The 57671-nt window shown below is 69.4% G+C and carries 39 protein-coding genes and 1 tRNA gene (1 of these 40 running past the window's edge); 17 read left to right on the top strand and 23 right to left on the bottom strand.

Features of this window, described 5'->3' with window-relative positions:
- The first annotated feature begins 585 nt into the window (after nt 1–585).
- The 8 genes from ENSA7_RS14620 (at nt 586) to ENSA7_RS14660 (ending at nt 11425) form a co-directional block, all read left to right on the top strand.
- On the top strand, nt 586–1614 hold the full coding sequence (locus tag ENSA7_RS14620) for an amino acid--tRNA ligase-related protein (RefSeq protein WP_106089901.1): 1029 nt from the start codon (nt 586–588) through the stop codon (nt 1612–1614).
- Between the two features lie 268 nt (nt 1615–1882).
- The gene (locus tag ENSA7_RS14625; RefSeq protein WP_146157696.1) at nt 1883–3487 is read left to right on the top strand and encodes an outer membrane protein assembly factor BamD; all 1605 of its coding nucleotides are present in this window, start codon (nt 1883–1885) and stop codon (nt 3485–3487) included.
- Nucleotides 3488–3578: 91 nt separating this feature from the next.
- A complete protein-coding gene (locus ENSA7_RS43640) occupies nt 3579–4373 on the top strand; it encodes an energy transducer TonB (RefSeq protein ID WP_181233742.1) in 795 nt (264 codons plus the stop codon).
- Nucleotides 4374–4435: 62 nt separating this feature from the next.
- Nucleotides 4436–5158: a MotA/TolQ/ExbB proton channel family protein gene (locus ENSA7_RS14640; protein WP_106089905.1), complete on the top strand. Its 723-nt coding sequence runs from the start codon at nt 4436–4438 to the stop codon at nt 5156–5158.
- 19 nt (nt 5159–5177) lie between these two features.
- Nucleotides 5178–5663, top strand: coding sequence for an ExbD/TolR family protein (locus ENSA7_RS14645; RefSeq protein ID WP_106089906.1), 486 nt, complete (start codon nt 5178–5180; stop codon nt 5661–5663).
- 260 nt (nt 5664–5923) lie between these two features.
- On the top strand, nt 5924–6364 hold the full coding sequence (locus ENSA7_RS14650; protein WP_280524009.1) for an ExbD/TolR family protein: 441 nt from the start codon (nt 5924–5926) through the stop codon (nt 6362–6364).
- Between the two features lie 2 nt (nt 6365–6366).
- Nucleotides 6367–10431 (top strand): thrombospondin type 3 repeat-containing protein, encoded by a 4065-nt coding sequence (locus ENSA7_RS14655; RefSeq protein WP_244923807.1) that lies wholly within the window; start codon nt 6367–6369, stop codon nt 10429–10431.
- 67 nt (nt 10432–10498) lie between these two features.
- Nucleotides 10499–11425, top strand: a complete 927-nt coding sequence (locus tag ENSA7_RS14660) for a sucrase ferredoxin (RefSeq protein WP_181233744.1) — start codon at nt 10499–10501, stop codon at nt 11423–11425.
- Here ENSA7_RS14660 and ENSA7_RS14665 read toward each other — a convergent pair.
- Entirely contained in the window at nt 11412–12332 is a 921-nt protein-coding gene (locus tag ENSA7_RS14665) for a GGDEF domain-containing protein (RefSeq protein ID WP_244923808.1), read from the bottom strand. The two genes, ENSA7_RS14660 and ENSA7_RS14665, sit on opposite strands and share 14 nt — an antisense overlap.
- 297 nt (nt 12333–12629) lie before the next feature.
- On the opposite strand from ENSA7_RS14665, the gene ENSA7_RS14670 reads away from it, so the two are divergent.
- Nucleotides 12630–15599 carry a protein kinase domain-containing protein gene (locus ENSA7_RS14670; protein WP_106089909.1) on the top strand — a complete coding sequence of 990 codons (2970 nt, stop codon included), beginning with the start codon at nt 12630–12632 and terminating at the stop codon, nt 15597–15599.
- On the opposite strand, the gene ENSA7_RS14675 is transcribed toward ENSA7_RS14670, so the two are convergent.
- Nucleotides 15581–15661, bottom strand: a tRNA-Leu gene (locus ENSA7_RS14675). The two genes, ENSA7_RS14670 and ENSA7_RS14675, sit on opposite strands and share 19 nt — an antisense overlap.
- A gap of 95 nt (nt 15662–15756) precedes the next feature.
- Here ENSA7_RS14675 and ENSA7_RS14680 point away from each other — a divergent pair.
- Nucleotides 15757–17859, top strand: coding sequence for a M48 family metallopeptidase (locus ENSA7_RS14680; RefSeq protein ID WP_106089910.1), 2103 nt, complete (start codon nt 15757–15759; stop codon nt 17857–17859).
- On the opposite strand, the gene ENSA7_RS14685 is transcribed toward ENSA7_RS14680, so the two are convergent.
- The 3 genes from ENSA7_RS14685 to ENSA7_RS14695 form a co-directional block, all read right to left on the bottom strand.
- A complete protein-coding gene (locus ENSA7_RS14685) occupies nt 17847–18656 on the bottom strand; it encodes an HAD family acid phosphatase (protein ID WP_181233745.1) in 810 nt (269 codons plus the stop codon). The genes ENSA7_RS14680 and ENSA7_RS14685 overlap by 13 nt on opposite strands.
- A gap of 261 nt (nt 18657–18917) precedes the next feature.
- Nucleotides 18918–20219, bottom strand: coding sequence for a hemolysin family protein (locus ENSA7_RS14690; RefSeq protein WP_181233746.1), 1302 nt, complete (start codon nt 20217–20219; stop codon nt 18918–18920).
- A gap of 247 nt (nt 20220–20466) precedes the next feature.
- Nucleotides 20467–23745, bottom strand: a complete 3279-nt coding sequence (locus ENSA7_RS14695) for a DEAD/DEAH box helicase (protein ID WP_106089913.1) — start codon at nt 23743–23745, stop codon at nt 20467–20469.
- Nucleotides 23746–24061: 316 nt separating this feature from the next.
- Here ENSA7_RS14695 and ENSA7_RS14700 point away from each other — a divergent pair, with 316 nt between their 5' ends.
- The 3 genes from ENSA7_RS14700 to ENSA7_RS14710 all read left to right on the top strand — a co-directional run bounded on the left by ENSA7_RS14700 (nt 24062) and on the right by ENSA7_RS14710 (nt 27970).
- A complete protein-coding gene (locus tag ENSA7_RS14700; RefSeq protein WP_146157697.1) occupies nt 24062–24526 on the top strand; it encodes a hypothetical protein in 465 nt (154 codons plus the stop codon).
- 103 nt (nt 24527–24629) lie between these two features.
- Nucleotides 24630–24992 (top strand): hypothetical protein, encoded by a 363-nt coding sequence (locus ENSA7_RS14705; RefSeq protein WP_146157698.1) that lies wholly within the window; start codon nt 24630–24632, stop codon nt 24990–24992.
- A gap of 20 nt (nt 24993–25012) precedes the next feature.
- Nucleotides 25013–27970 carry an aldo/keto reductase gene (locus ENSA7_RS14710; protein WP_106089916.1) on the top strand — a complete coding sequence of 986 codons (2958 nt, stop codon included), beginning with the start codon at nt 25013–25015 and terminating at the stop codon, nt 27968–27970.
- A 25-nt stretch (nt 27971–27995) separates the two neighbouring features.
- Here ENSA7_RS14710 and ENSA7_RS14715 read toward each other — a convergent pair whose 3' ends face one another.
- Nucleotides 27996–28592: a GNAT family N-acetyltransferase gene (locus ENSA7_RS14715; protein ID WP_106089917.1), complete on the bottom strand. Its 597-nt coding sequence runs from the start codon at nt 28590–28592 to the stop codon at nt 27996–27998.
- Between the two features lie 254 nt (nt 28593–28846).
- Between ENSA7_RS14715 and ENSA7_RS14720 the strand changes: the two genes are divergently transcribed.
- Nucleotides 28847–30292 carry a reverse transcriptase domain-containing protein gene (locus tag ENSA7_RS14720; RefSeq protein ID WP_106089918.1) on the top strand — a complete coding sequence of 482 codons (1446 nt, stop codon included), beginning with the start codon at nt 28847–28849 and terminating at the stop codon, nt 30290–30292.
- Between the two features lie 25 nt (nt 30293–30317).
- Here ENSA7_RS14720 and ENSA7_RS43645 read toward each other — a convergent pair whose 3' ends face one another.
- From ENSA7_RS43645 to ENSA7_RS14740, 5 genes are all read right to left on the bottom strand, one after another.
- Nucleotides 30318–31166 (bottom strand): MYXO-CTERM domain-containing protein, encoded by an 849-nt coding sequence (locus ENSA7_RS43645; protein ID WP_181233747.1) that lies wholly within the window; start codon nt 31164–31166, stop codon nt 30318–30320.
- Nucleotides 31167–31254: 88 nt separating this feature from the next.
- Nucleotides 31255–31401 carry a hypothetical protein gene (locus ENSA7_RS43650; protein ID WP_181233748.1) on the bottom strand — a complete coding sequence of 49 codons (147 nt, stop codon included), beginning with the start codon at nt 31399–31401 and terminating at the stop codon, nt 31255–31257.
- Between the two features lie 31 nt (nt 31402–31432).
- Nucleotides 31433–32356: a hypothetical protein gene (locus ENSA7_RS14730; RefSeq protein ID WP_106089919.1), complete on the bottom strand. Its 924-nt coding sequence runs from the start codon at nt 32354–32356 to the stop codon at nt 31433–31435.
- Nucleotides 32357–32442: 86 nt separating this feature from the next.
- Complete coding sequence (locus ENSA7_RS14735) at nt 32443–34530, bottom strand: AgmX/PglI C-terminal domain-containing protein (RefSeq protein WP_106090108.1); 2088 nt, start codon at nt 34528–34530, stop codon at nt 32443–32445.
- 273 nt (nt 34531–34803) lie between these two features.
- The gene (locus tag ENSA7_RS14740) at nt 34804–36585 is read right to left on the bottom strand and encodes a vacuolar protein sorting-associated family 26 protein (RefSeq protein WP_106089920.1); all 1782 of its coding nucleotides are present in this window, start codon (nt 36583–36585) and stop codon (nt 34804–34806) included.
- 102 nt (nt 36586–36687) lie between these two features.
- Between ENSA7_RS14740 and ENSA7_RS14745 the strand changes: the two genes are divergently transcribed.
- Nucleotides 36688–37308: a hypothetical protein gene (locus ENSA7_RS14745; RefSeq protein WP_106089921.1), complete on the top strand. Its 621-nt coding sequence runs from the start codon at nt 36688–36690 to the stop codon at nt 37306–37308.
- An 83-nt stretch (nt 37309–37391) separates the two neighbouring features.
- Here ENSA7_RS14745 and mqnC read toward each other — a convergent pair whose 3' ends face one another.
- Genes mqnC through ENSA7_RS14780 form a run of 7 tightly spaced genes read right to left on the bottom strand, consistent with a single transcriptional unit; the run spans nt 37392 to nt 44445 of the window.
- A complete protein-coding gene (gene mqnC / locus ENSA7_RS14750) occupies nt 37392–39398 on the bottom strand; it encodes a cyclic dehypoxanthinyl futalosine synthase (protein ID WP_106089922.1) in 2007 nt (668 codons plus the stop codon).
- Nucleotides 39399–39414: 16 nt separating this feature from the next.
- On the bottom strand, nt 39415–40596 hold the full coding sequence (gene mqnE, locus ENSA7_RS14755) for an aminofutalosine synthase MqnE (RefSeq protein WP_106089923.1): 1182 nt from the start codon (nt 40594–40596) through the stop codon (nt 39415–39417).
- Nucleotides 40593–41357: a hypothetical protein gene (locus tag ENSA7_RS14760; protein ID WP_106089924.1), complete on the bottom strand. Its 765-nt coding sequence runs from the start codon at nt 41355–41357 to the stop codon at nt 40593–40595. The genes mqnE and ENSA7_RS14760 overlap by 4 nt, the downstream gene beginning before the upstream one ends.
- The gene (locus ENSA7_RS14765; protein WP_244923809.1) at nt 41354–41968 is read right to left on the bottom strand and encodes a UbiX family flavin prenyltransferase; all 615 of its coding nucleotides are present in this window, start codon (nt 41966–41968) and stop codon (nt 41354–41356) included. Before ENSA7_RS14765 ends, ENSA7_RS14760 begins: the two co-directional genes overlap by 4 nt.
- Complete coding sequence (locus ENSA7_RS14770) at nt 41965–42729, bottom strand: ubiquinone/menaquinone biosynthesis methyltransferase (protein ID WP_106089925.1); 765 nt, start codon at nt 42727–42729, stop codon at nt 41965–41967. The genes ENSA7_RS14765 and ENSA7_RS14770 overlap by 4 nt, the downstream gene beginning before the upstream one ends.
- The gene (locus ENSA7_RS14775; RefSeq protein WP_146157699.1) at nt 42726–43787 is read right to left on the bottom strand and encodes a polyprenyl synthetase family protein; all 1062 of its coding nucleotides are present in this window, start codon (nt 43785–43787) and stop codon (nt 42726–42728) included. The genes ENSA7_RS14770 and ENSA7_RS14775 overlap by 4 nt, the downstream gene beginning before the upstream one ends.
- Nucleotides 43780–44445 carry a GbsR/MarR family transcriptional regulator gene (locus ENSA7_RS14780; RefSeq protein WP_106089927.1) on the bottom strand — a complete coding sequence of 222 codons (666 nt, stop codon included), beginning with the start codon at nt 44443–44445 and terminating at the stop codon, nt 43780–43782. Before ENSA7_RS14780 ends, ENSA7_RS14775 begins: the two co-directional genes overlap by 8 nt.
- A gap of 217 nt (nt 44446–44662) precedes the next feature.
- Here ENSA7_RS14780 and ENSA7_RS14785 point away from each other — a divergent pair, with 217 nt between their 5' ends.
- A complete protein-coding gene (locus tag ENSA7_RS14785; protein ID WP_106089928.1) occupies nt 44663–46183 on the top strand; it encodes a S1C family serine protease in 1521 nt (506 codons plus the stop codon).
- Between the two features lie 374 nt (nt 46184–46557).
- Here the strand turns inward: ENSA7_RS14785 and ENSA7_RS43655 are convergent, their stop codons facing one another.
- Nucleotides 46558–46719, bottom strand: a complete 162-nt coding sequence (locus ENSA7_RS43655) for a hypothetical protein (RefSeq protein ID WP_181233749.1) — start codon at nt 46717–46719, stop codon at nt 46558–46560.
- Between the two features lie 187 nt (nt 46720–46906).
- On the opposite strand from ENSA7_RS43655, the gene ENSA7_RS14790 reads away from it, so the two are divergent.
- Entirely contained in the window at nt 46907–48631 is a 1725-nt protein-coding gene (locus tag ENSA7_RS14790; protein WP_146157700.1) for a MutS-related protein, read from the top strand.
- On the opposite strand, the gene ENSA7_RS43660 is transcribed toward ENSA7_RS14790, so the two are convergent.
- The 4 genes from ENSA7_RS43660 to ENSA7_RS14810 form a co-directional block, all read right to left on the bottom strand.
- Nucleotides 48615–48800: an SGNH/GDSL hydrolase family protein gene (locus ENSA7_RS43660; protein ID WP_181233750.1), complete on the bottom strand. Its 186-nt coding sequence runs from the start codon at nt 48798–48800 to the stop codon at nt 48615–48617. The genes ENSA7_RS14790 and ENSA7_RS43660 overlap by 17 nt on opposite strands.
- Nucleotides 48801–49260: 460 nt before the next feature.
- On the bottom strand, nt 49261–49926 hold the full coding sequence (locus tag ENSA7_RS14800; protein WP_106089931.1) for an ExeA family protein: 666 nt from the start codon (nt 49924–49926) through the stop codon (nt 49261–49263).
- On the bottom strand, nt 49923–50273 hold the full coding sequence (locus tag ENSA7_RS14805; protein WP_106089932.1) for a hypothetical protein: 351 nt from the start codon (nt 50271–50273) through the stop codon (nt 49923–49925). Before ENSA7_RS14805 ends, ENSA7_RS14800 begins: the two co-directional genes overlap by 4 nt.
- Before the next feature lie 1316 nt (nt 50274–51589).
- Nucleotides 51590–57671, bottom strand: partial view of a tetratricopeptide repeat protein gene (locus ENSA7_RS14810; protein ID WP_146157702.1) — the 3' portion only. The gene runs 1685 nt beyond the window's last position; the window shows 6082 of its 7767 coding nt (coding positions 1686–7767); its start codon lies off the right edge, out of view — the gene reads right to left on this strand; the stop codon is at nt 51590–51592.

Here is a 57671-nt window from a genome sequence, read left to right on the forward strand (position 1 = left end):
GTCACTCGCTTCGCTCGCTCCCATCGGGCTGGCTGTTTGCGACCGCATGTGTGGCCCCCTGGAAGGGGGCTTGATATGACCCCCACAGGCGGTTTCGCACTGCGCGGTCACTCGCTTCGCTCGCTCCCATCGGGCTGGCTGTTTGCGACCGCATGTGTGGCCCCCTGGAAGGGGGCTTGATATGACCCCCACAGGCGGTTTCGCACTGCGCGGTCACTCGCTTCGCTCGCTCCTATCGGGCTGGCTGTTTGCGACCGCATGTGTGGCCCCCTGGAAGGGGGCTTGATATGACCCCCACAGGCGGTTTCATGACCCCCACAGGCGGTTTGGCACTGCGCGGTCACTCGCTTCGCTCGCTCCCGCCTGGGAGGGGGCTCGATATGACGCCCACAGGCGGCTTCGCACTGCGCGGTCACTCGCTTCGCTCGCTCCCCGTGGGCTGGTTGTGCGCCGGGGCATGATTGGCCCCCTGGGAGGGGGCTCTCTCCGCTTCGTCGCGGGGACTACTCGGGAGCGCCTCACGCCTGCTTGCGCGGCGCCTGTCTGGGGCTTTCATGGGGGCTCTGAGCGCGCTGCGCTGTGACCATGGAGGTCGGTGATCGGGTTCGGGCTTGGGATGCGGCGCTTGGCGCCGTGCGGGGGGAGCTGCGCGCGGCCGGGATGCGCGAGGTCAGTACGCCCGTGCGGGTGGATGCGGTCGCGCTCGAGCCCTGGATCGAGCCGCTGCCGAGCGGGGACAAGTGGCTGGCGACGAGTCCCGAGCTGGGGATGAAGCGGTTGCTGGGTCGGGGTGGGGGGTCGATGTTCCAGATCGCCCACGTGTTTCGCGCCGCTGAGCGCGGCGCTCAGCACAGCGAAGAATTTCATCTGATCGAGTGGTATCGGGACCAGCGGGATCGCGCGGCCGAGATCACGCCGGGGATGCAGGATGTCGAGCGGATCGTGGCCGCGGTGTTCGAGACCGTGGGGACGGCGCTGGGGGATCGGGTTGCGGACCGCGTCGCGGCGCCCGTGCGCTGGCGACGGGTGCAGCTGCTCGACGTGATGGCGGAGACCCTGGGCGCGCGCCTGCTCGGGAACGAGTCGGCGGAGGCTCTCGAGCCGCTGTTGCGGCGTGTAAGGGCGGCCGCGGGGGTCATGTTGGACGCCGGTGAATCGGGCCGACCGCAGGATCTCGACCGTGAACCCGAGCTCGCCCGGCTGTGGGCGTGGACCGAGCTGTTCAGCCTGTGGTCGGACCATCACTTCGAGGCCTGGCTCGGCGCGCTCGGGCCCGGCGTCGGGGTCCACGTGGAGGGGTTCCCCGCCAGCCTCGGCGCCCTCGCCGAGCTCGAGCCCGACGGCTGCACCGCAGCGCGGTTCGAAAGCCACGTGGGCACGGTCGAGCTCGCCAACGGCTACCGCGAGCTGCGTGATCCGGTCGAGCAGCGACGGCGCTTCGAACTCGTCGCTGGCATGCGTGCCCACGCAGGTCTGCGACCGCTGCCGATGCCCGACGCGTTCCTCGCCGAGCTCGCCGGGCTGCCGGCTTGTGTCGGAGTCGCCCTGGGCCTCGATCGACTCGTCGCGCTCGCCTGCGGGCAGCCGCGCCTCGATCGGGTGGCGCTGGCCTGAGTCTCGGGGTCCCGACAGGCCCGCGCACGATCCGCGACGGGATGTGCACGGCAGCACGCATGCGCATCTGTTCGGGGCCGATCGCGGGCCAAAACACAGCATTGAACAGGACCCCGCGCCGGCGCTCGGGCCCCGAACGATGGTTTCGAGGGCGCTCAAAAAGCTCATCCACGCCTGCCACGAGGCTTTTTGCGGAGAATTTGCCTGGCGCCAGCGAGTCGAGGTTCGTCTTGATTCCTGGGGCCATCTGGGTACACTGGCGCCCTCCATGCGTCGCAAGCTCGCTCTACTCGCCGCGATCTCCATGGCCGTTGGGCTGGCCGCGTGTACCAAGATCGAGTCGCGCGATCTCATCCGTGAGGGCAACCAGCTCTACACCGATGGCCAGTGGGAGCTGGCGATCGAGAAGTACAACCAGTCACTCGAGCGCGAGCCCGACGGGGTGACCGTGCTCTGGAATCGGGCCATGGCCGCCGAGAGCATCGTGTTGGATCTAAAAGATGCAACCGATGAGGCCGAGGTCGAGAAGCGCAAGGAGTACGCCAGCTTGGCCCTCGCGTCGCTCGACGAGTGGAACGACAAGCGCGAGAAGACCAGCGTCCAAGACGATCGCCCCGAGTGCGCCAAGCCAAAGCCCGAGGGCGAGGCGGCGCCGGTGCCAGAGGCGGCGCCCGCCGACGCTGCGGCCGCGGAAGAGGAGGGCGACCCCGATCTCAAGGCCTTCAAGCAACACCGCTTGGCCGTGCTCGGCGCGGACGCCCGCTGTGACGATTTGATCGAGCATTGGCGGCAGATGCACATGGCCTGCCCCCAAAACGAAGATCTCTACATGACGATCGCCCAGACCTTCGAGGACACCTGCGGGATGCCCGACAAGGCCGAAGAGTGGTACGTCAAGCGGACCGAGGACTTCCCCGACAGCGCCAAGAGCTGGTACTCGCTGGCGACCCGGCGGTTCTATCCGCTGATGCCGGATCCCGAGGCGGGGCTGCCGTTCAACGCCGCGATCGATGCCAAGACCCGGATCGAGATCGCCGATGAGGTGATCGGCTTCCTCGAGAAGGCCACGGCGATCGATCCCAAATACCGCGATCCCTATGTGTGGCGGTCAATGGCCTACACGCAAAAGTCCCTCGCGCGCGAGTTCATCGATCCACCCGACACGCCGGTCGACGCGATCGAGGCGATCTTGGCCCGGCGTGACAGCATGCTGGCGTGGCGCGAGACCAAGGCCGTGTGCGACATCGAGAAGATCCCGGACTGCCCGTTCGAGGTCGAGCCCGGCGAGCTGTTCCGCGATCTCGCGGGCGACGGCAGCTCCTGGAAGGACCGAGAGGTCAACCTGTGGGGCAACGTCATCAACGACTCCGTCAGGGAAGTCGACGCCGGCAAGCTCGTGTACGAGTTCGATCTCGAGGTCGAGTACACCCCGATCGTCGAGCCCGTCGAGGGTGACGCGCCGCCGGATCCGGTGCCGCCCCCTGAGGGAGCGGAGGGGCTCGAGGGCGAGGCGCCGCTGCCCACCCAGATCGTCACCGTTCGCCACACCTTCATCCAACCCGAGGGTGAAGACGGCGCGCCCCCGCCGGACATCAGCGCCGAGATCGCGGCGCAGCTCGAGGTCTGGAAGAAGCTCAAGTCCACCGCGTTCGCGGGCTTCATCGAGGGCAAGGGCGGGGCGTTCACGCTGGTCTCGGCCCAAAAACAGTTCCTGGGTTGTTGCCCGCCCGCGCCGCTAACGCCGGACGCCGAGAAATCCGACGCGCAGCGCCTCGAAGAGCTACGCGCCGAGCTGGCCGCGCTAGAGGCCGCCGAGCAAGCGGCTGCCGACGCCGCGACCCAGAAGGGGAAGAAGGGGAAACAGGGCAAGTGAGCCGCGAATCATCCGTATCATGGAGGCTCGCCCAGCTCGGGTGAGACCGCGGCCCTGACCCTCGGCGGGCGGGCGCGAAAGGACTTCAAGCATGGCGTTCGAACACTACCTCGGCACTACCAAAGTCAACCCAGCCCGCGTGCAGCTGCTGATCGGCGCGGGCGTGATGGCGATCGTGGGCACGGTCTCGATGATCTTGTTCATGTGGGTGGCCGGCAAGATGAGCATCGCTCGGGTCGACGCGCCAACCATCGACTTCATCTTGGTCCAGATGTCGGCCGAGGAGCCGCCGCCGCCACCACCTCCGCCGCCGCCCCCCGCTGGCAGCGAGATGGAAGAAGAAGAGATCGAAGAAGATGTCCCCGAAGAGGACGAGCCGCTCGAAGAGCTGACCCAGCCCGACGACAAGCCCAAGGACATCCCCGACAAGAAAAAGGGCAGCGGCGTCCCGACCGGTGTTCCCGGCGGCGTGCCCGGTGGCGTGCCTGGCGGTGTCCCCGGCGGCGTGCCTGGCGGTGTCCCCGGCGGCGTGCCTGGCGGTGCGTCGATCTCGACCAAGCCCGCTGCGGGCGCCTCGGTCACCAAAAAGCCGCTGCAAGCCGTGATGGCGCAGGCGGTCTACTCGCCCGACCCGGACCAAAAGCTGCTGCAGCAGACCAAGGCCGCCCGCTTCGACAAGCGCGACGGCACCAACAAGACCTCATTTTGCGTCGATACCACTGGGAAGGTGGTCGACGTGAAGACCAAGTCCAAGTTTCCCGGCGATCCGCAGGTGGATCAAATCATCCGCGACACCATCAAAAAGTGGCGCTTCAAGCCGTTCATCGTGGGCGGCAAGCCGGTCAAGACCTGCACCGAACGAACCTTCAAGCTCAAGTTCAAGTGAGCGGCCGAGCCGCTCGAGCACCGTGTCCCGGCCATCGCCGGATCTGACCCAAAGAGACGACCATGGAAATCCTGCTCCTGCTCGCCGAAGAGGCGCCATCCTTCACTCTGTCCGGCATGTGGAACCAGATGGGCATCTTCGCCAAGCTGGTCCTGATCGTGCTGATGTTGCAGTTCGTCATCACCACGATCATGGGGATCGAGCGCTTCATCGTCTACAACAAGGCCAAGCGGCAAAGCATCAGCTACATCATGATGCTGCGGAATTTCCTGAACGAGCGGAAGCTCGAAGAGTCCGTCGCCGCGGTCAAGCAGCACGGCGCCAGCCCGATCGCCAAGGTCGTCGGCTCTGGCATGGACGAGTACCTGCAAGGGCTCGAGGCGCTGCAGGAAGAGGGGCCCGACGACGTCGGTGACTTCGACCTCGTCGACGCGGTCAACCGCCAGATGGAGCGGACCAAGGAGCGCGAGACCGCCAACCTCAAGAAGGGCCTGGCGCTGATCGCCACCACTGGCTCGACGGCGCCGTTCGTCGGTCTGCTCGGTACGGTCGTCGGCATCATCAACTCGTTCCAGGGCCTGGCCGGCGACGGCGGCGGCGGCCTGAGCTCGGTCGCTGGTGGTATCTCCGAGGCGCTCGTCGCAACGGCTGTCGGTCTGCTCGTCGCGATCCCCGCCGTCATGGCGTTCAACTACTTCAACTCACGGGTCGAAGGCTTCTCGATCGACATGAACGATGTCGCCAGCGAAGTCATCAACTTCGTGCTCAAGGAGGGCCGGTACTGATCCGGCCCGGGAGTCGTCCATGAGCGGCACGGGACCCCACACGGGCCGGCGAACGCGTCGGATCCCCTACAAGAGCGACAAGCACGCGCACTCCGCGGGGCCACAGAGCAACATCAACGTCACCCCGCTGGTCGACGTGTGCCTCGTGCTGCTCATCATCTTCATGGTGGTCACGCCGATGCTCGGGCGCGGCAAGGATGTCCAGCTCCCCACGCTCGTCGACGCCGACTCCCACAAAGAGGGCGATCAGGTGTTCGTCTCGGTCGATGACGAGGGCGTCTGGATCAACCAAGACGCGTACACCAGCCGCGGGGACTTCCAAGACGCCCTGCGTGCCGAGGTCGCCATGGCCGAGGGCAAGGCCAAGGCCGCCAAGTACGACGGCCCGATCGTGTTTCTCAAGGGCGACAAGAAGACCAACTACGGTCGCGTGAGGGTCGTCATGGAGTGGATCCAGGGCATCAACCTGTCGGACGTCGCGCTGGTCGTCGACGTCGGTAGCTGAACCCAAGCTCAGTATCGCGGACTACGGGCCGGCACGCGTCCAATGGACAGCGCCGGCCCGTTCGCGTTGAGTTCGCTGCCCACGGCTGAAAAACAGATCTGCTCGTGACCTGAACTTCGCCCCGATGCCGATCGAAACCCGAATCACAGCCCCAACGACCCTCGCTTGCGCTGGCGAATTCCGTTATTCTGCGCGCCCGGGACCGGCGTAAGCGTCATCGCGCCCTCCCGTTGCGCCTCAGGAGAAGACAGCCCATGGGCATGGACACAGGCGGGTCCGGAGGCGGACCCAGCAGCGAAATCAACGTTACCCCGCTCGTGGACGTGTGCCTCGTGCTGCTCATCATCTTCATGGTGATGATCCCGAAGAACGTGCCCGAGATCTCGGTGCAGGTTCCACCGGAGAGCAAGCAGCGCAAGAACCCGCCCAACCAAAGTGACACGCTGGTGATCGGCTTGACCAAAGACGGGGCGCTCACGCTCAACAGTCAGCCGATCAACACCCGCGACGAGCTCGGTGATCTGATCTCGAGTCGGCTGCAAGGCCGCGAGAAGAAGGTCGTGTTCATCGACTTCGACGACGACGCCAATTACGGCGAAGCAGTCTTGCTGCTCGACCTGGCCAAGCGCAACGGCGCGGCGGTCCTCGGCATCATGAAAAAGAAGAATCGTCCCGTGCCGGACACCCTCGTAGGAATTTGACCATGTCCAAACTCGAACAACTGGCCAACGAGTTCGCTCGCGGATCCACCCTGACGTTTGCCGGCATGCTGGGCGTGTTCGGCATGCTCGGCATGTCGGGCTGCATCACCGACACCGACTGCGGCGTGTGTGATCCCGACAAGTTGGTGCTCGAGAGCATCAGCGGGATCAACTACGCCAATCGCAAGGTCCACCTGCTGCAGGACGGGCTGAGCACGGGCAAGTACTTCATCGAAGACATCGGCGCCTGCGTCGAGACCGATGACGCCAAAGACTCGCCGCGCGGCGCCGAAGAGTGGTGCAAGCTCTCGCCGCTCGTCAGCTGGCAGGGCTTGGAGTTCGTGTTCAACAACCTGCTCGATCCAACCTCGATCGAGCTGGTGCGCAAGGACCCGAGCAACCCGCAGCTGTTTCAGGTCTACGACTGGAAGACCCAGCTGGCCACGATCGAAGGGCCGATCACCCGGTTCAACGGTGACTACATCGAGCAGACCGCGGAGGCGCCCGACATCATGTTGCGGTCGACCAACCTGACCTGCATCGACAACCTGCGGGCCCAGGGCATCGAGTACGACCACGAGGTGCTCGACGCCGATCCCACGATCTGCAACGGGTTCTACGACGGCGGCTCGGGCATGATCCCGCTCAAGATGCAGGCGAGCGGGACCACCAAGTCCTATCGCGGCGAGACCGACCCGCGGGCCTCGAGCTGCACCGCGCCCGACTCTGGCCCCGACACCTGCTGCACCGTCTGTGACTACGAGCTGTCGGTCAACGTCGCCAAGTACGGCGTCGACGGCAACGGGGTCCGGCGGACGCCCGCCAACGCGATGAGCTGCACGCCGGGCGGCAACGTCTACGAGGACTGCGCCGGCTTCGTCACCGACGTCAACCGCGAGGCCGAGACCAACCGCTACAGCTACGCCTGGAACGGGACGGTCGACACCTTCCGACTCCCGCTCGCCGACAAGATCCGCGAGACCCACCCCGACGACCGCCCCAACGGCGTCGAGCCGGACGGCGTGCCCTGCCAGACCGACGCGGACTGTGACGCGCGGCTCGGCTCCGACTCGGGCGCGGTCTGCATCGGCACCACGCCCGAGGGCGTGACCTGCGACGCCGAGACCGACAACTGCGCAGAGAAGCACTGCAAAGCCGAGTGGTTCGCAACCTGCACAGACGACAGCGCCAACACGGGCGGCGCGTTCTGTGTGGACAAGCGCTTCAAGGACAAGGGCGCGGGCGCCTGCTTCGTGGCGACCAAGCCGTTTCAGTCGTGCGAGCCCCCGGTCGATCCAATGGGGACGCCGGTCTGCACCGAGTGGGGGGCCGGCAATCGCCTCGCCCGCTGTGACGTCTCGGAGTTCCCCGACGGCAGCCTGACCGCGGCCGAGTGCTGTCAGACCGCGCTCGGCGCTGAGCAGGACGGGGCTGGCTGTGATCCGCTGTTCCAGGACAGCGTCATCCCGATCCCCCGGTTCGACCGCGACCGGACCCTGCCCGAGGAGGTCCGCGACTGCTTCTGTGGCGATGCCGACGGCCAGCACCCGGCCTGCGCCGCGCAGATCGAGAAGTGGTGCACGGCGCCGCACGGCAACCTCGTGCGCCATGACGGCAGCAGCAACGCCGGCGAGTACATCACTCGCTTCGTCACCAAGGTCGGCGGCGTCGTCTACGATCCAGCGCTCAAGGGCGTGCTCTACCTCCCCGGTGACCGCGGCAACGAGCCGCGCTCACTGGTCGAGTCCTGCGCCGACCTGGCCGTCAATCCCACGCTGGTCGAGGGCTTGAACATCCAAGACGGCTGGCGCATGCACGACGGCGCCTTCTTCGAGAACTACGAGAACTTCGACCGCGGCATGTGCTCGGCCTCGGAGTATCGCGTGCAGTTCGCGACCGAGGGCGAGCGGATCCGTGACAAGGTCGGCAACGAGCTCGCGAGCGACAAGACCACCTACGTGTTCGAGACGCCCGAGTTCCACATCGTCCCGGGCACCGGGTTCCCGACCGACAACCTGCGGATCGGCGCCTGCGACGACTTCGAGCTGCGGCTGTCGAACAAGTTCGACCTCGATCCGCAGAACCTCAAGAAGCTCGAGCTGGTCCAGCTCAGCCGGATCTCCGGCGAGGATCTGCTGGGTGAGTCCTGCACCACCAGCTTGCAGCCCGAGTGCTGGGAAGAGAACCACGTGGTCGCGGGTGGCCTGTCGTGCACCGACGAGCCCACCGACGTGACCGAGGACAACCCGCCGTGCCTGACGGTCGACGTCAGCTTGCAGCGCGAAGGGTCGATCCGGGTCGTCATCGACTCGGTCCGGTTCGGCGTTCAGCTGTTCAACTACGACAGCGAGGACCCCGGCGCGCTCGACACGTTCGACCGGACGATCACCGGTCGCTACCGCATGAAGCTCCCCGGCCTCGAGAATGTCGAGCACTTCGCGGATCTCGACCTCAACGACCCCGCCGATGTCGCCGCCTACGAGCGGGCGTTCCACGACGTCTGCGGGATGCCGCTGATCACCACGGGCGGCCGCGGCTACACGGACTTCTACTACGACTTCACCGTCGATCCGCCCAAGTGCAAGGAGGACCCCGACGGTGACGACGTGCAGCTGTCCTGCGACAACGCGACCAAGCACTACAACCCGTTCCAGCAGGACCAGGACCTCGACGGCCACGGCGACGTCGCCGACCTGTGTCAGCTGACCCCCAGCGCCAGCAACACGGCCGACTCCGACAGCGACGGCATCGGCAACGACTGCGATAACTGTCGCCAGACCATCGACAAGTACTTCATCGACTCGGCCATGGTCGACGACCCGCGCATGTGGGTTCGCAACATCCCGTTCCAGTTCGACTTCGACCAGGACGGGATCGGCGACGTCTGCGACAACTGCGTCACCGTGGCCAACTGCGGGATCTTCAACGAGTCGCTCCCGCACACCGTCGGCGTGCCCGTGCCCTACCAGGACAAGGGCGTGTGTCAGACCGACGTCAACTCGGACATGATCGGCGACAGCTGCATCGATCCTGACACCAACCTTCCGCTGGTGGACATGGACAACGCCGCTGGCCCGGTCGGGTTCGCGCCCACGGACGACTTCGACCAGGACGGCATCAACAACCTCGACGACTGGTGCCCGCGCCAGCCGGTCGAGCAGGATCTCGCCAACCGCTCCACGTGTACGGCTGACGCAGACTGCCCCAACGCCGGCTCGACCTGCGCGTTGACTCCGGCGCTCAACGGCTCGCGCTACTGCAACCACGTGGACACCGACGGCGACCAAGTCGGCGACTTCTGCGACACCTGCCCCTACGAGTCGAACCCCATGCAGGTGACCGACGCCGGCATGCAGATCGACGACGAGGACGGCGACTTCGTGGGCAGCAAGTGCGAGACCAACGCCTCGTGCCACATCCGCGACGATCCACGGCCCTACGCCTTCATGGATGTCGCGGTCGACGGTCAGTGCTGTGTGACCAGCTACCCGGGCGACGGCGAGTACATGCAGCGCGCCGACGGCACCTGGGACTGCCTGGGTCTGTGTGATCTCGACGGGTTCCCGATCACGCTCGCGTGCGCCAACGAGGCGGTCCCGGGCGAGGACGTCCCCGATGGCAGCAAGTGCCGGAAGCTTCCGGCCAAGCTGGCGCTCCTGCCTGGGGTCGTCGAGCTCGCACCGGGCTGCCAAGAGGCGCTCGACGCGGCAGGCAAGTGCGCACCACAAGGTGAGACTGACCCGAACTGTCCGCCCGACATGGCGAACAGTCGCCTGACGCTGCTCGACGTCCCGAACGAGGACGAGCTGTGGGACAAGCTGTGCTTCTTGCCGCAGTGGGACCAGGACTTCGACGGCATCGGTGACGCCTGCGACCTGTGCCCCTTCTCCTACGACCCCTTCAACGAGCCCTACGTCGACGAGAACACGGGCAAGCTGTGGGACAACATCGGCCGGTTCTGCGCAGGCGACTACTCGGCTGACAACATCTGCGCCGCGCAGGACTCCAGCGAAGGAATGGAGACTGGGACGGGCGGCACTGACACCGGCGACGAGACGACCGGCTAGGGCATCCACCCTGCATTCGGAAAAGGGGCGGCCATTGGTCGCCCCTTTTTTGTCTATGCTGCGCCCGATGGCCACGACCGTTGGTTTTTGTCGCGAGCTAGCGATCGCCGAGCCCCTCGCCGGGACCGGCAACGATGCGATCCAGCGCTGGATCCTCGTCGAGGACTGCGGCCCGTGGGGCGCCAAGGTCCCCCGAGACACCGAGCTGCCGGCGGCGACCCGCGAGTGGCTGCTCGCTCGTGACGCCGAGCCCCACACGCGGGTCCAGCTGATCCGGCGACCCCGCACGCGCACCGGATCACTCGCCAAGGTGTTCGTCGCCAGCACGCCGGCCGATCCGAGCGCGCGGCGACTCGTCGAGCTCGAGGTCCCGCTCGAGCACATCCCGAACCTCGATCCCGACGCGCTGCTGGCCCAGGCGCCGGCCCACGATCCTGATGATCTGGCCGCGCTGTACCTGGTGTGCACCCACGGGACCCGCGATCGCTGCTGCGCGAAGTGGGGCATGTCGATGTTCGAAGCCCTGCGCGCGCACGCGGGCGAGCGGGTGTGGCAGTGCTCGCACCTGGGGGGCCACAGGTTCGCCCCGACCTTCCTGACGCTGCCCAGCGGTCTGCTGTGGGGTCGCGTCGAGCTCGCCGATCTCGACGAGCTGCGCGCGGGGCTGGCCGCGGGCCGACTGAGCCGTCTCAGCAAGCTGCGCGGGCGCTGCTGCCATCCCCGGGTCGTGCAGGCGGCCGAGTGTCTGCTGCGCGAGCGCGAGTCGCTGCTCGAGGACGCCGCGCTCACCTTCGTCGAGGTCCAGACCCTCGCGGATCAGGTCGAGCAGGTGTGGTTCGAGCACAGGTCCGGGCAGGGGCGCGAGCGCGTGGGCGTGACGATCGAGACCGCGTTGGGAGTCGCCACACCCGGAAGCTGCGGCGATCCGCTCGAGCAACGCCGCCACTTCCAGCTGTGCGCGATCACTCGGCCCGGCCCGATCACACCGCGATGACTTGATTGCGGCCGGCTTGCTTGGCCCGGTACAGGCACTGATCCGCGAGCTCGATCAATTGCTCCGGGCTGTGGAGCGACGCGCTCCACGACGCCACGCCCGCCGAGATCGTGACCGCGATCGCCTGGCCCTCGAACTCGAACCGCTTGGCGCCGACCAGCGCGCGAATGTGGTCGGCGTAGCGGGCCGGACCCGGCGGCGCGAGGCCGTGGATGATCACCGCGAACTCCTCGCCGCCGTAGCGGGCCACGAAGTCACCTTCGCGGGCGTTGTCGCTGACGGTCGCGGAGACCTCCCTGAGCACGTGATCGCCCGCGCGGTGCCCGTGGGTGTCGTTACAGCGCTTGAAGTGATCGATGTCGAACAGCATCAGCGCGAGCGGTGCCCCGCTGCTGGCGACCTTGGCGATCGCGTTGGCGATCGCGTTGTCGAAGGTGGGGCGGTTGTGGACGCCGGTCAGCCCGTCGAAGCGGGTCAGCGAGTAGATGTGCGCGTGAAACGCAGCTTCAATGTCGTTGCGGTGGATGAACTTGAGGATCGTCTTGCCGATCCTGATCTGATCGCCGTCGTCGAGATAGGTGCTGTTGACCTGCCTGTCGTTGACGAAGGTGCCGTTGGTCGAGCACAGGTCGAACAGCCGGACACCCACGGCGTCGGGCGTGAACTTGGCGTGGCTGCGCGAGACCAGGCCGTCGTCGAGGTAGATGCTCGTCGTGTTGTCGCGGCCGGCGACCAGCTCGCGGTCGAGGTCGTACTTGTGACCGACGTTGTCGCCCTTCATCACGACCAGACAGGCGGAGCGCTGCTCCAGCGGTGGCTTTCCGCCATCGCTGTCGGGCACGGTCTGGTGCGTCGATGGCAGGCCGCGGGGTCCCGCCCGCAGCCGCGAGTCGGGCGGCTCGTTCACGGTCCGGTCATCCAGGGCTGGGCGATACAAGCGGTCCCGCGGGAGGCGAGGCGACGCACTGCACCACGTGCTGCCAGGGTCATCGCGTCCAGATTACCACTGTGTCACTGCCCCCACATACACCCTGTGCTCCGGCCGCGGGTGGTTGGGCACCCCACATATGCAGGCCTGCTTGGCGGGCGAGGGCGCGCGTGCGATCGTGAAGTGCCATGATCGTGCTGGACCGACCTGCTGGACCGTCGCTGGCGAGCGCGGCGGGGGTGGCCGATCGCTGGGGCGCGACCGTCGAAGGGTGCAGTGGCTGACGAGCGCGCGCACGAGGAGGCGACCGACGTCGTCGAGGATGGGGTCGCGTCGGCCCCGACCGCCGCGCGCTCGCGGGTGATCGTGCCCGAGCGGATCGGTCGCTACGTGGTCCTGCGCCAGCTCGGGGCCGGGGCCATGGGCGTGGTCGTCGTCGCCTATGACCCCGAGCTCGATCGCCAGCTGGCGATCAAGCTGATCCACCCGCGCGTGGCCGAGCGCGGCGACGCGCGGGCCCGAATGCTGCGAGAGGCCAAGGGCATGGCTCGGCTCTCGCACCCCAACGTCGTGCAGATCTACGACGCCGGGACGATCGACGGCCGGGTGTTCATCGCGATGGAGCTCGTCGATGGCGATCCGCTGGCGAGCTGGCGCAAGGCCCAACCACGCAGCACCGCCGAGATCTTGGCTGTCTACGTTGAGGCCGGCCGTGGGTTGGCCGCCGCCCACGACGCGGGCCTGGTCCACCGTGACTTCAAGCCTGACAACGTGCTGGTCGATCGCGAGGGCCGCGCGCGGGTGCTCGACTTTGGGTTGGTCCGCGCCGACTCGGATCTGCCCGAGCGCCCGTCGCAGGTCAGCGAGCCGATCGGCACCGAGCCGACCTTGGAGATCAGCCTGGGCCGCACCAGCGAGTCGCCACTGTTCGCGCGCGAGCACGAGTCGAGCGGGGCGTTTGGCAGCCAGACCGCGAGCGAGCTGGATCTCGAGCTGACCCACGGCGGCCAGATCATGGGCACGCCGGCCTATATGTCACCCGAGCAGTGGAGCAGCGCCAAGGCCGACGCCCGCAGCGATCAGTTCAGCTTTTGCGTGGCCCTGTGGGAGGCGCTGTACGAGCAGCGCCCGTTTCAGGGCCGCACGATCCACGCGCTCGCGGCCGCGATCAGCTCGGGCGAGCTGGTCGAGCCCGAGCGGCCCGTTCAGCTTTCGCGTCGGGTTCGCGCGGCGCTCGAGCGGGGCTTGGCTGCCGATCCGGCGGCCCGCTTCGAGACCATGGACGGGCTGCTGCGCGAGCTCTCGCACCAGGACTCGAGCCGCTGGAGCGTGCCGCTGGCCGCGGTCGCGCTGGTCGGGTTTGGGTTGCTGGCCTGGGGTCGGCTGGCGTCGGTCGAGCCCGAGGTCGAGCCGCCTCCGCCCAGCTGTGAGCGAGCCGGCGACGCGATGACCGAGGTCTGGAACCAGCCCCGGCGCGAGGCGGTGGCCAGCGCGTTCACGGCCACGCAGCTGCCCGTCGAGTCGATCCTTACCAAGCTCGACGCCGACCTCGACGACTACGCCGCGCGCTGGCAGGTCCAGGCGACCGACAACTGCGACGCGACCCGGATCCGCCACCAACAGTCCGACCAGCTGCTCGACCAGCGCGCGCGCTGCCTCGACGCCGAGCTGCAGGCGCTCGATGCGTTGCTGGAGGTGTTTAGCCAGGCTGACGAGAGCGCCGTCGACCAGGCCCTGCTGGCGGTCGAGAGCCTGCCAAGCCCGAGCGCGTGCGCGGCCGACCGGGTCAGCGAGGCCGCGCCTGCGATGCCCGTCGACACCGTGCAGCAAGCGGCCGTGAGCGAGGCAGAGCGCCAGCTCGCGCGCATGCGCGCGAGCCTGGACACCGGTCGCTACGACGAGGCGATCGAGCGCATGGATCCGATCCAGAAAGTGGTGGGCGAGCTCGACCACGCCCCGCTGAGCGCGGCGTTTTTGGTCGAGCGCGGTCGGTTGCTCGCGCGGATCGATCGGCGCGAAGAGGCGGTCGCCGAGCTGCAGCGGGGGTTCTTCTTGGCGACCGAGCTGCGCGACGATCTCCTGGCCCTGAGCGCGGCGACGTGGCTGGCCGAGGTCGAGGGCGCCCAGCGTCTGCGCCCAGAATTTGCTCAGCTGTGGGCGGATCAGGCCCGCGCGCTGCTCGAGCGCGAGTCGGGCCGGTACCCCGAAGCCGCCGCCGATCTGGCCGACACCGTCAGCTGGAACGCCTACTTGCGCGATGATCTCGACGAGGCCCGCGCGGAGGCCCAGCGCGGCCTCGCGCTGCTCGACGACGCCGAGCTGGCCGCCCCGATGCGGCGCATGGCGTTGCTGCTCGACCGCGGCGGCGCCGAGTACCGCGCGGGCGACCTCGCCGAGGCCGAGGCCTCGTTCACGGCCGCGCTCGAGATCGCCACGCAGACCGTCGGCCGCGACAACGCCAACGCGACCGGGGCGCTCAACAATTTGGCCGTCACCTACAGCGCCGAGGGGGAGTACGAGCGGGCCCGGGCGCTGCTGCGAGAGAGCGTGGAGACCCGCGAGCGCGCGCTGGGGGGCGGCAACACCAGCGTCGGGGTCGGCCTGAGCAACCTCGCCGACATCGAGCTCGAGCTCGGCCACGGGCCCGAGGCGCTCGCGGCCATCGAGCGTGGCTACGAGATCCTGCTCGCTTCGCTGGGGCCCGATCAGTACCCGACGGTCATCGCTCAGCAGCGGCTGGGCCTCGCGCGGGCGATGGTCGGGCGGCATGAAGACGCGATCCTGGATCTCCGCGGGGCCCTGGCCAGCGCCGAAGATCCAGCCGGTCCCGACCCCAGCCTCGCGCAGGAGCTGCGCGCCGATCTGCTCGTGGTGCTCGCGCTGGCCGGCCGCGAAGCCGAGAGCGCGGCCGAGCTCGAGCTGGTTCGAGCCGCCGATCCGCAGCTGTGGCGCGAGCTGATCGCCGCTGGCCGGTTCGCCGCCTGGGTCGGGCAGGTCGAGACCGCGGACGCGCTGCTGAGCATGGGGATCGAGCGGGCAGGGGACCCCTCCGACGCAGGCTCGCGGCGCAGCTTGGCCCTGGGCAGGCTCGCGCTGGCCGAGCTGCTGCTCGAGCGCGACCCCGAGCACGCGCGGCGCTTGCTGGCCGGCGACCTCGAGCGCGACCTCAGCAGCGCGCCCAAGCTGGCGGCCAAGCTCGCCGAGCTGAGGGCGACGACGACCCAACATGCCCGGGGCGGGATTTGAACCCGCACGTCCGAAGACAAGGGATTTTAAGTCCCCCGCGTCTACCATTCCGCCACCCGGGCCCGCCGGCGGCAGTCTCTCACGCACGAAAAGGCGGTCAAGCCAGACACCCGCGTCAGCCTCGAACGCCGACCCGGCGGGCTGCTAACGTCACCTGGTGGCCGAGCCGATCAGCGCGTACCCGCCGAGCGTCGCTGCGCCTGGGATCGATCTGGGCGCCGGCCCGGCCTACCGTCGCGGCGTCGTTCGGCTGCTGCTGGGACTCGTCGGCTTCGCCCTGATCTACCTGGCGATGTTGATCGGCTGCGCGGCGGCGATGCTGGTGGCGGTCGAGTCGGCGTGGCGAGAGCCGGGGCTGTGGCCGGTGGCGATCATCGTGACCCTGATGTTCGGGCCGCTGCTGTCGTTCTTGCTCCGCGGGCTGGTCCAGCGACCGGGGCTGAGCGAGGCCGCGCTGACGATCGACGTTCACGACCACCCGCGACTGCAGGAGTTCGTGGCGCAGCTGGCCCGTGACGCTGGCGCGCCGACGCCGGGCCAAATCTCGCTGAGCGTGGGCGTGAACGCGGCGATGGTGCGGGGCCACTCGACCCTCGCGTCGCTAGTTGGCGGTCGCTGCGAGCTGATCGTGGGGCTGGGCCTGGTCAACGTGCTGGATCTGCGCGAGTTCAAGGCGGCGCTGGCCCACGAGCTCGGTCACTTCGCGCAGTCCAGCACCCGGGTCGGGCAGTGGGCCCACCGCGTCACGATCGTGCTGCGCGGGATCGTTTTGGAGCGGACCCGGTTCGACGCTCGCCTGGCGCGGGGGCGGGCCGCGAAGCACGGCCTCGTTCGGACCCTGGCCGAGGTCCTGAGCGTGGGCGTGAGGGGGGCGCGGGGGGTCCTGGCGTCGCTGCTCGCTCGCATCATGCATCTGAATCGTGCGCTCGCGCGCGAGCTCGAGTTCAACGCCGATCTCCACGCGGTCGCGCTGTGTGGCAGCGATCCGCTGGTCGCCGCGCTGTGGGGCGCGCAGCGGGGCGCGCTGGCCATGAACGCGGCGATCGGGGCGCTCACCGAGCTCGCCAAGCACGGGGTGTTCACCGAAGATCTGTACGCGCATCACCAGCTGCGCCTCGAGCAACTCGACGAGCGCCTCGCGGGCGCGCGCGGGCCCATGCTCCACGCGCTGCGCGAGCCGTATCGCTGGGGTCGGCGGCTGCACTTTCCACCCGGTGAGACCCCAGCCGAGGTCATGCGCTACTCGCATCCGAGCTACCGCGACCGCGAGGCCAACGCCAAGCAGTGCTACGTGGCCGCGGATCAGACCCCCCAGCCGTCGGCGTGGACCCTGTTCGAGCCAGGTCCGCAGCTGCGGCGCGAGCTGACCTTGCGAGCCTACGCGCAGCTCGGGCTCACACCTGATCCAGCGCAGCTGCAGCCGGCCGCCGAGGTCGAGGTCCGGCTCACGGAAGAGCTCGCCGAGCGTCGCCAGGGCGCCCACCACCACGGCTTCTACGACAACCGCGTGGTCAACCCCGGTCCGATCGATGCGCTGCTGGCCGAGCTCGAGGCCCAGCCGCCCACGACCGAGCAGCTGCAGGTTGACGTGGAACCATGGCGCGGGCCTGCGTTGGCCGCGTTCATGGCCGCCTGGCGCGAGACCGAGGCGAAGCTCGAGCGGCCCCAGCAGCTCGAGCGCGCCCAGGCCGAGCGCGCCGCCCAGCTGGTTGAGGCCCACGCGGGCGATCGCGCGGTGTTTCGCTGGCTGTGGCATCGCGCGAGCCCGCGGCAGCGCGAGGAGCTGGTCGAGCGGCATCGGTTCTCGAGCTTCGTGCAGGGCCAGATCATCGCCCTCAACGCCCACCATGGTCGGGTCGCCGCGCTGTTCGCCAGCGTCGATGCACGGGAGTACGAGCTGGCGTCGCACGCCCCGCTCGAGCTGCTCGACGCGCTCGACGCTCTGCATCGAGATCTGGCCAGCTCGCTCGCGCTGGCGCGAGACGTGGCGCTGCCGGAGCTGCGCAACCTCGAGACCGGCGGGTCGCTGGCGGCTGCGTTGCTCGCCGACCCGCTGATCGAGGCGCTCGCCCACGAGGCCCCGCTGCGGCCGTGGCTGCAGCAGTTCATGGCCCAGGTCACCGGGATCCACGGGCGACTGCGCACGCTCTACTACAAGAACCTCGGTCAGCTGCTGGCGCTGCAGGATCGCATTGATCCGTTCGAGCCCGAGCCTGAGACCGAACCCGAGCCCGAGAACCCCCCCGATCAGTCCACGTGATAAAATGGATTCGGCATCAGCACCGTGTGGCCAGCGTGCCCGCCCGCCAGATCGCTCGCCTGATCCCCCAGCGTCAGCGCGATCGTGAAGCCCTGGTCCTCGAGCTTGGCCCGACGTCCGCTCTTGTACTCGGCGGCGGTCAGCTTGGTCTCGGCTTCTTCACGCAGGATCAGCGCCTCCCAGCCGTCAAACCCGGCTGCTCGGAGCGCGCGCTCGGTCGCGTCGCGTTGGTGCTCGCGGCGCCCGGTGATGAACACGACAGCAACCTTTTTGGCGCGAGCGTAGTCGTAGAGGCTCTTCATGCCCGCGATCACGCCCGGCTTCCCGGTCTTGACCCACTGATCCCACTCCTCGCGCACGAAGCAGAACCCGGAGCCCGTGAGCTGCTCAAAATTGTCGAGCGCGGTCTCGTCGACGTCGAGCACGATCGCCAGCTTCTCGCCGCTCTTGCGCTTGGCGACGCGCCGCTCGAGCTGGGCCTGGGCCTGGGCGGCGACGCGAGCGGTGACCTCGCCATGCGGACCTTCGGGCCCGCCGTAGGCCGTCAGGGATCCGATGACCTGCTTGCGGCAGCCGAGCTCGGTCTCGTGCTTGATCGTCAGGGCGTCGCGCTCGATCGTCACGTTCTCGAGCTTGCCCTTCAAGCTCGCGACCTGGGCCGAGAGCTTGGCCTCGCGCTTGCGGGCGGTCTCCAGCGCCTCCGCAGCGTCGGCGTCCTTGCAGCCGAGCGGAGACGAGAGCAGCCAAGCCAGGACGACGAGGCTCGAGACGGGTCGGGAACGCGGGCGACCAAGCATGTTCCCCCCCATGCTAAAGGTAATTGGCGGCATTGGCCCGCTCGGAAGCGTGCGCTTCACCAAATTCGGCGCTCGAGTCCGATCGCTCGCTGCGCTCGCTGCTCGGGGCTGTCGAGCTTCTGCGGCCCACTGTCACGTCAGCGTTTCGGGCGGCGCGGGAACAGCTCGATGACCGCGCCTCGCCGTCGTGGACCACGCTGATCGCGGAGGCCTCGCCGCGCTGCGGGAGCGGGGCGCGGGACTCGACATCATGACACCCTATCAGCGGTCGGTGGGCTCGCGCGGCGTGAAGCAGACCCGCGCGATGCTTCGACGTCGACCAACACGCACGACCTCGGCGTCGTAGGCCCCGACGACGAGCGTGTCGCCCTTGCGTGGTAGGCGGCCGAGCGCGGCGATGATGTAGCCGCCGACCGTGTCGTGGGTGTCGACGATCTCGACGCCCAGCAAGCTGCTCGCCGCCGGCAGGTCGAGCGCGCCGTCCATCTCGATGACGCCGTCGTCACGCTGCTCGAACGCCGCTTTGACCTCGTCGCGCTCATCGTGGAGCGGCCCGACGATCTCCTCGAGCGCGTCCTCGAGGAACACCATCCCGACCATGGTGCCGTGCTCATCCAGGACGATCGCGCCTTGGTGACCCGTCTGCTGCGACTCGACGATGAACCGCGACAGGGGCTGGGTGTCCGGCACGAACAGCGGGGCGCGGGCGATCGCGTCGAGCTGCACCTCGCCACCCCCGAGCACCGTGTCGAGCAAGTCGCGGGTCAGCAAGATGCCCACGACCTCGTCGAGATCCTTGTTGCACAGCGGCCAGCGCGAGTGGCCCAGCGAGCGCACTCGCTCGAGGTTGTCCTCGGTCGTCGCGGCGAGATCGAGAAACGCGACTTGGGTGCGCGGCACCATCACGTGGCGGATCTCGAGCTCGACCAGGTCGAGGATGTTCTCGGCGAACATCCGCTGGCGCGCCGAGATGTTCCCAGCCGAGGCCGCGGCGCCGATGATGCCCTTGAGCTCGCGGACGTCGGCGTCGTGCTCACCGTGCCCGGCCGAGACCCCAACGAGGCGCAGCAAACCGTTCGACACGACGTTGACCACCACGATCAGCGGCTTGAAGATCATGGTGAAGAGCTTGAGCGGCAACGATAGCCGCAACGAGGTGCGCTCTGCCGTATGGATCGCCCAGATCTTCGGCCACTGCTCGCCGAGGATCATGTGCAGCAGGGTCACGATCGTCAGCGCCAGGCCGAACGAGACCACATGCAAGGTCGTGCTGGCGTGGGTATCGAAGCCAAGCGACGCCGCGCCCAGCTCGATGAGGGCCGCGAACGCAGGCTCGGCCAGGTAGCCGAGCACGAGGCTTGCGATGGTGATCCCCAGCTGACAGGCGGAGAGGTAGAGGTCGAGCTGCTCGATCATACCGAGCAGACGCTTGGCACGCGCGTCGCCCTGCTCGGCCAGGGCTTGCAGCCGGGTAGGACGTGTCTTTACTAGCGCGAACTCGGCAGCCACGAAGATGCCGTTGAGGAAGACGAACACCGCGGTCAAGATGAGCTTGGCGAGCATCTCACCGTGGGACTTCGCCGATTCAGCGCGCGGAATCAACGGGTGACCGCGACAGGCCGTCCTCGGTCGCGCATATTGCCGCTCCCCGCAGCGGAGCACAGATCTTGGCGAAGTCGGCGTGGGCGACGGTGCAGGGGTGTAGGCGGCCTCGAGCGGTGGACAGCGTGAGTGCTCCACCAGATCGCGACGTGAGGTCATCGATCAGCTCGACAGTGGCGAAGATCCAGCTGCGTACGCTGGCGAGGCCTCAGCGTTTTGGGCGGCGGGGGAACAGCTCGATGACCGCGGCCTCGCCGTCGTGGGCCGCGCTGATCCCAGGGGTGTCGCCGCGCTGCGGGAGCGGGACGAACTCGGCCAGTGTGCGCGGGCCTAACTCGACGAGCGGGTCGCGTGGCTCGGGATCGACGGGGAACTCGTCTTCGAGCTCGTCGTCGTCGTCGGCTGATCCGCTGGCGCCTGGATCGGCGAACACGGCCTCGAGATCTTCACGGGTGAGGGCGTCGACCTCGAGTCGATCGGTGTCGATCGTGGCGTTGAACAACTTGCGCTTGCGGGCCTGGAGCTCGAGGATCTTGTCTTCGACCGTGTCGGCGGCGACGAGCTTGTAGACCATCACGGGCTTGGTCTGGCCGATTCGGTGGGCGCGGTCGGTGGCTTGGTCCTCGCTCGCCGGGTTCCACCAGGGATCGAGATGAAACACGTGGTCGGCCTCGGTCAGGTTGAGGCCGAGGCCGCCGGCCTTGGTGCTGATCAGAAACACGGGTGGGCCCGCCGGGTCCTGCCAGCGCTCGAGCACGGCGCTGCGATCGCGGGTGCTGCCGTCGAGCCGGAGGTGGGCGATCCCGGCGGCGCCCAGATCAGCGGACACGTGATCGAGAAACGACGGCCAGGTCGAGAACACCAGGCTGCGGTGGCCGTCGGCGCTGGCCTGGGCCAGCAACAGCCGCAGCAGCTCGAGCTTGGCCACGCGCCCGCCCAGCTCCCGGGCCTCGGGGAACGGGAGCAGGGCCGGGTGACAGCAGGCCTGGCGCAGGCGAGTCAGGGCCTCGAGGATGTGCAGGGTCGCGCCGCCGATCCCCTGGTTGTCGACGGCTCCAAACACGCTGGCCCGGTAGGTCGCGCGCACGCGCTCGTACATCTGGCGCTGCTCCTTGCCCAGCCGACAGCGCAGCACCTGAACCTGCTTGGGCGGCAGCTCGTCGGCGACCTCGCGCTTGAGCCGACGCAGCAAGAACGGACGCAGTCGGCGGCGCAAGCGGGCCAGCGCGGCCCCGTCTTCGTGCTTGTGGATCGGCTCGACCCAGCGCTTGCGGAATCGCCGACGCGAGCCAAAAAAGCCCGGCATCAGCAGCTCGAACAAGCTCCACAGCTCGAGCACGTTGTTCTCGAGCGGGGTGCCCGTGAGCGCGACCGGGTGCGCGGCGACCAGGCTCCGCGCGACGCGGGCGAGCTGGCTGTCGGGGTTCTTGAGCGCCTGCGCCTCGTCGAGGATCAGGTGGCGAAACCGCTGGCCCTTCCACAGCTGGGCGTCGTGTCGCAGCAGCGCATAGCTGGTCAGGATCACGTCGGTCTCGCCCGCGCTCGGCAGGCTCCCGCGCCGCGGTCCATGGTGCAGGTGCGCGCGCAGCTGCGGCGCGAACCTGTCGATCTGCTCGCGCCAGGTGTGCAGGACCGAGGTCGGACACACGATCAACGAGGGCGGGCCTGCGGGAGTGCCCGCGTGGGTGTCGAGCAGCAGCGCCAGGGCCTGCACGGTCTTGCCCAGGCCCATGTCGTCGGCGAGGCAGCCGCCCAGGCCGTGGTCCCGCAGGTAGCACAGCCACGCGAACCCGCGCTGTTGATAGCCGCGCAGCTGCGCCTGGAGGCTGGCCGGGGGCTCGCGCTTCCCAACGCCTTCGAAGCTGGCCAGCGCCTGGGCCCGCCCGCGCCAGTGGGTCGCGCGCTTGGCCTGCTCGGGATCGTCGCTGACAAACTCGCCGAGCAGCTCGGACGCGAGCGGCAGCGCGTGGGCGCCCAGGCCATGCTCGGCGTCACCGCCCAGCTCGACCAGCTCCGCGAGCGCGCGCCCGTGGCGATCGAGCCAGCGGGTCGGCAGCGCGGCGATCCGGGCGTCGGGCAGCCGAATGAAGCGCTGACCCGCGAGCCAGCTGGCGATCACCTCGGGGGCCGGCAGCGCGTGGCCGGCCTCGCCCTCGGCCACGAAGTCGACCTCGAGCTCGAACCAGTCGGTGCTCGGACCCAGGCGCATGCGGGGCCCGAGCGGCTCGGCGAGGACCCGGTTGTGGGACAGCGCCGCCTCGCCAAACACGACCCAGCCGCGCTCGCGCAGGGCTGGCATGCCCTCGCTGAGAAACGCCCACGCCCACTCCTCGAGCAGCTCCACGCTGGCCTCGCGCCCGACGCGATCGGTGAACTCGGCCCGGCGCGCGCGCTCCCACCTGGCGTCGCGGACCAAGGTCAGATCATCGCCGAAGCTGAGGCCGCCGCGCGCGTGCAGGCCGAGCTCCACGCAGCGGCCGTCGACCAGCTCGTAGGCCAGCTTGGCCGTGCAGCGCAGCACCTCGCCGCGCTCTTCGAGGTACAGCCGAGCCTCGCGGCGGGCGACCGGGCTGGCGCCGACCTCGACCGGGGTCGGGATCTCGATCGGCACGGGCGCGTGGGCCAAGATCGTGCGCGCGAGCTGGTCAAAGTCATCGACGCTCAGCTGCACGGGCTCGACGCTGATCCGATCGAGCAGGTGGGCCGGGATGTCGTCGGCGAGCGGACGCAGGACGCCCGCGCTGGTCAGCACGATCGACGGCTCGAGCCGCCAGTGATCGAGCACGCCCTCCGACCAGCGGGCCTCGAGCAGACCTGGCGGCCCGGCGCTGATCCGCAGAGTCGGGCGCCACGCCAGCGTCGACGCGAGGATCGGCAGCTGCTCCCAGCGCAGCTCGAGCGCCTCGCCGGCCTCGGCCAGGGCCGCGAGCAGCTCGTGGGCCACGCGCGCGCGCAGGCGGGGCGCCTGGCGGGCGTAGGTGTCGAGCTTGCGCAGCTCGGTCAGCTGCGCGACCAGATCGTGGACGCGCAGCAGCTCGTCGCTGGGGTTGGCCTTGGCGCGCAGCTTGTCGACCGAGCTCGGGCATCGGATCGGCTTGAGCCAGCCGTCCCCGCGCTTGTTGGCGCGCAGCAGCTGGACGTCGAAGTCGAAGCCGCGCTCGTAGCCGCCGGTCGGGAACACGTGGATCAGCAGCCGACAGGCCCGATCGGAGCGCGGCGCGGGCGGGGGCGCGGCGTCGGTCGACAGGCCGTCGCGCGGGTGATCGCGCAGGAGGTAGTCGAGCTCGAGCGCCCAGCTCGGTCGGTCGAACAGCTCGCGGCCGTCGGGGCGTCGCCACAGCTCGAGCACCACCACCGCCGCGCGATGCTCACAAAACCCGTGGGCCTCGTGGGTGGCGCAGCTGCAGCGGGCGTCGATCTTGCACCACAGGCCCTCGCCATCGGGGAACTCCAGCCAGGGATCTTTGGCCCACTCGCGGCGGATCACCGTGAGCGCGGCGACCAGCTCGGGGACCTTGGCGAGGGCCTCGTCGGGCAGCCGGCCGCGGTGCGAGAGCCACGCCAGCAGCCCGCGGACGCGCGCGACCGTGACGAGCTCCGGCGGTGGACGATCGAGGACGATGAGGACGGTGTTAGCCCGTCGAGGCCCGACCGGTCCAGGCCTGGCCTTGGCTGCTCGGACCCGCCGCGAGTCGGGGCGCTCGCCCCGATGATCCCCGCTCGGACTTCAACGCAGATCGGCGTCAACGTAGCCACTTTGGTCTCACAGTACGGCCAGAGCGCACCCAAGATGAAATTACATGATGACAAAACACGTCGACGGCAGCTCAGAGATCATCCTCGATGCCCGCCTCCGGCCGTTGCTGGTCGCAACCTGGGTCGGGCCCGCGACGCTGGACTTGATCGCCGCGTTCCAAGCCTGGATCGACGCCGAGATCGCCCGGGCAAAGCCTCGAGCCGCGCGGCTCATGCTCATCAACGACGGCAGCGCGGCTGGGCGCCCGCCCGCGGACGTGCGTCGGGCGTTCTCGGAGCAACGCGTGGATGAGCAGATCCTGGTCAGGACCTACGCCGTCATCGATAATCCGCTGGTCCGCGGGGCGATGACAGCGATCGGCTGGCTCATCGGCGATCGCTTCAGCGTGACCTCGTGCAAGACGATGGCGGAGGCGTTGGCGACGGCGGCCACCGATGCCGACGCCCTGGGGATCACGCTGCCCACGACCCTCGAGCGCGAGGCCCGGGGCTCCGCGGCACGCTCGGCCTGAGCCGCGATCCCCCTTGCCAGTCCTGGGCCGCCCCCCGCCAGCGCCGGCCCAGCACGACCGCACGCCCCGCCGTGACCGGACGGATCTTGCTATGTTGGCGGGCATGCCGATCCGGCCTGGCGTGGACGCACTGCTGAAGGAGCTCGCGGTGAACCCCGACGAGGAGCCGCTGCGCGTACGAGCGTCACAGCTGCTAGCCCGGCTCGGTCGTCACCGCGAGGCCTTCGAGCTGCTGCGCGATCGCTTCATCAACCTCACTGCCCACGACGGCCCGACCTTGCCGTGCCTGTGTCGCCGCTGCTTGCAGCCCGATCTTGGTCACGCCCACGCGCGAGACATGGACTTCGCGCGTCGCTTCGTGGTCGCGCGTGGGCGGGTGCTCTACTACTGGGCGCCGCTCGAGCTCGCCGATGATCCTGGGCTCGCGCGATCCGTGGGCGCGCGGCTGAGCGCTCGCCTGGCCTGAACTCTGATCGCGCGCCTGCCATGACCGACGCCATCACGCCCCATCGCCCTCGGCGCGGCCGGATCGAAGCCGGCTGCGGCGAGGCCCTGATCGAGCTGCTCAACCCCGATCCGGTCCTGCGCCGCTACGCCGTGGACGCGGTCGAGCTCGACGCTGTCGGACTCTACGCCCTGCGTGATCGGCTGCTGGGCGACACCCACGGCCCGGTGCGCGTCGCGGTCGCCGAGCGGCTCGCGCGGGCGGCCCGGCGTCGGTTTGGCACCGGGGCGCCCACCCGGGACGAGGCTGCGCAATGGTTGCTCGAGGCCCTGCAGGATCCGCTGCCGAGCGTGCGTGAGGTCAGCTGTCGCGCGGTCGCCCGGCACCTGGATCGCGGCCCCGAGATCGAGGCCCGCCTCGCGCAGATGTTGACCAGTGATCCGAGCTGGCGAACCCGTCGAGCGGCCGCGCGCGCGCTGGCGGCGGTGGCTGGCGAGGGTGGGATCTCGGGGCTGATCCCGGGCCTGGAAGATCCGTTCTGGCGGGTCCGACACGCGGTGATCCAGGCGCTGGCTCTGATCGCGGCGCGGTCGTCAGACGAGGACGATCAGCGCGCGCGGGTCCGCGAGCAGATCCTGGCCGCAGGTGCCCACCTGCAAGAGGCCGCTCGCGCTGCGCTGGCCTACCTCGCGAGCGGCTGGCCCGAGGGTGAGGGCGAGGTCCCGGCGGTCCTGGGGCTGATCCGAGATCCCGGATTCGGGCTCGAGCTCAGCGACCCAGATCCAGCCGTGGTCACGGCCCGGCTGCTCGCTGCGAGCGCGGTCGATCCCGACAAGTTGGTCCCGCTGCTGGCCGAGTCGCACGTGCCGCTGCGCGAAGAGGCGGCGCGGCGGCTGGCGAGCGTGGACGATCCGACCTGTCTGCTGCCCGCGCTGGCGTGGCTCGAGGATCCGCGGGTCCCCAACGCGCCCGCGATCGTGCGTCGCTTGCTCGATCGGATCGGCGACCGAGCGGAGCCGCTGGTCGAGCGCGCGCTGGACAGCGGCCGGCCCGGCGCGATCGAGTGGGCGCTGACGTGGATCGCGAGCTACGCGGGCGAGCGACTGCACGCGCGCTTGCCAGGGCTGGCTGCCCACGCAAACGAGCGGGTTCGGGCGGCGCTGGTCCGCACGTGCAGGCAGCTGATCGAGCGTGAGCGAGGGCAGGGGGCCCAGCTGTGGGCGGGCCTGATCGAGGAGGCGACCCGCGACCCGAGCCCGAGCGTGCGGGAGGCCGCCGCGCTCGCGCTCGCGGACCGAGACCTGGTGAATTTGGTTGGCGAGTGGAGTGACGCGAACCTCGGGCCGCGCGCGCGCGCGCGGGTCGTCGAGCTCGCCCGCGACTCGGAGCTGAGCGAGCACGGCATGACCGATCCTGATGTGCGGGTGCGGCTCGCCGCGATCGGCGATGGCTCGGCGCTCAGCCCGAGCTGGCGGGCCCGGATGCTGGCGGACGCCGATCCATGGATCCGCGCCGCGAGCTTGGATCGCGCCGCCGCGCTGGCGAGCTTGCTTGGAGACGACGAGCGCGATCCAAGCGTCCGTCGGATCGCCGCCAGGTTGCTGGTCCGCGAGCGCGAGCAGATCGAGCCAACGACCGTGGTCCGGCTGTTGGCCCGGGCCAGCGCGGACGCGGACCCGTGGGTGCGGGCGCGCGCGCTGGACCTGATTCAGTTCAACCGTGACGACGCAGCGGATGACCCCGAGCTGCTGGCGGCGTGTCTGCTGGCGACCCGCGACGCCGCCGCGATGGTGCGACTGAGCGCGAGCGCCAAGCTGGACGTCTGGCCGCAGCTCGCGGATCGGCTCGAGCACACGGTCACCGACGGACGGGCGGATCAGGCCGAGCTGTGCGTGGCCGCCTGGTCGCGGCTGATCGTCGAACTCGAGCCCGAGCCAGCGCGGGCCCGCGTCGAGCGAGGGATCGTCGAACTCACGGATCCGCGGGTCCGGGCCCACCTGCTCGAGCTCGCGGTGGTGTTCGGGGCGGACCCGCCAAGCCACGCGCTGGCCAACCAGGTCAGCGCGACGAGCCCACGGCCGGCATGGGAGCCCCCGCCGCCAGCGCTTGTCAGCAAGCGGGCGCTGGGTCGCACCGGGATCGAGCTCGCCCCGCTGGTGATCTCGGGCGCGCTCTCGCCGACCCCGTCTTCGCTCGCGCAGGCGGCCGAGCGCGGCGTCGACACATGGTTCTGGGAGCCGCGCCACGCCAACTTGACCCGATTCTTGCGGCAGCCGATCCGTCGCGGCCAGCAGGTAATCGCGGGCAGCTTCCACGCGGATCGCCGCGGGCTCACCCACGATCTCGAGCTCGCGCGGCGTCGGCTGCAGCGCGATCACATCGATCTATTCTTGCTGTTCTGGGTTCGCTCGCCCGCGCGCCTCGATCCGGCCTCACTCGAGACCCTGCGCGAGTTTCAGCGCCGCGGATCGATCCGCAGCTACGGGTTCTCGACCCACGATCGGTCGATCGCATGCGCCGCGATCGACAGCGGCGATTGGCCGGTGATCATGACTCGACACAGCGCCGCCCACGATGGGGCCGAGCACGAGCTGCTGCCGGCCGCCGCGGCTGCGGGGGTCGGCGTGCTGGGCTTCTCTGCGCTGTGCTACGGCCGAATGCTGCGGCCCTCCGCCGTGTTCGAGCAGGGCGCGCCAGCCCCAGACTGCTACCGCTACTCGCTCTCGCAGCCGGCGGTCGCGGCCTGCATCAGCGCGCCGAGCCGCCACCGCGAGCTGGTCGAGAACCTCGACGTGCTCGACGCCTCGACGATCGATGGGTCCCGCCAGGAGGTGCTGCGCGCCCACGGCAAGGAGATCTACGCCGACAACAAGCGCTTCGATCGACTGCTGCGCCGCGGCGGCACGGCCCCGCTGCGCGAGGCGATCCTCGAATTATTCGAGCGCGCGTCGGAGCCCAGCGACGCCGAGACCGAGAGCGTGCCTTCGTCTCAGGGGTGATCACCGCTTGGGGGCAGGGCCCGGTTCACGGCGCGGGCGGCCTCCACTCGCGTCGCAGCAGCCCCAGCATCGCGGAGTCGGCGACCTCGGTGCCCACTCGCCAGCGCTCGCGCAGCAGGCCCTCGCGGACGAACCCCAGGCGCTCGAGCAACACCAGCGACGCGGCGTTGCGGGGATCGACGTCGGCCTCGACACGCTCGAGCCCGAGCGTGTCGAAGCCGAAGCTGAGTACGGCGCTCGCGGCCTCGCTCATGTAGCCGGAGCCCCAGGTGTCGCGGGCGAGGGCGAACCCAATGTCCGCGCGTCGGTTGGAGACATCCAGCGAGGCGAGCGTGACCGTACCGATCACCCGCCCGTCGCTGCGCCGCTCGACGCCCCACTGGTACAGCGACTGGTTGGCGAAGCACGCGTGAATCTGCTCGATCAACGCGCTGGCTTGCTCGCGGCGCTGCATCGGGAGCGAGCTCCAGTAGCGCATCGTGTCCGGGTCTCGGAACACCTCGAACACATCGCTCGCGTCGGCCAAGGTCAGCCACCGCAAGCGCACGCGGGCAGCGTCGAGCGTCGGCAGCCGGTCACCGCTCACCAGCGTGACCGCGGGCTTGTTCGGCGGGTCGGACATGCAGCCACAAGCTACTCCGATCTCGACCCACGAACAGGCTTCGCGCAGCGCCACACTCGTGAGATACTGCCCCCCGACCTGGACCGCGCCGAGCTAGCCACCTGTCCGCGATGCAACGTCGCGGTTGCGCCCGACTTCCACTGAAGGACTCGTGTTGCGGGGAACGCTCTGCGGCTTCTTCTTCCCCGCACCACGTCGTGCCGAGCAAGTAGATCACGCGGTCCAGGTCTTCCTCCCTCGTCTGTCGGTCCGCGATGTTGCTCGCCAATCTCATCTTCGAGCTGCGCCCGCTCCTCGATGATCCCGAGGCCAACCTCCGGCAGATCGTCGCCCGGCTGCGCGCGCACGATGACTTCGCCGAGTACGAGGTCGCCCGGCACTACGTGGCGGGCAAGCTCGAGGGCGTGATCCGCAGCTGGCTGGCCAACCCTGATCCGCGGGTCCGCGCCGAGGCGATCGAGGCGGTCCGTCAGGTCTTCTCGCGGCCGGCGGCGGCCAAGCTGCTGCGGCACCTGGTCAAGGACGCGACGATCAGCGTGCGTGGTGCCGCCCGGCGGGCCGTCGACGAGCTGGGCCTCGACGACGTCGCGCTGCGCAACACCAGCCTCGCGGTGCCTCGCTCGCCACGCGGACGCGGGGGCTTCAACCCCACAGGCTGGGAGTTTGGCACCGGCGCCCACCGGGGTCGTCCGCGGCTCGAGCCAGCCGCCACGCGCGCCGGCCTGCCCACGATCCCCGACCTCGCCGCGCTGACCAGCTGGCTGCGGATCGACGCCGACGGCCTGCGTCGCCTGATGCGGCCAGGCGGCCACACGGGAGCGCCCTACGTGGACTTCGAGATCCCCAAGGCCCGCGGTGGCCGGCGCACGATCTCGGCCCCACGCGCGCCCCTGCGGGCGGTCCAGCGACAGATCCTCGCCGAGATCCTGAGCAAGGTGCCGACCCACGACGCCGCGCACGGGTTCGTCCCTGGCCGCTCGACGGTGACCCACGCGACGCCGCACGTCGGCGCGCGGCTGCTGCTCGCAACCGACATCCGCGACTTCTTTCCCACGATCCACTACTGGCGGGTGCGGGGGCTGTTCTTCACGCTTGGCTACGGCGAGGCGGTGGCCGGCGCGCTCGCGGCTCTGTGTACGCGCCGCGACGTGATCAACCCCGAGGCCGAGGCGCCGACTCGTCGCGTGGTGTGGCCAGGGTGGATGCCGCAGGGGGCCCCGACGTCTCCCGCGATCTCGAATTTGGTGTGCCGCCGGCTCGACGCGCGGCTGTCCGGGCTCGCAGCCAAGCTAGGCGCCCGCTACACCCGCTACGCCGACGATCTCAGCTTCTCGTTTCACGATCCCGAGCTCGTCGAGCGGCTCGAGATCGGCCGGGCGTTTTGGTGGATCGATCAGATCCTCCAGCAAGAGGGCTTCGCCGAGCACCTGGGCAAGCGCCAGATCCTGCGCCCACACCGGCGGCAGCTGGTCACCGGGTTGGTCGTCAATGATCACCTCACCGTGCCGCGGGATGCTCGGCGTCGGTTTCGGGCGATCCTGCACAACTGCAAGCAGCGCGGGGTTGCGAGCGAGGCCAACGGCCGCGATGACTTTCCGGACTACCTGCGCGGGTTTGCGGCGTACGTGCACATGGTCCAGCCGAAGCTGGGCGCGCGCTGGGTCGCCGAGGTCGACGCGCTGCTCGTCGATCACGCGTAGACGCGGCGACCCCCGAGGGGAGCTGTCAGGCGTCGATCCGGACTCGTTCACGCCGGCGAATGCTGAGCAGTCCGATCAGCGAGAGCGCGAGCAGGCCGAAGCCCGAAGCGTGATTGGAGACGTCGCAGCCGCACCCCTCGGCGCCGCCACCGTCGGCCGCCCCCGAGTCGGAGCCGGTCCCAGTCTCGCCGTCATCGCCGGCCTCGCCCGGGTTGCCTGTGTCGCCGTCGCCATCGCCCCCATCGCCGGTGGAGTCGCCATCGCCGGTGGAGTCGCCGTCGCCATCGCCGGTGGAGTCGCCGTCGCCGTCGCCGGTGGCGTCGCCGTCGCCATCGCCGGTGGAGTCGCCGTCGCCGTCGCCATCGCCACCACCATCGTCGGTGGTGGAGTCGCCGTCGCCATCACCATCGCCCGTGGTGGAGTCACCGTCGCCATCGCCATCACCGGTGGTGGAGTCACCGTCACCGTCACCCGTGGACTCGCTCGTGGAGTCCCCGGTGTCGTCCCAGCCAGTGTCGACATCCCCGGTGTCGTCCCAGCCGGTGTCGACCTCACCGGTGTCATCCCAGCCGGTGTCCACGTCGCTGGTCCCGGTGTCGGCCTCGCCCTCGTCACACAGATCCAGAAAATCGAGGCAGACCTGCTGCAGCTCGGCCTCGCTCAGCCCGGCGTAGTCGTCCCCACCCGAGCTTCCGAACCCGCCCCCGTCGCAGGTGCACTCTACCGAGTCGCCCATGTCATTCGAGACCGTGCACTCGCCGAGGTCATTGGCACACATGACCTCGGCCGCGCTCGCCGGGCTCGGGCGCCCAACCAGCAGGGCCAGGGTCAAGAGGGGCAGAACGGACGCGAGGACGCGGGTGCGCAGATTCATGGGTCGGGGTGTGCCACGCGCGGCGTGGGTCGATCACGCGCGCGACTACACCGAATGATCGGCGTAATGAAGCCCACCGGATCGGCCGTCACTCGCCGCGCCTGCGCTGCTTGTCCGCGAGCGTCTGTCGGATCAGCTTGGCGAACCCACGCTCGTGGGCCCGGCGGCGTGCTCGCTGGCGCGGCGGGCGCTGGGTCAGGCGACGACGCTCATCAGGCCATACGATGAACCGCATCGTGGCCGGTGGCGACCCAGCGCTCGAGCGGTCAGATCATCCGAAAGCCGGCGCCCCACCGGGCGCGCATTCGATCGGCCAGCGCCCGGGCGGACCAGCTGGCGTCCGAGACCTCGAGGATTGTCAGCCCCGACAGCTTGGTGGACTCGAGCAGCGGCTCGAAGTCCGCGAGCTTGGCGTCGACGTCACGCAGATACAGCGCCTCGAGGCGCTCGAGGCGGTCGGTCGCAGCCAGCTGCGCCAGGCCCTGCGCCGAGATCGGGTTGCCGGTCAGGTACAGCGCTCGCCACTGATCGCGGCTCGGCGACTCGAGCAGGCGCGCGAGCGCGGCGTCGTCGATCTCGTTGGCCGTCAGCGTCAGGCCACGGAGCACGCGAGTGTCGAGATCGCACAGGTGTCGGCAGGCGTCCGCGTCGATCCTATTGCCGAGCAGGTTGAGCCGCGCGAGCTTGGGCAGCGCGAGCTTGGCGAGCGCGGCGGCACCCCGCGCGCCCACGCGGCCCGACACGCACAGGTAACGGAGCCGCTCGGACCAGGCGGGCCGTCGCTCGCACAGCCGGATCAGCGCGTCGTCGTCGACCTCGCGCAAGCTCAGGCGCTGGATCGGATCGCGCTCGAACAGCTGATCGAGCGCGCCTTCGAGCTGACTGAGCGGACCTTTGAGGCTCTCGACGAAGCCGCGCTTGAACGTGGGTTCGATGTCGAGGAGGTCGAGCTCGTTCGCCCAGACGTGCCAGTCGTCGACATAGGGTTGCTCGCGCGCGCGCAGCTGCTCGGCGATCGCGAGTCGCTCGCTGCGAAACGCGTCGCGCTGATGCAGGTGCAGGCTGACGAGCTCCCCGCGAGGGTCGCCAGCGCTGAGCAGCCAGTCGGCGTAGACTCGCCAGCTGTCGAGATCATCGAGGTCGGCGAACGCGGCGGCCTCGAGCTCGAGGTTGCGGGCGCTGGGGTCCACCCCGCGAGTATCGACAACCGACCGCGCGCAGACAAATGAAAGCGCCCGGGACGAGGTCCCGGGCGCTCGATGGGGTGAACCGAGGCTCAGCGCGATTGCAGCAAGAACGGGTAGCTGACCAGCGCCGTGCCGCCACCGACGACGCGGGGGAACTGCCACCGCTTGACCGCCTTGGCGATGCAGTTGGCGACCGAGCCGTCCTTGGCGGTGTCCTCTTGCACGACCGAGCTGCCGACCTTGCCCGTGCCCATGATCGAGAACTGAATGGTCACGCGGCCCTGCAGGTTGGGGTTCTTCAGCAGCCCTGCGTTGTAGCAGCTGCGGACCTCGTTGAGGTGGGCGCGGACGATCCGGCGGATCATGTCCCTGTCGATGCCGCTCCCGGTGACCTCGCCCTTGCCGACCCGTGGAACCGGCACCTTCTCCTTGCGATCACCGAACCCGATCACGCCGCCGTTGCCACCTTGGTTGCCGTGGTACAGGCCGCCCGTGCCGTTGCCGTGACCGAGCAACCCGGTGTTGCTCATGCCGATCAGGCCCCCAGCCGTGCCGCCACCCTGGCGGCCGACTCCCACGAGGCCGAGCCCCGCGTTGCCGTAGGAGGCCGCCTGATCGACGCCGACCAGGTTGCCCCAGATGTCGGCGTCGTCGTTGCCGACCGCGAACGCGCCACCGTCGACGGACGCGAGGAAGTGCTTGTCGGTCGAGGCGAGGATCCCCAGGATCCCGGCCGTGCGCGCCGACTGGTTCGGATCGAAGTGGCGGGTGATCTGGGGGACCGCGTGCTTGGGCCCCTTCATCGCGTAGGCGCCCTGGCTCGACTTCTCCTTGGGGTTGCCCATCTTGCCCTCGGGCCCAGCCGCGCGCTTGCCCGACTCGCCGCTCTGGGCCTCGTCGTCGGGCACGTCGGAGTCCATCTCGATCGGCTCGGCCTGCTGCTCCTCGTCGGCCTGGTGGAAGTACGAGGCGAACCGAGCCGCGGCCTCGTCGTCGGCCATCTGCATGGCCAGCGCGTCGTCGGGCATCGAGCGCATCAGCAGGTAGAAGGCCGTCGCCAGCGTCGCGGTGCCGCCGAAGTAGCCCCAGAACGGCCAGTCGACCTCACCGCGTCCGGCCACGATCGCCCCGCGCTTGACCAGGTTGACGTTGAAGCGGATGTCGCCGTGCTCGACCTTGGCCCGGGCGCCGCTCGGCAGCGCGTAGTGGTAGGCGCCGTCGCTCGCGTGGGCGCGACCGGTGGCGACGAGATCCGCGAGCGAGAGCTGATGCTCGCCGAGCTCGACGCTGCCGCGCATCGCGGGCGTGAACGACAGCGCGTAGCCACCATTCATGCGCGAGATCAGCGCGGACGCGGCCGGGTCTTGCAGCCCGTCACCGCTGACCTTGAAGTTGGCCTCGCTGCCCTCGCCGATCGTGAAGGCGTCGAGCCCCACATCGCGGCGACGCAGCGCGCCACCCAAGAACGGCACCACACCCAGGAGCGCGAGCATCAAGCCCAGCGAGCCAGTGCCGAGCCCTGGGGCGGGCGGCGCCTCAGCGTGACGCTGTTGCGCCTCGGCGACCGCGGCGTTGTGTTGCTCCCACGGCTGCGACACCTCGTAGCCAAACAACCCGAGCCCGCCGACCATCAACACCCCACCAAAGGCCATCAGCGGCAGCACGGTGCGTCGGCGGCTGCGGGTCTGCCCGACGTGGGCGACGTCGAGGATCGAGCGACCGTAGGTGGTGATCACCTCGGCGACCTCTTCGCTGCTGTCCTCGACCTTCGAGAGATCGATGCTGACGTTGGCCTGGGGGGCAGGGGCGGCCATGACTGGCGCGCTGGCGACCGCGGCGGTCGGCTCATGATGGACGGGCGCGGCGACCGAGTCAGCGATCGTCAGCTCGAGGCGGTAGGGGCCGAGCTCGAGCTTGTCGCCGCTGGAGAGCTCGTGGCTGCGATCGATCATGTCGCCGTTGAGCAAGGTGCCCGAGCTGCTGCCGAGGTCGATGAGGCGGACATCTCCGGTGGCGCCGACCTCGATGACAGCGTGCATGCGACCCACGGCCTCACCCTCGAGCCGCAGGTGGCTGCTCGACAGACGCCCCAGCTTGATCACCTCTTGCGAGAAGCTGCGAGTGTCGACGAGTTGGTCGTTGAGGAAGATGCGAAAGCTGATCGTCTTGCTGGCCATGATGTTCTTCACCCTCGGGCTCGGCGAACGGCCGAGCGGAACTAACGTGAAAGTCGTGCGGGGCCTTGGTGCGGGGGCGTCGACGCTGCATCGCAAGCAGTGCGGGGCGGGGTCGAAGCCTCGGGGGCCATCGCGTTGTTCGGGGCCAGAGACATCGACCCCCCCTCGAGGTTCCGAGCCTCGGAAAAAATATCTAGCGCCCAAGTGCTTGAATTCACTGGCGCATTGGCTGGCCGCGCGGGTGGCTAGCGTTGTTTTCAGCGCGAGCCTGGCTCAGCGGTAGGGGCCTTGATCGCCTCGAAGCAGGCGTCCGAGCGCAAACATGGCCTCGACGCGGTCGCGCTCGAGGTCGGGATCGGGGAGCGGGGCTGGCAACAGCACGCGCACCCGCGTGGCTTCAATGTGCAGGGCCACGCGCGCGGGGGCGATCCCCCATTGCGGTGGATGCACGAGCTCGACGATCGGCAGCTCGTGGTCGGGCAGCGCGGTGTCGCCGGTCCAGATCAAGTGATGGCGACTGGGAATCATGGTCGAGGCGTCGAGCTCGATCCGGGTCGCGCGGAGCTGGCCGTCGTCATTGAAGTCACAGCCGATCACCAGGCGCAGCTCGTCGCGGACCAGCTCGAGGCGCAGATCGCCGCGGCGTAGCTGCGCACCTCGCCGCCTGGCCGCTCGCTCCCAGCCGGCGAGGTGCTCGCCCATGACCGCCGGGGCCGGCACGCTGTCCGGGAGCGCCGCGAGCAGCGGCGCCAGCGTGACCAACCACCCGGCGAAGTCCCGCAGCGGCGCGAGCTCGAGCCCGGCGCCGTCGAGGGCGAACCGCAAGTGTCGATCGTCGGCGGCGAGCAGCTCATGGTCGACGTCCTCGATCCGCTCGCCCAGCTGCGCGTGGATGACCGCCAGCTGCGCGGCGTCCCGTGACGCGAGGCCGGTCTCGATCGCGCCGAGCAGGGTTCGGCGCTCGCGACGGACATGCAGGCCGACCCCGAGATCGGGGAACTCCAGCAAGCCGTGGATCCGCGGGCGGCCGTCGTGCTCGTGGCTGCGGTGCAGCTCGATCGCCACGCCATCGACCACCCCGCGCAGCCGATCATCGGCGAACTCCAGCCCGGTCGCGTGCGCGACGTTGGTCCAGATCAAGCGCAGCCGGGCCGAGCCAACCGCGAGCGGGGCGGCGAACTCGGCCTCGTCGACCCGCGCCCGATCCTGAACCCGAGCCTGCACGTGGATCGGGACGCGCAGCTGCGGGTTGACGCCCCACGCGACGTCGGCGTGGATCTGCAGCAGCCAGCGCAGCTCGCAGCCGTGCAGCTCGAACGCGGGCTCCAAGCTGTTCGGCAGCTGCAGATTGAACAGGATCGGCTGCAGCTCGCCGGGGTGAGCGTCGAGGGCGACCGCCCAGCGGTTGACGATGTGGTCGTTGGACGTGTGCCCGAGCCCCTCGGGGAACCGCTCGCGCGCGACCACGTCGACGTGGAGCTTGCGGTAGCGGTTGCGATCGACGTTGCCGAGCGCAGCGCTGAGTCGCAAGGTGCCGCCGGCGACCACACACCGCTGACCCAGCGAGACCTCGATGTACGGGCCCTTGGCCGGCGGGCCGCCAGCGTGGCTGACGAACACCATCGCGCCTTCGTCGGCGATCGGGCGCGGGGCGCCAGCGAGACGGACGACGAAGTCCACGCGCTTGTCGGGCCACCACGGGATGTCGACGTGGACGCGGACGCCATACTCGACGTTGAGTCGATCGCCCTCGCGCGAGCCGGGCAGCTCGGCGTTGAGCGAGACCGCGGTCTCGAGCCGATGCTCACCCGCCGCGAGCTCGGTCTGATCGGAGAGCAGGGGGATGTGGTGGTCCAGGAACCGCGAGCTGTAGCGATGGCGACCGTACTGCCCGGTCGTGTACCACGCGACATCGCCAATCAAAGTGAGCGAGACCGCGTCGACTGGCACCGGCTTGGGGCACTGCAGCTCGACGATGAACTGCCCGATCTCACCGGCGACCAGCGCTCGCGGTAGCAGCAGACGGACATTCGGGCGAGTCTTGATCAGCGCCATCGGCGGCCTCGCGCGATTGGACCACGCCCGTGTGGCCGCGTCGAGTCGCGCGCGCCGAGTCGCCGCGCTGGCCCTCACACCTCCACGAGATACACTCAGCCAATGGCCAAGAAGATCGGCGTGGTCGCGCTCGTGCTCGTCGTCTTGCTCGCGGCTGGCCTCGGGTGGATGTGGCACCGGATCACCGCGCTGCCCGACTGGTACACGAGCGCCGACATGATCGCCGAAGACGGCAGCCCGCGCGTCGACGAGGACTGGGTCCAGATCCCGGCGGCCGAGCGCCCAGCCGACGCACCCGCCGGCGCCGAGGTCTACCAGCTGCGAAACCCTCACCTGCGCGCGGGTAAGAAGACCGCGCCGATCAAGCAGGCGATCAAGCAGTCCCGCGCGACCTACTCGGCTGGATCGCTCGACGCCGGGGCCGTCATCAACCTATCGAAGATGGATCTCGACTCGCTCAACGACACCGAGCGGGCCCGCTACGAAGACACGATCGAGGCGTTCCCGGCCCTGACCGGACGCGACGTCTACGTCGGCATCGAAGGTGGCGTGGCCGACCGCGAGGGCAAGCTCGCGCTCGGACCCCAGACCATGCTGCGCGTCGGCGACACCCGCTACTCCCTGAAGACCGTCGCCAAGCGGCTCGGGATCAGCGAGGCGGAGCTGCGCAGCACCATTCAGAAAGAGCTAGGCCGCATCAACGTCGAGCCCCCAAAGGGGTAGCCCGGGGTGTGGGCAAAGACCCCAAGCGACCAGACGCGCCAGCGGCTGCAGTCGGCGAAGTGCCACAGCGTATGTGGGGGTCCTCAAAGGATTCCGTATTCCATCGTGCGGCGGCGTGGCTCGAAGCCGGCCAGGCGGATGTGCTTCTCGATCTCCCGCGCCGTCATCATGAAGTGCGCACCCGCGGTCGAGACCACGTTCTCTTCGATCATGACCGAGCCAAAGTCGTTGGCGCCGAAGCGCAGGGCGATCTCACCGATCTCCGGCCCGAGCGTCGGCCACGAGACCTGAATGTTGTCGATGTTGTCGAGGTACAGCCGCGCGAGCGCCTGGACCCGCAGGTAGCGAAACGCCGAGGTGTCGTCGCGCAGCTTTAGGCGGGTGCCAGCGGCCTGAAACGGCCAGGCGATGAAGGCCGTGAACCCGCCGGTCTCGTCCTGCAGGCGGCGCAGGCGATCCATGTGCATGAGGATGTGCTCGGGGGTCTCTTGAAACCCGAACACCATCGTCGCGGAGCTGCGCATCCCGAGCGCATGGGCGGCGCGCATGACCTCGAGCCACTCGTCGGTCGAGTTCTTGAATGGGCTGATCCGGTTGCGAATCTCGTCGTCGAGGATCTCGGCGCCGCCGCCCGGCAGCGAGTCCATGCCGGCCGCCTGCAAGCGCCGCAGCACCTCGATGACCGGGAGCTCCTCGATCTGCGCGATGTGGATGATCTCGGTGGGCGAAAGCGCGTGGAGCTTGAGGCTGAAGTTGGCCTTGGTCCAGCGGAACAGATCCTCGTAGTAGTCGAGGCCAAGCTCGGGGTTGAGGCCGCCCTGCAGCAGGATCTGGATGCCGCCGAGCTGCTCGGTCTCGCTGAACTTCTGGGCCAGCTGCTCGCGGCTGAGCACGTAGCCGCGGCCGGTCTTGTCGGTCGGCGGCACGTAGAAATTGCAGAACTTGCAGCGGGTGACGCAGTAGTTGGTGTAGTTGACGTTGCGGTCGATGATGTAGGTGACGTTGCCGTCGCCGTGCAGGGCCTGGCGGCGCTGATCGGCGGCCTCACCCAGGCGCATCAGCGGCGCGTACTCGTAGAGGAACAGGCCCTCGGCCAGGTCGATGCGCTGGCCTGCGGCCGCGCGCTGAAGGATCGCGTCGACGTCGAGCGGCTCGGTCCGGCGGGCCCGTGCGGCGACGAGCTGCTCCGGCGCGCCCGCGCCGACGAAGCTGACGTGGACCTGGTCTTCGGGGTGGAGCCCGGGGATCTCGATCAGGCCGGCGAGCCGACAGCGCGACAGGTACTCGACCAGCCCTTCGCGCTGCTGGGTCTCGAGCCCGTAGCGGATCGTCTTGCGCAGGTAGTCGGCGTAGCGGGTCTCGGGCAGCACCGGCTCGGTGCTCTGCCCGTCGCGGCGGGCGAGCAGCTCGTCGCGGTACTGCTTGGCGATCGCCTCGGCGTACTTGCCCAGGCTTCGGTCGCGGGCGCGCTGCAGCGCCTCCACGTGCTCGGGCCCGAGCACGCCGGGACGCGCAGCCCAGAACGCGAACACCATCGGCAGCCCGGTGGTCTCGAACCATTTCGCGCCGAGATCCCAGGTGTGCTCGAAGCGATCGCGCAGACCAAACGCGGCGTCGCCGATGATCAGCGCGGCGGCGGTCCCGTTCGACGCGCGGACCAGCGCCTCACCGCGGCCATGCTCGACCCGCTCGAGCTGCGGCGACAGGCCGCGCTCGTGCAACAGCAGCCGCAGCAGCAGCGCCGAGCTGCGCGACGCGCCGTCGAGGTAGATGATCGTCGCGTCCTCGATCGGCCGCTCGGCGCACACGATCACGGTCTCGACCGCGCCGCGGCAGCCGATCCCGATGCCCGGAACCACCTCCCACTCGGGGTGATCGACGTAGCTCGCAACCGGCACCAGCGCGAGATCGCAGTCACCAGCGGTCAGCGCCGCGGCGCAGTCGGCCGGCAGCGCCTCGACGACCTCGAACATCGGGGTGCCGTCGGCGTGGCGCGGGGTGTGCTTGGGATCGATGAGGGTGTGGTACAGCGGTCGGCCGTTGAGAAACGACACCGCCTGGACCCGAATCGTCTGCTTGGTCGTGCTCATGCGCGCTCCCATCGGCCTAGACCACCGGAAGTGAGACCCGACCGGCCTCGCTGGAGTAGGGCAAGCTGGCGTCGACGCGGATGCCCTCGAGCGCCGCGCCGTCGTCGATCCAGCGCTCGTGGTAGAGGGTGTCGCGCTCGACGGCGACGCGCCCGGCCTCGCGGATCAACCGGACGAGATCACCGCGCGACAGCGCCTGCGGGGTCTCGGCCCCGGCCATGTGATAAATTTTCTCTTCCTGGACCGTGCCGTCGAGGTCGTCGACGCCGAAGCTCAGCGAGATCTGAGCGGTCTTGATGCCGATCATGATCCAGTAGGCCTTGATGTGCGCGATGTTGTGCAGCATCAGGCGCGCGACCGCGTAGGTGCGCAGGTTGTCGATCCCGGTCGGCGGCGGCAGCTTGGCGAGCGAGTTGTTGTCGGCGTGGAAGGCCAGCGGAATGAAGGTCTGAAACCCGCCGGTCTCGGCCTGCAGCTCGCGCAGCTGCAGCATGTGATCGACGCGCTCTTCGAGGGTCTCGACGGTCCCGTAGAGCATCGTGCAGTTGGTCCGGATCCCCAGCCGATGGGCGGCGCGGTGGACCTCCAGCCACTGCTCGGCGTCAGCCTTGCCGCGACACAGCTTGCGCCGGGCTCGGGGCGCGAAGATCTCGGCGCCGCCGCCCGGCATGCTGTCGAGCCCGGCGTCCCGGAGCTCGCGCAGGACCTGCTCGTAGCTCAGCCCATACTTCTCCGCGAAGTAGTGGATCTCCACGGCGGTGTAGGCCTTGATGTGGATGTCGGGCCGCAGGGCCTTGAGCGCGCGCAGGCAGTCTTTGTAGTAGTCGAACGGCAGGTTGTGGTGGAGGCCGTTGACGATGTGGACCTCCGTGACCGGCTGATCCAGGCGATCGACCAGCTTCTGGCGGACCTCGTCGACCGACATCGTGTAGGCGGCGGGCGCGTCGGGCTCGAGCCGCGCGAACGAGCAGAACTTGCAGTCCGCCACGCACACGTTGGTCGGGTTGATGTGAAAGTTGACGTTGAAGAAGGTCTTGTCGCCGTGCAGCGCTTCGCGGCGCTCGTTGGCGAGGCCGCCGAGCGCGAGCAGATCGGGGTAGCGGTACAAGAACACGCCATCGTCGAGGTCGAGGGGCTGACCCTCGCGGACCTTGGCGGCGATCTGGGCGAAGCGAGTGGTGTCTTTGGGGAGCTTCATTTCTTGGGATCCCTTGCGGGCAGATCGAGGCTCGACAGCTCGATGCGTACGGTCTGGCGCCCGGTCTCGAGCGCCCGCGAGGCGGTGTCTTCATGCAGCGCGCACTCGAGCCCGGCCTGCTCGATCAGGTTGCGCAGGCCGGTGATGCTGGTCTCGTCGGGGCGCGTGACCCCGGCGACCGGGAGGTGTCGATCGGCGCTGACGGGGCCCGCGAGCGTGTCGGCCCCGAACCCGAGCGCGACCTGGGCCAGGCGAATGCCGATGAGATCATGGCGGGCCTCGACGCGGATCGAGGCGGGCAGGGCCAAGCGGGCGGCCGAGATCGCCCACAGCCGATGGGTGCCCGCGGCGTCGCTCGAGAACGGCGCCACCGCGCAGGGCCCGAGGTGGGGGCTGGCGGCCGTCGGCGCGTTGGCTTCGCGCTCGGCGAGCGCCAGCAGCCACGCGACGTAGCGTCGGGCGCTGGCTTCGTCGGTGGACTCGACCGGGATCATCACGCGGTCTCCGGGCTGCCAGGCGTCGGGCTCGGGCCAGGCCTCGAGCGCCACGAACTCGTCACGGCGCAGCACCGCGGGCCCGGGCGGCCCCGCGAACACGGGCGTGGGTCGCAGCAAGGTCCGGGCGTCGAACATCTCGCCGCGGACCTCCATGGCCCACAGGCCCATGCGCGGTGGGTTGTGCCGCAGCGCCAGCAGCGTGGCTGCGTCGAAGCGCGCGGGCATCTCGTTGGGCAGCTCGTGGGTGTCGGGCATGTCGGTCACGGGGTGTGGCTGCAGGCTTGGCCCCAGCGCGGGAGCAGATCGAGGGGGACGCCCGCGCGGTCGAGCGCGCGGCCGACCACGGTGTCGACCGCCTGCTCGAGGGTCTGGATACCAGCATAGAAGCTGGGGACCGCCGGCAGCACGATCGCGCCGGCCTCGGTCGCGGCGACCATGTTGCGCAGGTGCACGAGGCTCAGCGGGGTCTCGCGCACGACCAGGATCAGGCGGCGTCGCTCCTTGAGCGCGACCTCGCAGGCGCGGGCGATTAGATCGTCGCCGCCGCCGTGGGCGACGCGGGCCAGCGTGGACATCGAGCAGGGCATCACGACGACGGCGTCGGGGGCGTTGGAGCCCGACGCAAACGGAGCGCGATAGTCGAGGCGATCGAACCGGCGCAGGTGCTCGATCTCGCCGGGCAGCGGCTCACCGAGCTCGGCCTCCCACACCTGCGGCGCGGTCGTGGAGGCGACCCACGCGACCTCGAGCGGGCGGCCGCGCGCGACCTCGGCGGCGAGCAGCGAGAGCGCGCGTCGGGCATAGATCGCACCGCTGGCGCCGGTGACCGCGAGCACCAGCTTGATCGGCTGCGTGGGCCCCACGGGCGCGGTCAATTCGAGCTCCCGCCGGGCTTGCGGGCCCGCACGATCGACGCCACGCCGAACGTGAGGGGCTCGACGCTGACCTGCTCGAAGCCGTGCTCCTGCAGCAGCGCGACGTAGTCGCTCGCGGTTCGCATCTGCGCCATGCTGCGCGGCAGGTACAGGTACGCGTCGAGGTTGCCCGTGCAGGCCCAGCCGACGACCGGCAGCACGGTGCGGTTGTAGACGGCATGAAACACGCGGGTGGTCCACGCGCTGGGCCGGAAGAATTCCAGGATCACCAGCTGGCCTCCGGGCCGAAGGCAGCGCAGCTGCTCGGCGCTGGCGAGCGGCAGATCCGACAGGTTGCGGACCCCGAACGCGCAGAAGATCGCGTCGACGCTGGCGTCGTCGAGCGGCAGCGCGTGGGCGTCCATGTGCTGGGGGGTGATCTGGGCGAGCGGGGCGGGGTCTTGCAGCGCGGCGATCCGGCGCATGCCCGCGTCGAGCATTCCAGCCGAGAAGTCGCCGCCGATCAGCTGCGCCTGCGGATAGCGGCGATGGATCTCGAGCGTGGAGTCGAGGGTCCCCGCGCACAGATCCAAGATCGTCGCGCCTGCGCCGTCGGGCTGGGGGTCGATGAGCAGCGAGGCCACGGCCTTGCGACGCCAGCGGACGTCGGTGCCCGCGCTCATGATCCGGTTGGCCCGATCGTAGCCGTGGGCGATGTCGCTGAACATCGCCTGGACCCGACGACCGTGCTCGTCGTGGGTCGGGATCTCGAGCTGGGTCACCCGGTCCTCCGCACGATGTAGCGGGCGAGCTGCTCGAGCGCCGCGCGGGCAGGGGAGGGCGGCAGCGCGCCGAGAGCCTCGACGGCCGCGTCGACGTGGGCGTCGGCTGCCCGGCGGGCGCCGTCGAGGCCGCCCGCCGCGATCACCCGCTCGACCAGCTCGGCGTGGTCGTCCTCGTCGACCGGCGGGCCGTCGCGCAGCAGCGACTCGAGCCGCCCCCGCAGGCTGGGCCGGTACTCACACGCGAGGATCAGTGGCAGCGTGGCCTTGCCCTCGCGCAGGTCCTGCCCGCGAGCCTTGCCCGACTCGTGCACGTCGAGGCTGTAGTCGATGATGTCGTCGGCGATCTGAAACGCGTAGCCGACCTCGCGCCCGTAGCGGGCCAGGGCCTCGGCGCGGGCCGGCTCGACCAGGTGCGCAACCGCCGAGCACCACGAGATCAGCGCCGCGGTCTTGCGGTCGATGACCATGTAGTAGCGGGCGGTGTCGAAGTCCCAGTCCCCGGCGACGTGCAGCTGCGCGACCTCGCCCTCGGCCATGCGCGTGACGGCGTCGGCCATGGTCTGGATCGCCCGCGACTCACCGAGGTAGGCGACCGCCTGCAGCGCGCGGGCGTAGCAGTAGTCGCCGGTCAGGACCGCGAGCCCGTTGCCGTAGCGAAGCCGGGCCGCGGGCCGCCCCCGCCGAAACTCGCCTTCATCGATGACGTCATCGTGGAGCAGCGTGGCGGTGTGCAGCAGCTCGGCCGCGGCGGCCACGGTGATCCGCTTGTCGGACGCGTAGCCGGCCGCCTTGGCCGCGAGCAGCGTGACCATGGGCCGAAACCGCTTGCCGCCCGCGAACGTCAGGTGCCCGCCGACTTGCGGAATGATCGCCACGGTCGACTGCAGCAGCTGCCCGAGCCGAGCTTCGACCTCGGCCAGCTCATCGGCGACCAGGGCCATCGCCGCGACGACCGGCGGCAGCTGGACGTCGGCGGGTTGGTCCCGCTTGTCGCGTTGATGGTCCGGGGTTCGCTCCGGGTCGAGCGTCAGCGTTTGCAGGGCCACGTCATGCATCGATTCGGTCATAGGTGTCCGGGACACAGGCGGCGTCGTGCTCGTCGTCCGCGTCGAGGTCGTGTGGGTCGGAAGCAGCAGTCAGGCGGCCCGGCAGCGGGGCCGGTCGGAGCCGCGAGGCGGTCCGGGCGAGGCCGTTGAGGATCGCGCGGATCGGGCTCCGCTCGACGAACGCCTCGAGGAACGAGCCGCCCATCTCGAAGAAGCCCAGCATGTGCTCGGCCCGCTGCAGCGCGAAGCGGACCCGCTCGTCATCCTGGTCCGCGGCGCGGAGCTGGGCGACCACCTGCTGGGCGGCGCCGATGCCCTGCTGAACCCGCGCGGCCTCGCGCTGGCGCAGCACCGCCGTGATCAGCTTGAAAAAGTTGGTCTCGGCCACGTACAGCCGGCCCTCGCGGTGCAGCACGCCCCACTCGAGCAGCGCGGTCATGGTCGTGCTGGCCGAGCCGGCGCTGATCGACAGCCGGGTGCGCACCGTGCTCTGATCCAGCGGCTCGGGCGACATGTACAGCAACCCGAAGATCCGCCCCATGGTCCGGGTGAAGCCCCAGAACTCCGCGATGTCGCCCATCACGTCGGAGACCTGGCCCTGCGAGCGGGCCACGACGTCGTCGGGATCATCCGCAGGGGCAGCTGGGCGCTCGTCGTTAGTGGACATCGGAGGGGAAAATTGTAGGATCTACGGCAGATCGGCGATCTGCGGCGCCTCTGGCTGAACGTGTTTCATTTCAGAATGAAATGAACTTAGGTCCAGGAGGCGATTTACATCGCGTTGTGAACCAAGTCAATCGGCATTTTTTGCGTAACCGCCCGCCGCCGCGCTTCACGGGACGGGCCTGAGGCCAGCGCTGGGGTTAAGCTCCGAGCCAGCGAGCATGGGCGGCAGCGAGGGAGACAGGCACCCGTTTTGGGTCGCGATGGGGGCGGCCTTCGTCGGCACGCTGCTGGGCGGCGGCGCTGTCTGGCTCGGGCTTCAGGGCCGGCTCGACGCGGTCGAGGCCGAGGTCGCCCGGGTGCGCTCGGTGCCAACCCCGGCCGCGGTGACCCCCGCACCCGAGCCCGCGCTGCCGGTCGCGTCGGTCGAGCCCCCGGCGGACACCGCCGAGCCTGATCCCGGTGACAGCAGCCTGGTCCGCGCGGTCGAGCGCACCCGCGACAGCGTCGTGACGATCGAGCTGGCCGGAGAGCCCAGCGGCTCGGGGGTCGTCTACGACACCAACGGCATGCTGCTGACCAACTACCACGTGATCGAGCCGGTGCTGGGTGGTCGCGGTGGGCTGCTGGTGCTGGGTGATGCGGCGGCTGCCAAGGCGATCTCGGTTCGGTTCGGCGACGGTCGGGTCCGCTCGGCGACGGTGTTGGCCGCTGACCCCGATGAAGACGTGGCGATCCTCAGCTTGCTGCGCGAGCGCGACGAAGAGCACTTCCACGCGGCGCCGCTGGGCTACTCCGCCTCGCTGCGGCTGGGCGAGCAGGTGTTTGCAATCGGCTCGCCGGTCGGCTTCGAGGGCACGATCGCCACGGGCATCATCTCGGCGGTCGAGCGCACGGGCGTGCTGGGCAACCGCAAGCTCCCGGTCCTGCAGCTCGACGCCGCGATCAACTTTGGCAACTCGGGCGGCCCGCTGTTCAACCTCGCGGGTGAGATCGTGGGGATCACCACCGCTCGCTCGAGCCGCGGCGAGGGGATTGGGTTTGCGATCCCGATCGATCACGTCCGGTTGTTCCTGCGCGCGCTCGAGCGGGGCATGCGGGGGCGCTCGGGGGTGATCGGGGTGGTGCTCGATCATCGGCGCGCGATCGCCAAGCAGATCGAGCCGCTCGGCTATCACAGCGGCGTGGCGATCGCCGAGGTCGATCCTGGCCGGGCCGCGGCGCTCGGGGGCATGAAGGCCGACGATGTGATCGTCACGATCCGCGGCCGTCGCCACGATGAGATCGACGCCTCGGAGGCGGGGCGGGCCGCGTTCACGCAGCTGGTGGGGGACACGATCCGGGCGCTGCTTCCGGGCGAGACGCTGACCGTCGGGGTCGTGCGCGACGGCGAGCTGGTCGAGCTCGAGATCGTCGTCGAGGCCGCCAGCGTCGAGCGGCAGGCCCGGATCGACGCTGAGCTGCTGTTGGGGTTGTACCTCGCGCCCGAGGGCGACGAGGCGACGATCGTGGAGCCTGTGCGGGGGTCTCCGATCGCGCACGTGCCGGGGGCTCAGGTGTTGGCTGGGGCGCGGATCGTCAGCTTGTTTGGGTACCCGGTCGGCAACGTTCAGCAGCTGGGGGAGCGGCTGAGCTTGCTGCGAACGTGGGCGGCCGTTGGGCGGCGACGGAGTATTGCGATTGGGTTTGAGACCGCGGATGGGCGCAGCTTGATCGCTAACAATTACCCGCTGGCGAAGTAGGAGCTGGTCGCATGGGTTGCTGGCTCTTGCGACCACCAACTGCAACACCGCGACATGGCTGCGGATCTTCGTTGGGCACACGAAAACGGGGGTTCTGAGGCGAGGGCGGGGTCCGGTTGGGTCCGCGGGGTTCCGCGCTGTTCTTGGAGATATGCTGTAGACTACCGGCCGCGTCCGCTTGGGTGTGTGAATGGCCTCGCTCGTGTGACAGCCCGAAGCGACCCGCCGGCTGTGACGCTGCTGAGCACGCACCGCTCGGTGTGCGCTCGCGGTGACTCGGCGAGGTGGCCCAGATGCCGGACACTTCGCTGGCTCACGCATGAGTTCTGCAAAGCGAGACCACGACGGCCGAGTAGCTGGTCGTGGCTGCTCCCTCACGTAGGGCCGGTCGCCGTCGACGTGGTCCGGTCGCCACGCCGGTCCGCGCGGTCGAGCGGGTTGAGCACGCGGCCGCCGTTGTGATCGCAGGCGCTGCCGAGCAGCGAGAGGGCCGATAGCAGCAGGAGGATGCGAGGGGAGCGATTAAGGCGTTGCATGGCTTGCGAGGGGCGACAACGCGAGGTTTTTCAGGGCTCGCACACAATCGCGGGAATAGACCGAACCGCCCGCATCGGCCGCGGCAGCCGCATCGGGCTCGGGTCGCCGCGCCGGGGTCGGTTCGAGTGGTGACGGCGACGGGGTTTGTCCTGGAAGTTCGCCGATCCTGGCCGGTACGCTCCCCCCGTGCACCTCGACTATTTCCCCGGTGGCAAGCTCGGATGGCTCGCGCTGCTCGCCCTCATGTTCGTAGTGGCCGGGATACAGCGGTTCCTCGCTCGTCGGGCCGCCCGCGCGCGGATCGGCCGCGATTGGGATAGCGACACTCATGTCGATCGGGTCGGCCGGCCCTACGCGGGCCGCGAACGCCGGGATCCCGCCGACCCCGAGCAGGATCAAAGCTACCGCGTCGACGACCAGACCTGGTTCGACCTCGATCTCGACGCGGTCGTCGCCCGGCTCGACTACACACAAACCGGGATCGGTGCCCAGACGCTGTACCGAGCGTTGCGTCGACCCGCGCTAACCCCCGAGCTCGGTCGCCGACGCGTTGCGCTGGCCGACGCCATCTCGGCCGATCCACGCGGTCGGGCCGATTGCCAACGCGTGCTGGCAGAGTTTCGCAATCGCGGTTGGGTGCTGCCTTGGATCTTGTGGGGGCCACGGCTGCTGCCCCCGATCCCGGTGTGGGCGATGCGGGTGCTCGGCGTCACGCCGCTGCTGCTCGGGCCGGCCGCCTACTTCAACGAGAGCATGGCGCTGGTCGTGTTGACGATCGTCAACCTTGCCGCCAACGTCGGACTGCACGCGCTGACCAGTCACCGCCATAGGACCGAGATGAGCGCCGCTGCCGAGCTTGGCGAGATGCTCTCGCTGGCCACGGACCTGCGCGCGCAGACCTTAGTCCGCCCCGCGTTCAAGCAGCACGAACGCGGCCTCTCACGGATCCAGCGGGTGTTCGGTCGGCGCGGTCGGGGGCTGAACGCGAGGCTGCTCGCTGCCAGGGCATCGCTCGTTGACCTGACCGACTACCCGAGCGCGTTTTTCATGATCAAGGTCACCGCCTTGTACGCCGGGCTGGGTCGGATCGAGCGGACCCGGCCGCAGCTGTGCGAGCTGTTCGACACGATCGGCGAGATCGATCTCTGCATCGGGTTGGCCAAGCTTCGTCACCTTCGCGGGTTGACACCCGCGCAACTGGGCGAGCGCGACGACGTGGCGCTGCGTGGCGCAACCCACCCGCTGATCGACGAGTGTGTGCCGAACGATCTGGACTTGTCGGCGCACGGCCTGGTGCTGACCGGCTCGAACATGGCGGGCAAGAGCACTTTCTTGCGGACCCTGGGACTCAACGCGATCTTGGCCCAGTCGCTCGGCGTGGGGTACTTCGACAGCTACGAGGCCCCGATTCTGAGAGTGTACTCGTCGATGAGTATCATCGACGATCTGCTGGCCGGCCGCAGCCGCTACCGGGCCGAGGCCGAACGGATCTTGGCGCTCACTCGCGCCGGCACCGGGGGCGCGTGCTTGTTCTTGATCGACGAGATGTTCGCGGGCACCAACCCGATCGAGCGCACCGCGGCCGCACACGCCGTCGCGCGCTATCTGAGCGAGACGCACATCGTGCTGCTCGCAACCCACGATCTCGATCTCGTCGGTTCACTGATCGCCGATGGGTTCGCCGCCGCCTACTTTAGCGAGACTGCGTACGGCGACGACTTGCGTTTTGACTACCAGCTCCGTATCGGCCGCGCTGGGCGTCCAAACGCGATTTCGATCCTGCGCACGCTCGAGTTCCCCGAGGCCATCTCGGCCGACGCCGAGCGCTTCGCCGGGGTGATGAGTCGTGCCGCGCCCGAACCCGATCCCGATCCCACCACGAACAGCGCGCGGCTCACTCGAGGTGGGTGACTGCCGCGATCGCGGCCCCAGCCCGCGCCGCTCCGGTGTCGCTGAAGTGCCACTGATCGTAGAAGCAATCCGCGCAGCCCTCGAGCGCAACCGCCAGATCCACGAGCTCGAGCCCATGCTCGCGCGCAAACCCGCGCGTCTGCGCATTGAAAACCTCAACCAACTGCACGGTTAGCTCCGGGGAAGGCAAGAAACCCTCCCCCTGTCCCGCATAGATGAACGGCGCCCAGTCCCGACCCGCGGCCGGCTCCGCCCACGGTGCGAGCGATAGGTCTGGACCCGACCGTCGACGCCCAAGGGTGAGGTGGGATCCAGCCACACATGCCAGGCTGCGCCCGGTGCCGAGCTGACCCAGGGCGCGTGATTGACCGCCCAGCGGAACGTAGAGGTAGTCGCGCAGCCAGGTCGACAAGCTGATGTACCAGCGCGCCAAAAATCGCGGGGCCCGCGGGTGTTACCAAGCACGTCCGGTGAGGGCGGTCCGATCACGCTCATTGCTGGCGACCCCGAGACAAAGCAAAGCGCCGGTGACCACAGCGATCACCGGCGCACCACCCTCATCGAGATGTCCCGTCAGAAGAGGATCTCGTCGTCGACCACGACCCGCAGCTCCCCGCGCCAGTACTCACTCAGTGAGTCCTGCAGATCCCGCACCTGAGCGACGAGCACGCCAATGACGTCACCCTCGTGGGTCTCACCGATCGTGAGCAGTTGATCCGTGACCACAGCGACCGATTCTTACGAAGCGACAGCTGGCCCCATAGCTCGGGCAAGCCCACGAGCACCATCGACATCAGCGGCTTTTGATCCCACTGATAGTTGGCGAGCACGTGCAAATGTTCGAGCACTTGCTGTTGCAGTAGGTGGGCCTCGTCGAGCAGGAAGACCGGGTGCACGCGCTGGCGGCCGAGCTCCTCGACGTGGCTGCTGACCGAGTGAAACACCGCGGCCGCGGTCGCCCGCGGCGACAGACCCAGCGCCATGCACAGCTGCCGATAGAAATCGCGGCGCCCGAGCGTCGCGTTGTGGCAGTAGGTCAGGCGATACTCCGTCTCGGATAGGCGCGGACGCAGAGCCCGGAGCGTGCAGGTCTTGCCGACGCCCGGCTCGCCGACGAGCAGTACGTGTCCGCGTGACTCGAGCGCCTCCACGAGTTCGTCGACGAGCACCAGCTTCGAGCTCGGCAGCCACAGCTGGTCGTCGGCCACGTCCTTCGAAAACGGCGCACAGTCGAGGTTGAAATGGGTCTGCCACAGCGGCTGCCGACTCGCACGCGCTGGCTTGGCGCCGCTCATCGCCCACCTCCGCTCGGTCGACGTCCGAGCATGCCGTCGACCCGCACGCGGTTGGGATCAAAGTCGACAGCGTCGATCCCTTTGCGCGTTCGCTTGCTCGGCTTGCGCTTCCGAGTCGAGTTGGCGACCGGATCCACCAGTCGCAGCGGGAGCTGCTTGTCCTCGTGCTCGACCCACGGCGGCCGCTGCAAGTCCACGAAGCTGCGCGCGACGGTCAGCTTGGTGCCAGCGAGCCAGCCGTCGGTGAGCTCCCAGTCCTGACCGCCGACCGACAGCGTGCCGTCGGCTCGGATCTTTCGCTCCGTCCGCACCGTCAGCGCGCGCTCGAGTTCGTCTTCGCTGAGCACCTCGCGCTGGCGCTGCGCCCAAACCTTCGCAGCTGTTGGCTCGCACCGCGGCGTCGCTGTGGTGGCGGACAGCCCACAGCCACAGCGCCAGGGCGATCGCCATTGCGGTGTAGTGCCGGCCACGAAGCAGACCGCGCGGGCCGACGACGATGATCGCCTTGCAGCACTGGCATGCGTAGCGGCGCAGCAGTAGCTCGATCTGCTCGACGTTGCCGCCGACGTCGACGGGGATCCCGACTCGGCGCTCCCGTCGACCGTGGCCATGAAGCACACGCGGTCGCCGTCGAGACCTGGCGCGTCGCAGACTGGACACCTCGCGGGGCGGGCCGTGGCCACATCGGGCGGCTGTTTGGCCCAAAACTTGACGTCGACGTTGAAGTAGACAAAACGGGAGGTGCTCTCGGTTGGCGCTTCGCACATCGTGCTCGCCGAGGCTCGACGGGGTTGGTGCTCGTAACACCTCCCCGTCATCTTTTTGGTTGGTCCTCGGTCCTGAGCCCGCTCTACGATGGTGGGCACGGAACGCCAAAGAACTCGCTCGATGAGGGTGGTGGGCCGCTCGGGGCTGGCAGCGCCGTCATCTGGCGTAGTCGAAACCGTCGCCAACGCCGGCCTCTGACGCGCTTGTCAACACCCTGATCGGTGTCCGGCATCCCATGACAACGCGCTCGTCGGTGCCCAGATGCCCTCACCCGGACGGACACTGACGACTTGACTACCGCGCAGATTTACGAAGCAACACCGCCGCCCTCAGATTTTCGAAGTGGTCAAACCTGGTTTGAGTGCGGCACGAGTGGGCTTCGATTGCTACTGCAGACACGATGGGCGGGCCGTCCACGTACGTACTACGTGGGTGAGTGGCACTACCACACGGCCAACGCCCCGTGGCCTTCCAGTCAAGACGTCGACCAAATGCGCGTCGTGGCCGCTAAACCGGCGTATCGCTGCGACATCCGGTTGCTAGCGATCGTGTGCCCCGTCAAGCTCACGTTCAGCATCAAGCTGTTCGCGTTTCCCGGCCGAGATCCCCCGGTCGAACTTGTGCTTCAAACCTGACGTTGCGGACGAACAATTATAGTTCGTGTTCCTCGATGGCGGCAGAGTCGTGCACGCGGCCAACTGTGTTGGGCGTCGAACACCTAGCCGTTGCATGCCCGATCTCTGTGCCGCAGGTGTGCTGTGACTCTGCTGCAGCAGCCTCCCCGCGCCGGAACCCACCGGAACCAGACGGCACGAAAAACCCAAGCAATCACGGCGGGATGCGGGCCAAGGCCGCGCCATCGTTGCGGAAATCCGCATCCCACCGTACGGGCTGCCTACCCCTGAACCTCGGCGAGCAGCTCGTTGGCCGCCTCGAGCTCGGGGTCTTCCTTATGGGCCCGACGCGCCCAGAACACCGCGCGCTTCGTATCCCCGAGGATCAGCGAGATCCGCCCCTGCCGCACGAACGACATCGCCCGCGTAATCGGGCACTCACCCTCCATCAGCGCAATCTGACGCAGCACCTTGGTCGCCAGATCCCACTGCTCAGACTCTTCGGCAAGATCCGCCAGCGCGGCCGCGATGTAGCCGTTTTGCTTGTCGTTGGCGAACGCGTTTTGCAGCATCAACAGCTGAGTCTCGGTGTCGCCACGGGCCTCGGCGAGCCGAGCCTTGCGCAGCTGCAACGTCGCGAGCTCCGGTGAGCGACCGGCCGGCGCCGCTTCAATCGCAGCGTCGATGATCGCCTCGGCCTCGGCATACTGCCCGCTCTGGGTGTAGGCGTCAGCGAGCAGCCCGACGGTCGCGGCGTCGGTCGGATCGACCTCCAGGATCGCCTGCAGCGGGATCGCGGCCGAGGCTGGATCCTCGAGATCGAGGTACAGCGAGGCCGCACCGCGGAGCAGCTCGAGCCGCGCGGCGACGTCGGTGGCGGCGTCGGACTCCTCGATCAACAGATCGGCGAGCTCACGCCGGGCACCGAGCTCGGCGTAGATGACCTGCAGCTCGGCGCGCAAGCTAGCGACCTCGGGCTGCTTGCGACGGGCAAACTCGAGCCCGGTCCGGGCTTCACCCGGCTGCTCGAGGGTGCGGCAGGCCTGCGAGAGCAGCAGGGCGGCCTGGACCTGGGCCTCGCCGCTCTCGAGCGCGACGAGCCGGCCGCAGACCTTGGTCAGCCCCTCCCAGTTCTCGCCAGCGAGCTCGATCTCCCGCAGCTTGTGCAGGGCCTCGAGGTCCTTGCGGGCCCGGTCAACCCAGCCAACCAGCAGCTCGCGGGCCTCGTCGTTGGCGCTTCGTGCCTCGCGGAGCGCGACGAGACGCATGGTCGGCCCGCGCTCGGCGTCGAGGTCGTTGTCGGCGGCGGCGCCCATCCGCAGGGCCTCGAGCGCGTCCTCGAGCAGCTCGAGCACGGCCTCGGCGTCGAGCACGTAGGCCTGCTCGAGATCGTCGATGGCCTCGCTGAGCTCGTCGATGCTGCGCCGGACCTTGGACCGCGCCGTCAGCAGCTGCAGGCGCAGCGCCTCATCCTCGGTCGACTCGAGCGTCTGGCTCAGGGTCGTGATCGCGTCCTGGGCGTGACCGCTGACGCCGAGCGCGGCGGCCAGATCGATCCGCAGTCGGACATCGTCGGGGTTGACCACGCTGGCCTCGCGCAGCAGCGCGATCGCGGCCTCGGGGTCGCCGAGCTGGTCGTGTTGCACCGTGGCGGCCTCGCGCAGCAGCTGGACCCGACGGTCGACGTCTTGGGTCTGCTCGGCCACGGTCATGAGCATCTTGACCAGGCCGGCCCAGTCGTTGCTGGACCGGAGCGCGCGCTCGAGCCGTTGGCGGACGGCGTCGTCGGTGGGCACGCGCGCGTAGGCTTCTTCGAGCGCCCGCAGCTCGCCCTCGGGCTCGTCCATGGCCGCGCGCAGGTTGGCGAGCTCGATCGCCATGGCCCCGACTTGCGCGTCGCTGGCCCCGGCCAAGCGCCGCTCCATCAACATCGCGCGCTCGTCTTCGTCGAGCTCGTCCTCACCCCACTCGAGCAGGGTGCTGATCAGCTCGGGGTCGTTGGGCTGGCTGTCCAGCGCCTGGCGCACGACCATCAGCGCCTCGGTCAGATCGTCGGCCCGCAGCCGCTGGGCGAGGTTCAGGCTCAGCGCCCGGATCGCTTCGGTGTCGCTGCGGCCCTGCGCGGCCATCAGCTGGTTGCGCAGCAGCGAGAGCAGCTCCTCGACGTTGCCGGACCGCTCGAGGTGCTCGGCGAGCAGCAGGTTGGCCTCGGTCTGCTCGGGATCCTCGAGCAGCGCGTCGTTGAGGATCGTCACCGCGTCGTCGGCCCGGCTGTCGCTGCGCAGGAACGCCCGCGCGAGCTGCAGGCGCAGCACGTTGCGGTCCTTGGCGTCCTGAATGCCGTCGAGCGTCTCTTCGACCAGCCGCTCGAGTCGGTCGACCTCACCGAGCTGACCGTAGAGGCGGGCGAGCGGCTCCCAGGCCGCGCGGATCGTGGGATCGCGCTCGACCAGGCTCTCGTACAGCTTGACGGCCAGGGTCAGATCACCCTCGGGATCACCAGCGACCTCGGCCAGCTTCTCCGCTGCAGGCAGGACCTTGGCCAGATCGGCGATCTCGGCGGCCTCGGTCAGCCACTTGACGGCGCCCGCGATGTCGCCGGCTTCACGGCGGCGCTCGGCCAACCCGAGCAGCGCCCAGTCGACCTGGGCGAGGCCGTCGATCAAGCTCTCGGACAGCTCGACGGCCCGGAGCATGAGCTCTTCGGACCGGTCCCAGTCCTCGAGACCCAGGGCCAGCTCGACGGCCTCCTTGGCGAGGTCGAGGCCGACCTCGGGCTGGCGCAGCCGGTTCTCGAGGCAGTGGAGCAGGACCTTGGGATCGTCGGAGCGGCGGGCGACCTTCTCGTAGAGCTCGAGCAGCGCCTCGTTGGCGCTGTGCTGCTCACACGCGCGCGAGAGGATCATCGCGGCCCGACCCCAGCGGGCGTCGTCCTCGAGCGCGGCGTTGAGCGCCTCGATCCCCTCGTCGACCGACTCTTCGTCGGACAAATGAACCTCGGCCATGCGGAACCGCGCGTCGGCGCGGGTCTCGGCTTGATCGGCGCCGAGGTTGGCCAGTCGCTGCAGCAGCTCGACCTGGCGCTCGCTGTCGCCGGTCGAGCCGGCCACGCGGGCCTGCGCGCGCCAGACGTCGACCTGGCGCACGCCCGTGGCCTCGGCGTCGGTGTAGAGCTCGGCCGCGCGGGCGAAGCTCTCGCGGCTCTCCATCACCTCGCCCAGGCGCAGCAGCAGCTCACAGCGGATCAGCGCCTCGTCGCCGCGACGCATCGACGCGAGCCGATCCTCGAGCAGCTTGGCGTAGCGCTCGGTCCGGCCCAGACGGATCGCCAGATCCTTGACCGCGTCGTGCAGCAGCGGCGAGCTGGGATCGGTCTCCACGGCCTCCAGCCGGGCCTCGAGCGCGGCGTCGACGTCCTGCAGGTCGTGCTCGTGCACGTCGCCGAGCGCACCGAGGATCTTGGCGCGTCGGCGCGGGGCCTTGACGTTGGCGAGCCGGGTGTCGAGCACCCGCCGCAGCAGCGTGAAGTCGCCGTGCTTGCGCAGCAATTTCTGGAGCTTGGGCGCCTGGCTGTCGTCCTCGGCGACGGCCTCGAGCACCGACTCGTTGAGCTCTTCGACGCGATCGGGCTCCTGCTTGTCGGCGGCGATCAACGCGAGCGCGAGGTAGACCTCGGCGGCGTTGACCGGGGCATCCTCGCCGCCGCGGCGCAGGCTCAGCAGCAAGGTCCGGTAGGCACGCTCGGCGCGATCGAGCTGTCCGGCGCTGTGGGCCGTCTCGGCCAGGGCCCGCAGGATCGTGACGTTCCCGGCGGCCATCTTGGACGCTTGCTCGAGCTGATCGATCGCCTCTTCGACCTTCTCCTGGGCGAGGGCGACCCGGGCGAGCCGAACGTGGACCTCGGCGCGCTGGGCCGAGCGGCGCCGACCGAATCCCTCGATCAGATCCTCGAGCAGCGTGCGGGCCTCGTCGAGCCGACCGGCGCCGCGCAGGCCGTCGGCGAGCATGACCTTGAGCCGGCGATCATCCGAGGCGAACTCGTGGGCGCGCTCGAGCACTGGGACCGAGAGCTCCGGGGTTCCGAGCTCCTCGTAGAGCTCGGCGGCCTCGCGGGCGTAGGCGACCACGGTGTTGGGATCGCCGACCGCGGTCGCGGCGGCAGCGAGGGTGCGGGCGAGCGCTTCTTTGTCGTCGCGCTCGCGGTGCAGACGGATCAACAGCTTGCGAACCTCGCCGTTGCGGGGCGCCTCGGTGAACGCGGTCTCGAGCACCTGGACGGCCTTCTCACGCTGCTCGGCGGCGATCCGGGCGCGGGCGAGCTTGAGCAAGATCGCGACGCGCTCGCTCTCGGGGGTCGCCTCGAGCCGTCGCTCGAGCTGCTTGGCGGCGGCGTCGGGCCGATCTTGCTGGGTGTAGAGCCGGGCGAGGGCGTCGAGGGCCTGGTTGCTGGGCTCGATCTCGACGGCCTTGCGGTAGTTGGCGATCGCCTGCTCGGGATCGCCGAGCCGCTGCTCCGAGAGCATCGCGGCGCGCAGGAACAGCGCCCCCGCGCTGCCCGTGTCGCCGGCCTCGGACACCTTCGCGGCCTGCGAGGCGAGGACCTCGGCGAGCTCGTCGTAGCGCCCGCGCTGATCGAGCAGCTCCGACAGCGCGGCGACCGACTCGGGGTGGCCGGGCGCCTCTTCGAGGTTCTCGCGCAGGGTCTCGACCCGGCCGCCGCGCGCCTCGAGCACGCCGGTCAGGCGCGAGAGCTCGAGCCGCAGCTCGAGCCTCCGGGCGATGTCCTCGGTCATCTCGAGCTCGCGCAGTCGCAGGCCGATCAGCTCCGATACCCGATCCTCGTCTTCACACAGGCTCGCAACCCGAGCGATGTCTTCGATCAGCGGCTCGTCCTCGGCCAGCACCCCTGTATAGAGATCGATCGCGCGGCCAGACTCACCGCTCTGGGCCAGGATCTCGGCGGCGCGGCGCCGCAGATCGCGAGAGGTCTCGGCGTCGACGGGCAAGGTCGCGCCGTCGAGCAGCAGGCGCACGGCCTGGTCGGGCTCGTCGCTGGCGAGCTCCACGAGTCGCTCGAGCGACCACTGGGCGGCCTCCTCGGGGCTCATCGCGCCCGAGGCTTCGTCACCGCGCGACCACATGCGCGCGGCCTTGCGGTACAGGCGAACCAGGGTCTGACGGGCCAGCTCGGTGTGCTCGTCGCCAGCCTCGATGCCGATCTGTCCGGCCTCGTGGAGCTGATCCAGATCGTGCTCGGCGATCGCGTCGAGCCGCAGCAGGGTCTCGATCAGATCGGGCCCCGGATCCTTGCGCTGCAGCCCGGCGAGGAGCGCGAGTGACTCGGGGTGCGAGGGCTCATGGTTGACGCCCCGGCGGGCGGCGGCGGTGGCCTTGGCCATGTCGCCGGTCTTCTCCCACCAACCGGCGACCAACAGCTCGAGGTTGCGCTGCAGGGTCTGGCGCAGATCCTGACCGTGCTCGGCGATCGCGGCCTCGAACGCGCCAGCGAGGGCGGCGAACGAGTCGGTCGCGCTCGCGGCGTTCTCGAGGTCGCTGATCAGCGTGCCGTCGGGGCGCTCGCGGGCGACGATCACCAGCAACGCCGCGCTCGCGGCCTCGGGGTAGCGCCCGGCCTGGGCGGCGCAGCGCGACACGGCCTCGTGGGCGTCGACGCGGCGCGGGTCGGCCTTGGCGGCGCCACCGTAGGCGTCGGTCGCCGCTTCGGGGTTGCCGAGCTGGGTCTCGTGGATCCGGCCCGACTCGAACAGCAGCTGAGCGGAGCGGCGCTCCGACAGACACGCCTGCGCGGCCAGCTCGAACGCGGTCGCGGTCGCGTCCCAGCTCCCGGTTTCTTCGGCGAGCCGCAGCAGATCGTGCTCGAGGGCCAGGTCTTCGGGGGCGAAGGGCAGGGCGCTGCTCAGGATCTCGTGGGCTTTGGCTGGGTCCCCGGCGCGGGTCTCGTAGAGGTTGGCGGACTCGCGCAGGAGCCGGGACTTGTCCTCGGGGGTGGCGGCGGCGGCCAGGCGCTCGTCCAGGATCTCGAGCCCGGCTTCCCAGTCGCCGGTCGCCCGAAACGCGCGCGCCAGGGCCTCGCCGGCCTGGGGCCCGCACGAGTCGAGGGACAACAGCGCCTGCAGGCCGGCCCGGGCTGGACCGTCGCCAGGCTCGACGCCGAGCGCGAGCGCGTAGGAGTTGGCGGCGGCGTCGGGGTCAGCGAGGTGCTCGCGCTGGATGTCGCCGATCCGCACGTAGGTCCGCGCGGCCCGGGCCCGACCCTGGCCGGCCGAGCTGCCGAGCAGCGTCGCGAGCTCGGCCCAGCGCCCGGTCTTGGCCATCAGGCCGTCGAGCGCGTCGAGGGTCTCG

Source organism: Enhygromyxa salina (genome assembly GCF_002994635.1).
In the GTDB taxonomy this organism is placed as follows: Bacteria; Myxococcota_A; Polyangia; order Nannocystales; family Nannocystaceae; genus Plesiocystis; species Plesiocystis salina_B.

Bases quoted from the DNA above. Each gene is read 5' to 3' on its own strand.
- ENSA7_RS14620 (WP_106089901.1), top strand. From the start codon at position 586: ATGGAGGTCGGTGATCGGGTTCGGGCTTGGGATGCGGCGCTTGGCGCC.
- ENSA7_RS14625 (WP_146157696.1), top strand. From the start codon at position 1,883: ATGCGTCGCAAGCTCGCTCTACTCGCCGCGATCTCCATGGCCGTTGGG.
- ENSA7_RS43640 (WP_181233742.1), top strand. From the start codon at position 3,579: ATGGCGTTCGAACACTACCTCGGCACTACCAAAGTCAACCCAGCCCGC.
- ENSA7_RS14640 (WP_106089905.1), top strand. From the start codon at position 4,436: ATGGAAATCCTGCTCCTGCTCGCCGAAGAGGCGCCATCCTTCACTCTG.
- ENSA7_RS14645 (WP_106089906.1), top strand. From the start codon at position 5,178: ATGAGCGGCACGGGACCCCACACGGGCCGGCGAACGCGTCGGATCCCC.
- ENSA7_RS14650 (WP_280524009.1), top strand. From the start codon at position 5,924: ATGGACACAGGCGGGTCCGGAGGCGGACCCAGCAGCGAAATCAACGTT.
- ENSA7_RS14655 (WP_244923807.1), top strand. From the start codon at position 6,367: ATGTCCAAACTCGAACAACTGGCCAACGAGTTCGCTCGCGGATCCACC.
- ENSA7_RS14660 (WP_181233744.1), top strand. From the start codon at position 10,499: ATGGCCACGACCGTTGGTTTTTGTCGCGAGCTAGCGATCGCCGAGCCC.
- ENSA7_RS14685 (WP_181233745.1), bottom strand. From the start codon at position 18,656: ATGCTTGGTCGCCCGCGTTCCCGACCCGTCTCGAGCCTCGTCGTCCTG.
- ENSA7_RS14690 (WP_181233746.1), bottom strand. From the start codon at position 20,219: ATGCTCGCCAAGCTCATCTTGACCGCGGTGTTCGTCTTCCTCAACGGC.
- ENSA7_RS14700 (WP_146157697.1), top strand. From the start codon at position 24,062: ATGACAAAACACGTCGACGGCAGCTCAGAGATCATCCTCGATGCCCGC.
- ENSA7_RS14705 (WP_146157698.1), top strand. From the start codon at position 24,630: ATGCCGATCCGGCCTGGCGTGGACGCACTGCTGAAGGAGCTCGCGGTG.
- ENSA7_RS14710 (WP_106089916.1), top strand. From the start codon at position 25,013: ATGACCGACGCCATCACGCCCCATCGCCCTCGGCGCGGCCGGATCGAA.
- ENSA7_RS14715 (WP_106089917.1), bottom strand. From the start codon at position 28,592: ATGTCCGACCCGCCGAACAAGCCCGCGGTCACGCTGGTGAGCGGTGAC.
- ENSA7_RS14720 (WP_106089918.1), top strand. From the start codon at position 28,847: ATGTTGCTCGCCAATCTCATCTTCGAGCTGCGCCCGCTCCTCGATGAT.
- ENSA7_RS43645 (WP_181233747.1), bottom strand. From the start codon at position 31,166: ATGAATCTGCGCACCCGCGTCCTCGCGTCCGTTCTGCCCCTCTTGACC.
- ENSA7_RS43650 (WP_181233748.1), bottom strand. From the start codon at position 31,401: ATGCGGTTCATCGTATGGCCTGATGAGCGTCGTCGCCTGACCCAGCGC.
- ENSA7_RS14735 (WP_106090108.1), bottom strand. From the start codon at position 34,530: ATGGCCAGCAAGACGATCAGCTTTCGCATCTTCCTCAACGACCAACTC.
- ENSA7_RS14740 (WP_106089920.1), bottom strand. From the start codon at position 36,585: ATGGCGCTGATCAAGACTCGCCCGAATGTCCGTCTGCTGCTACCGCGA.
- ENSA7_RS14745 (WP_106089921.1), top strand. From the start codon at position 36,688: ATGGCCAAGAAGATCGGCGTGGTCGCGCTCGTGCTCGTCGTCTTGCTC.
- mqnC (WP_106089922.1), bottom strand. From the start codon at position 39,398: ATGAGCACGACCAAGCAGACGATTCGGGTCCAGGCGGTGTCGTTTCTC.
- mqnE (WP_106089923.1), bottom strand. From the start codon at position 40,596: ATGAAGCTCCCCAAAGACACCACTCGCTTCGCCCAGATCGCCGCCAAG.
- ENSA7_RS14775 (WP_146157699.1), bottom strand. From the start codon at position 43,787: ATGCATGACGTGGCCCTGCAAACGCTGACGCTCGACCCGGAGCGAACC.
- ENSA7_RS14780 (WP_106089927.1), bottom strand. From the start codon at position 44,445: ATGTCCACTAACGACGAGCGCCCAGCTGCCCCTGCGGATGATCCCGAC.
- ENSA7_RS14785 (WP_106089928.1), top strand. From the start codon at position 44,663: ATGGGCGGCAGCGAGGGAGACAGGCACCCGTTTTGGGTCGCGATGGGG.
- ENSA7_RS43655 (WP_181233749.1), bottom strand. From the start codon at position 46,719: ATGCAACGCCTTAATCGCTCCCCTCGCATCCTCCTGCTGCTATCGGCC.
- ENSA7_RS14800 (WP_106089931.1), bottom strand. From the start codon at position 49,926: ATGAGCGGCGCCAAGCCAGCGCGTGCGAGTCGGCAGCCGCTGTGGCAG.